Here is a 57671-nt window from a genome sequence, read left to right on the forward strand (position 1 = left end):
TGCTTTAAGATAATCTTTTTCTATATATCCTTTTTTAAATTGTTTTCTTATTTGTCTTTGTATGTTTAATATAAATAATGGTGATTTTTGTAGATGGTCTGCTAAATAATTTTCATTCCAAAATATAGTGCAGGGATGATTTACCATAAATTCATATATTTCTTTTCTTTCTATTTGAGAGCGAAGTATTTGTCCGGTTAATTCTAAGGAGTTTCTATATACTCTTGATGGTATCCATTTTTCTTCATTTTTTATATCTTTTTTTAGGATAGTTAAAGCTTTTCCTGATTGTTTTAATTTATTTAATGTTTCATTGTTCCATAGATTATTTATCCAGTTATTTATCTTTCTTTTGTTTATTGATATTAGATAATCTAAATGTGGATATATGCTTTGTGGTAGGGTTAGACTGTATGATAGTATTATGCTACTCATTTATATACTCTCAATATTTGTGATGCTTGACTAATTCTTAATAACTTTCTCATGCTAGTAATTATAGATAAATATAATTAAAAAATCAAGGTGCTGTTGTTAGCCCTTTGATATAATAAATTTGTTATCAGATGGGATTATTAAATCTTTATGGAATTTTGCTCCTTCTGTTTCTTGAACACAATGGGGTGGCCATATTCCACCATATCCTTTAAATGAGATATGATTTTCCGGATGCCAATCCCTTGTAAAAAATACCGGTTGTCCTTTTTCAGCAAATCTATTTATATATTCATTTAATACAGGAACTATTTTATCTGCATCTTTTACAGGTAATATGCCATCCGGCATAAAATCATTTTGCATATCTACAACTATAAGAGCATCATATTCGGTAATTTTAACCATCATTCTTCCTCTTCTTCCTGCTTTTCTTTACAATTTATGCATAAACTTGCTACCGGTCTAGCTTTTAATCTTTTATAAGGAATTTCTGCACCACAACTTTCACATATACCGTAAGTTCCGTTTTCTATTTTTGTAAGGGTATATTCTATTTTTTTAAGCAATTTTCTATCTCTGTCAAGATTTCTTAATGTAAGTAATCTATCTGCTTCTAAATCTGCCCTATCTATCTCATCTCCGCCTTGATAAGACATAGTTTCACCTACAGATTGTCTTGTTCCTTCCAAAAGTTTATTTTTCCATTCAATTAATATATTTCTTAGTTCTTCTATCTGCTCCGGTGTTAGATGTTTCATAGTAAATCTCCTAATTCTTCAAAATTTGTAATTACTTTATGCTTAGATTCATTATTGCCATATCTTGCTACTTTTATGGTTTGGAATCCTGCCTCTTTTGCTGCATTAAGTTCTTCTTCTATATCTGATAAAAATAATATATTTTCCGGTTTTTCATTTATCTGTTTTGCTATTTCTTTATAAGATTTACTTTCTTTTTTGCTACCTATATTTGTATCAAAATATCCTGAAAATAAATAATTTACATCTCCATATTGGGTATGGGAGAAAAATAATTTTTGAGCTTTCACAGAGCCGGAAGAATATACATATATATCAATACCTTTTTCTTTCCATTCCTTTAATTTTTTATAAGCATCTTCGTATAAATCGGATTTGAGCTCACCGGATTTATATCCTTCTTCCCATATAAGCCCTTGTATAGTTTTTAATGGAGTAATTTTTTTATCTTCTTTTATCCATTCTTTTAATTGATTAATTGCTTCATCTACGGATAGATTTTTTCCTACTTCTTTATTTATATGGTTTAAAACTTCCTGAACTTCCGGATTATTTATATTTTTTTTGATAAATTCTTCTAGGTGAGCTTCAGAATAAGGAAATAAAACATCTTTTACAAAAGATATAGAAGAGATAGTGCCTTCAATATCTACAACAACTTTCTTTACCATCTAAATCCTCATCCTTTTTTCTTAATTATATCATAAATCTATATTTAAAATAATCTACCTATCTTCCTAAATCCAAATATATAAAGTATTAAACTTAAGATAGATAAAGCTACAAAATAAGGAATTAGTTCTATAAAAGGAGTTCCCCTAAAAAATATACTTAAACTTCCTTCAATATAATATCTTAAAGGTGATAAATAAGATAAATATTGAATAACAGGATGCATAGAATAAATAGGAGTCCATGCACCACTTAAAAATATCATTGGCATAATAATGAGAATTGAAGATTGAGCCACTTTTAACATATCATTAGAAATAGATGCTATAAATAAACCAATACCTGTTACAGAAAATAAATATACTAAAGTTAAAATTATAAAAACAAAAAAACTTCCATTAATAGGCACTTTAAAAACACCAAATAAAACAATGCCAATACTTATTGTCGCATATATTAATATTATTACAATTTGAGAAAAGCTTTTTGCAAGAATTATAATTTTTGAATTAGCAGGCATAAGAAGCATTAAATCCCAAGTCCCTTTTTCTTTTTCTCTTACGAAAACAATTGCTGATAAAATAACACCCATGAGAGTTAGAGTAGATAAAAATTCTGAAAAAGATAAAAATTTTTGAGTATCGGCATTTTGATTAAAAAGCTTATGGGTTTTTATTTCAACCGGCAATTTTAAATCAGATATATTTAAAATTATATTTTGAATATAAAATAAGGTTATAAAAGATTGGGCTGCAGCTGTTGAATCAAGTAAAACATTTATTTGTGTTTTGCCATTTTTAATTAAATTTTTTTCAAAATCCGGTTCAAAAATTATTCCTACAATTATTTCTTTATTAAAGATAGCTTTATTCAGTTCTTTTTCTGAATTAAATTTTTTTGGAGATTGGAACTCCGGCTGATGAAAATGAGATAAAATCTTTTTTGATAGAACACTATCTGAATAATCAACATATCCGATAGAAACATTTCTTGGTTTTACTTCAAAACCTTTACCGGCTATATAAACATCTACCACAAAAGAATACAAAACAACTAAAACAAGTCCCCAACTTCTCAAAAAAGTGATTATTTCTTTTATAAAAACAGTAAAAAAAGTTCTCATCAAAGCTCCTTTTTCATAAACCTAACTCCAATTGTTAAAAGTAATAAAGAATACAAAATTAAGATAAAAAAGTAAAGAATATTTTTTTCAGAAGAAAAACCCTGACCTATCAGGAAAGTATCATAAATAATATGGTTATAATACATTACAGGGAAAAGATGTGCTTCAATATAAGCTTCATTTCTTAATGATGATATAGGCATAATAATACCGGAATATAAAAATCCGGGAAGAACGGTTATAACTACTGTCATTATAATTGCAACTATCTGTGTTTTTGTAATGATTGATACTAAAAGACCTATAGAAAGGCTAATAAAAACATAAATTTCAGATGTTATCCAATAAATAAAAAAATTTCCTCTAAATGGAACTTCAAAAACATATACAGCCCAAAGAAATAAAATAAAAATATTTATTGAATGAAGTAAGAAAACAGGAGTTAATTTAGCTATTAAAAACTCTATTTTATTTACAGGAGAAGAGTAAAAATTAAAAATTGTTCCGGTTTCTTTTTCTTTCACGATAAGTAAAGCTGATAAAATAGCCGGTGCAACAAATAGAATTATTCCCAAAAGACCGGGGACTATAGCATTTTCATCTCTCATTGATTGATTGAATAAAATCCTTTGATTTACTGATATTAAATATTTTTTTGGGTAATCTTTTAAATATTCGGTTGATACATCTAATAAAATCCCCTGTATGTAGCTTTCAATAGTCGTGCCTCTCATAGGAAAGGAAGCATCAATATAAATACCGATTTCTGTTTTTTGACCTTTTAAAACCCTTTTTTCAAAATCTTCAGGGATTATAATTAAGGCATCTAATTTGGCTTGTTTCATCAAATTTAAGGCTTTATTTTCTTCTATATCATAAAATTTTACATCAAAATATTTAGAATGCTCAAATTTTGATATTAAATCGTTAGATAATTTTGATTTATCATAATCAATTATAGCTGTTCTTGTGTGTGTTACTTCCATCCTAATACCGTATCCAAATAATAGTATTATCATTGTAGGAAGAAGATAAATAGCAATAATTAATCTTGACCTGACAATTTCCGTTATTTCTTTTATTAAATAAGCTTTTATAACATTTAAATTCATTTTCAATAAATCCTTCTTAACTTATTCATAAAATTTAACAAATATTTCTTCAAAATTTTTTGCATCCGGAAATCTGTTATATAACTCTTTTATTGTAGAATCTGCAACTTTTTCCCCATCTTTAAATAAAACTACCCTATCACAATATTCTGCTTCACTCATATAATGAGTAGTTATCAATATGGAAATTCCCCATTTTACTTTAAGTAAATGTAATAATTTCCAAAGCTGTGCTCTTGCAATGGCATCTACACCACTTGTAGGTTCATCTAAAAATAAAATTAATGGTTCATGTATTAATGCTGCAGCTACAGAAATTCTTTGATTAATTCCTAAGGGTAATTCTGATGGAAGATAATTTAGATATTCTTCAAATCTAAGCCCCTTTGCAAGATTATTTATTCTACTTAATGCTTTTGAGATAGGGATTTGATGTATATTAGAAAAATATATCAGGTTTTCCTGAACCGTCAAATCATTATAGAGGGCAAACCTTTGGCTTACATATCCGATTTTTGATTTTAATTCTAATCTATCTTTATAACTTTTTATTTTCTTTCCAAGTAATATCAGCTCTCCTTCATCTATAGGAAGCAATCCAAGTAACATTTTAATAAAAGTTGTTTTTCCTGCACCATTTGGACCCAGTAATCCTACAATTTCTCCTTTTTTTATAATCATATCAATATTCTTGTTTGCAACAAAACTTCCAAACCTTTTTGTTAGACCTTTTGCTTCCATCACAACTTCCGGTATATCTGCTTTGGTTTCTCTATCTTCTATTTTTATATCCGGAATATCTTTGTACTTTTTTAAAGCTGTTATAAAAAATATATCTTCAAGTTCCGGTTTAGCATGAGGAGCATTTAAAGGTTTTATTGAGTATGTTTTTTTATTAAAAGTAAAACAATCATCGGAACAACTCGTTTCTATATATACATTTTCAGCAATAGAGTTTTTTAATTCTTCGCCTTTTCCTTTTGCTATAACCATTCCTTCATCAAATAAAAGAATTTTATCCATTTTTTCTGCATCTTGCATATAACCTGTGCTGACAATTGCAATTATTCCTTCTTTTTTTCTATTATCATCTATAATTTCCCATAGCTTTCTTCTACTTAATGGGTCAACTCCGGTAGTAGGCTCATCAGCTATCAAAAGTTTTGGTTTATGAATTAGGGTACATATTAAAGAAAGTTTTTGTTGCATACCACCACTTAAATTTTTTGCTAACCTATCTTGAAATTCTGATAAACCTGCCATTTCTAATAAACTTTCTCTATATTGCCAATAATTTTTATCTTTTTTTATATTTCTTATTGCTGTAAAAAAATCTAAATGTTCTTTTACAGTTAAAAGAGGATAAAGGACAAGACCAATTCCCTGTGGCATAAATCCGATAAATTGTTTTATATTTTCTGCCTCAGAAGGAGAATGATAACTATATCCTTTATATATCACTTCTCCTTTAAATTTTATTGTGCCGGCTATTGCATGTAATAAAGAACTTTTTCCGGAACCATCTGCACCTATAAAACCAATAATTTCTCCATCTTCTGCATCAAAGGATGCATCTTTTATTCCTATCTTTTTTCTATATTCAACGGTAATGTTATTAACAATTAATGCTTTCATCATATTTCAGGTATATCTTTTAAGCTTTTTGGAAGTCCTTTCCCATCTATAGATATAACTCCTATTGCCGGTATTCCAAGTTTTAAAAGCGGATTTGGTGAAACAGGTTTTAAATGAACAGCAAAAACTCTCTGTATTCTATCTTCTTTTACTGCTACTTCTTTTGGTGTAAATTCTGCTTTTTGGGAAATTTTCACTACAACAGCAGGAATTGGCATATCAGGATTTGAGTCTAAAAATATAACTCCTTTATCTCCTAATTTTATCTTTCCATTTTCTATAGTATCTACAAACATTTTTAGATATAAATCATCTTGATTTACTGCTGTAATAACAGCCATTCCTGCTCCCAAAACTTCTCCTTCATTTGCTATTTTATCAATAACATATCCATTTAATGGAGATATTATTTTCATCTCTTCCAAAATAGCTTCAATCTGTTCTTTTTGAGCTTCTAAGGTGTTTATTTCATCTTTTAATGCTAATATAGATTTTTCAAGCTCATCTATCTTTTTAAGATTTTGTATAGATTGTTTTAAATTGCTTTCTGATATATTTATTTCTGCTATTAATTGTTGTTTTTTATCTAATAATGCATTTAATTGATTTATATCTTTTTTTAATTGTAATTCAATTTTTTCAAATTTTTCCTTTGGAATTAGACCTTTTTCTAATAGATTTTTATATCTTTCATAATCCTTTTTATCTTGCTCAACTACTTTTTCCAAGGTATCTATATTTTTTTCTAATTCTTTTATTGCTGATTTTCTTAGTTCTAAGGAAGCTTTTGCTTTTTCTGTATCTTCAGGTAATATTCCCTTGGCAATGTTAAGTTCAATATTTTGGCTTTCTAACATCTTTTTTTTAGCTTCTATTTGAAATTGTATTGCTTTATATTGAGCTTCATATTCTTTGCTTTCAATGATAGCTATTATTTGTCCTTTTTCTATTTTGTCTCCTTCATTTACAAATATTTTTTTTATTCTACCGACATATTTTGTATTAATATTTGTTAAATCTCCGTCAATTTTTCCGGTACCTATAATAATATTTGGTGGCAGCTCTTTAACATAAAGTTTTTTATAAATAAGATAAGAAGAAATAAGAAAAAGAGATAACACTAATATTGCTGTTAGATATTTTTTAAAGATTTGTACCATCTAAATCCTCACTTTATATAATAAAAAATATTATAACAGAAATAATTGTATTCGTTCAGTACATGGTATACACCTACACCTAAAAAAATTATATCACATTCCATAAGCTAAATCTGCTGGTCTTTTATAACCAAGTGCATGATGCGGTCTTATAAAGTTGTATATCCTTATATATCTCATTAATTTCTTATTCAGTTCTTCTATATAAAAATCTAATCCCTCTATAAACCATAACTCCTCTTCTATTGTCCTTATTACCCTCTCCACATTTGCATTAGTTTTCGGACTCCTTGGATAACTATAATAATGCTCTACTCCTATCTCATTCAGATATTTGTTAAACTCTCCTAAAAATTCACTTCCATTATCTGTTTGAACTTTCTTTATTTCAAATCCAAAATATTTTTCCATCTCCATAAAAAACTCTTTTGCTTTATTTGAACTTTTAGTTTTGTATAGCTTTGCATAGGATAATCTGCTATACTTATCTATAGCTGTGAATTGGTAATATGTTTTGCCTTTCCAGGGTAGGTGTTTTACATCTATCTGCACTACTTCCCCTGGAAAGGATGCTTTTAATCCTTTCTTTGTCCTTTTCTTCACTGTTTTTTTCCTTCCCCTTTCTTCTTCTTTCTTTGCTTTATATCTTTCTATTAAATTTGCTTCTTTTAATACTCTATATATAGTAGATGGTGATATTTTTATTCCTTTTTCTTGATGAAGATATGATGCTATCTTTTCTTTACTCCATGTTGGATATTTTTGCCTTATAGCTATTATCTCATGTTTATATTTATTTCTTATTTCCGGTTTTCTTTTGTTATTTGGAGTTTTTGGTCTATTATATAATCCATCAATACCGAACCTTTTAAATCTTTCAAACCATTTATAGAATGTTCTTCTTGATATACCGAAATGTCTACATGTTTTAGAAATATTCTTATGTTTAAGATAGTAACTAATGAAATTAAATCTGACTTTTGCTTCTTTTGGTAGTTTAGAAGTATCAATGATGTTTTTAATAGTTTTAGGAAATAGTTTTGTTAGATAAGTAGCTGTTCCAACTTTTCCTTTCATCTTACCTGCCTCCTTTTTTCTAAAAATTATAAATAAAAAGGGCAGGTGTATACTATCATTCTGAACTTATACAATAATTTTGGTAAAATCTTTATTATGAAAACTTTGTTAAATTTAATTTTTGCAAGAAAATGTGTTAAATGTGGTATGCCATTTATTTTTGATAACCAAAATCTGATATGTGAAGACTGTATTTCCAAGATAGAAAAATTAGAGATAAATTTTTGCAAAAGTTGTGGAATATCCTTAAATGATAGATATCTTTTCTGTGATAGTTGTAAGAAAGAGAGATTATATGAATATATATATCACTACACAACTTACTATCATATAAAAGAAATTATTACAGAATACAAAATTTCAAAAATAAAATCTTTATCAAAAACAATTGCCGGTATCATAAAAGAAGATATTCTCAACATTGTGAAGCAAAATAATATAGAAACTATTTTATATATTCCTTTATCTGAGAAGGTTATGAGAAAAAGAGGTTTTAATCATCTTTATGAGATTTTGATAAATATATTTCCTAAGTATATGATAAAAGATTTTCTTATAAAAACAAAAGAAACAAAATTTCAGATGGAGCTAAATCAAGAAGAAAGAAATAAAAATTTGATAAATGCTTTTTCATTGAGAAAAGATACTAAATTTTATGGAGAAAATATTCTTGTTTTTGATGATGTTTTGACAACCGGTGCTACATTAAGGGAAATTGGATATTTACTAAAAGGGCAAAATATTGGTAAAATGTATGGATATGTAATTTCAAAAGGATAAAATTTTAATGGAATTTTTAGCAAAAGGAAAAAAAGAGCATAATAACGATAATTTAAAAAAGTTAAGCATTGTTATAGCTTTAAATATTGCCATTGTTTTGGGACAGATAATATTTGGAATTATAGCAAATTCTTTATCTTTAATAACAGATGCTCTGCATAATCTACAAGATGTTATATCTCTGGTTATATCTTTGATAGCTATTATCTTTATGAGAAAATCTCCTTCTTTGCATATGACTTTTGGATATCTGCGTTCTCCTGTTTTTGCAGCTTTTATAAATACATCTTTTTTAATAGGTGCAATATTTGTAATATTTATATCTTCTATAAATAGATTATTAAATCCGGAGCCGGTAGAAAGTATATATGTTATTGTAGTTGGATTTTTTGCATTTGTGATTAATAGTATTTCTGCTTTTGTATTAAAAGAGCATAATCACCATCACCATGAAGATAATCATCACCATCATCATGATGAAGATATTAATATAAAATCTGCTTACTTACATCTTATAACTGATGCCGGACTTTCTTTGGCAGTAGTTATAGGTGGTATTTTTATTTATCTGTTTAATCTGTATTGGATAGACCCAATTATCTCAATTTTATTTAGTGTATATATCTTTAAAGAGAGTATCCCAATTATAAAAAAGAGCTTTTATATATTGATGGAAGGAGCACCTAAGCATATTGATATAGATAAAATAGTTAGGGATATTAAAAATTTACCGGCTGTAAAAGATATACATGATGTCCATCTTTGGGCTTTATCAGATAAAGATATTTATTTCTCAGCCCATATTATTTTAGAAGATATATCCATATCCGGCTTTGATGAAATTTTATCCAATATTGAAAAAATATTATCAAAAGAAGGTATAAACCATATCACAATTCAGCCGGAAAGTGAAAAATATAAATGCGAGATTTATTATTAACTTCTATTTTCTTTATTTTTTATCAGCCAAAATACTACACCAAGGGATAAAATAACTGCTGAATAATAAAGTAGTTCTACACTTTTTTCTGCAGATAAAGAAGCAATCAGTATTTTCCTTATCATAGCTGCAAGGGCAATTCCAATAAATACATATAAAGCAAATCCTCCACCTTTAAAATGTTTAATTTCTTCTGACATTAGCTCTCCTACAGCCCACATTATTAAAAGTGCACCGAGTAATGATAATATACCATATTCAAAATCAACCACTCCAAATGTAAGTTTGTATAAATCATAGAAAAATAAAGCAAAAACTAATAATGCAACAATAATTAAAGCTACAAGAACTGCTATATCTAATATATCTGCAAATTTACGGGATATATAAAATAAAGATTTTTCAAATTTAGACATAACAGCAAGTTTTGATAATTCTTCTTCTCTGTAAGCCATAGTTATAATATCAAGGTTCATATCAAGTAATTTGCCTATGGATGCTACTATCTGATTTCTTTCTTCACCACTTCCTATATGGTAATTTATCTTTTCTATAATAAATCTTCTTACAAAATTAAAACTTGCATTAACATAATGGGTAGGAAGCCCTATATTTACATGAACTTCTCCAATTTTATTTAATCTTAAAAAATATTCAAGGTTATAATTTCCTTCAAAAAGTTTTAAATACCATTCTTTAACTTTTATTTTATGCCTGTTTATTATCTCTTCATTTTTCAAAAATTTAGAAGCTTCCGGAAACCTAAATATAAATCTATAAAATCTTTCTATAAATTCATCTGCATATCCCTGCATAATATCTTTTATACTTAATATTCTCTCTACATCTGTTTTATCAAATTCATAATCTTTTTTTATCTGTTCTATATTTTCTATCATTGATATTTCCTCATTTTTTCTCTTTCTTTTTGGGCTTTCATTTCATAATATTTTATTTTTAACTCCTGCTCTTGGGCTTTTAATTTTTCTTTTTCTGATTTTATTTTCTCTCTTAGCTTTTCTTTTTCTTCTTTTTCTTTGATTTTACATTCCTTTTTTTCTTCTTTTGTTTTTGCATTTTTTAAGCATTCTTCTGCTTTTTGTAATATTTTAATCTGTTCTTGACGATAATAAATATCAAGCTCATTTTTCTTTTGTTTTATTTCTTCTCTTTTTTGGGATAGCTCATTAGCCATTGAGATTGAAAATTCTGCAAAAATCAATAACAAAATAGCTATGCCTTTTAACATATTCTGCCACCTCTATTTTTTTAAGTTGAAATTTTATCTTTATTTATTATAAATTATAAATTCCTAAAAATTTTAAACAAGAGGATAAAGAATGTCAAAAGATTTTGTCCATTTACATTTACATACACATTATTCATTACTTGATGGGGCAATTAAGATAAAGGATTTGGCAAAAAAAGCAGTAGAGTATGGTTATAAAGCTGTTGCTGTAACAGACCACGGAAATATCTTTGGTGCAGTAGAGTTTTATCAAGAGATGAAATCAGTTGGTGTAAAACCCATTATCGGTATAGAAGCCTATTTTGCCGGAAATAGATTTGAGAAAAAAGGTAAAGGTTCAGATGATGAGTTAAATGATAAAAATTATCATATCATCTTACATGCAAAAGATAAAAAAGGTTTTCAAAATCTTATGAAATTATCTTCTTTAGCTTTTACAGAAGGGTTTTATTATAAACCAAGAATAGATTGGGAACTTTTGGAAAAATATCATGAAGGTTTGATATGCCAAACTGCCTGTTTAAAAGGTTTTGTTCCTCATCTTCTTGCTAATGGAAAAGATGAAGAAGCATTAAAACAGGCAAAAAGATTAAAAGAGATTTTCGGAGATGATTTATATTTTGAGATACAATCAAATGGACTTCCGGAGCAAGATAGGGCTAATAAAGGTATTCTTGAAATAGCAAAGAAACTGGGTATAAAAGTTGTAGCTACAAATGATGCCCATTATCTAAATTATGAAGATTATCAAGCCCATGATATTCTAATGGCTCTTCAAACAAAAACAACAAAAAAAGATGGAAAAGGTTTTCAATTTAGGGTTAGAGGTCTTCATTTTGCTTCGCCGGAAGAAATGTATGAAAAATTTAAAGGATATGAAGAATATCTCAGAAATACTATGGAGATAGCAGAAAAATGTAATCTTGAGATAGATACTGCCCAAACAAGAGGTTATCTATTTCCTAAATTTAAAATAGAAGAAGATTTATCACCGGATGAATATTTTGAAAAACTTGCAAGGGAAGGGTTAGAAAAGAGATTAGAAAAAGCAAAGATACCGGAAGAAAAAGCAAAAGAATATAAAGAAAGATTGGAATATGAAATTAAAGTTATAAAAGATATGGGATTTTCTGAATATTTTTTAATCGTTCAGGATTTTATTAATTATGCTAAAAAAAATGGTATTCCGGTAGGTCCAGCTAGAGGTTCAGCAGCAGGTTCTCTTGTTGCTTATACTCTTGGTATTACAGATGTTGACCCGTTGAAACATGGATTAATTTTTGAGAGATTTTTAAATCCGGAAAGAATATCTATGCCTGATATTGATGTTGATTTTTGTATGGAAAAAAGAGATAAGGTTATTGATTATGTAAAACAAAAATACGGAGAAGAAAGCGTTGCCCAGATTATAACATTTAACTTTATGAAATCTAAAATGGTTATTAGAGATGTTGCAAGAGTTCTTGGATTTAGTTATCAGGAAGCAGATAAAATAGCAAAAATGATACTTCCGGGACCGGTTCAGGGAAGCACATTAACAATAGAAGAAAATCTTGAAGCAAATCCGGCTTTTAGAGAAATTTATGAAAAAGATGAGAGAGTTAGGGAACTTCTTGATTTAGCTAAAAAATTAGAAGGTTCTGCAAGACATACAGGTATCCATGCAGCAGGTATTGTGATTGCTCCAGGAAAGTTAGAAGATTATGTTCCGGTATATATAGATAAAGACGGAAACAGAGCAACCCAGTTTGATATGAAAACCCTTGAGCAACTTGGTCTTGTAAAAATGGATTTCCTTGGGCTAAAAACCCTTACAGAACTTGATTTTATGAAAAGGGTAATAAAAGAAAGACATGGAGTAGATATAGATTATTTATCTCTTGATACATCTGATGAAAAAGTTTATGAATTAATATCTTCCGGAAGAACAACCGGCGTATTTCAGCTTGAAAGCAAAGGAATGCAGGATTTGTTAGTTAGATTAAAACCAACAAAATTTGATGAAATAATTGCTATATTGGCACTATTTAGACCGGGACCTTTGATGAGTGGTATGGTTGATGAATATATAGAAAGAAAACACGGAAGAAAACCGGTAGAATATCCATTTCCGGAAGTAGAAGATATATTAAAAGAAACTTACGGGATAATATCATATCAAGAGCAAATCATGTTTATGGCAAATACACTATCCGGTTTTAGTATGGCAGAAGCAGATACCCTTAGAAAAGCCATAGGTAAGAAGAACGCAGAAACTATGGCAAAAATGAAAGATAGATTTATAACCGGAGCAGTAGAAAGAGGCTATGATAAAGCAAAAATAGAATCTCTATGGAATGATATAGAAAAATTTGCATCTTATTCATTTAATAAATCCCACTCTACAGCTTATGCCTATTTAACATATTGGACAGCCTATATAAAAAAATACTATCCGGAAGAGTTCTTTATGGTAAAGTTATCAACAGAAAATAATGATACAAAATTCTTAAATCTATTACTTGATATGGAAAATTTTGATATACAATTACTTCCACCGGATATTAACAAAAGTAAAGCAGATTTTTATATAGAAGATAACAAAAAAATAAGATACGGTCTAAAAAGAATAAAAAACGTAGGAGAAGAAACAGCAAAAGAGATAGAAAAAGAAAGGGAGAAAAATGGAAATTATAAAGATTTATTTGATATTGCATCAAGATTAGATTCTAAGGTAGTTAATAAAAGGGTTCTTGAAGCTCTAATTAAAGCCGGAGCTTTTGATTTTGAAAAAATACCAAGATGGATATTATTTGCAAATGTGGACAAAGTTTTAGAAGCCGGACAAAAAGAAAGAGAAAGCAAATTAGCCGGTCAAGTTTCACTATTCAGCGTGGCACCATCTACCGAAAAAATAAAACATAGTTATGATACAAACAATATAAAAGAATGGACAGAAAAAGAAAAATTATCATACGAAAAAGAAGTTCTTGGATTTTATTTATCAGGACATCCTATAAACGCATATAAAAAAGAGTTAAGAAACAAAGAAAGAATACCGAGAATATCCGATATACAGGATATAGTATTAAGTAACAAAGAAAAAGATGAAGAAGAGATAGAAAATAAAAATTTCACCCAAAGAGAAAAATATAAATTAGCCGGTATAATCACAGATTTAAAATTCAAAAAAACAAAAAATGGAAACCTTATGGCAGTATTTACATTACAAGATGAATCCGGAAATATAGATTGTAGAGCATTTCCTGATAAAATGGAAAACAAAGATTTATTAAAGGAAGATAATATAGTAATAGTAGAAGGATTTATAGATATAGATGAAGAACAGGAGGCAATCTCAATGACAGTAAACAATATAGAACCAATAGAAAAAATCCATGAAAATATTAGAGCATTAAGGATTAAATTAACAAAAGAAAAAGCTTTAAATTCAGTATCAGAAAAAATAAAAGAGCTATTTTTGAAACATAAAGGAGATAAGGAAGTAATCATAGAGATTTATGATAAAAATAAACCAATTTGCGAAATTATGCTTCATAGCGATTTTCATATAAATCCTACAGAAGAATTTAAAAATGAATTACTTAAAATATTAAGCGAAAATGAATACAGGTTTGAGTGATGGAAAAATATATTGTTATTGCAATAGGTGGTAGTATTGGAGCTGTAAGTAGATATATAGTCTCAACTTTATCAGCTAAATATTTCGGGACAGATTTTCCGTATGGAACCCTTATTGTAAATATAATAGGCTCTTTTATACTTTCATTTTTTATGGTGCTTTCCATAGAAAAACTTGCATTAAATCCTTTATGGAGATTATTTTTTGCTACCGGATTCTTAGGAGCTTTTACTACCTTATCATCTATCACTTATGAAACCCTTGCAATTGCCCAAGATGGAGATTATATTAAAGCTTTAATAAATATATTTGCTAATTTTTTCATATCTTTATTATTTGCATATATTGGATTTATATTAGCTAAAACATTATTATAGGTGGTGATAAATTATGAAAATAGAAGGAGAAGCTATATTAATTAGAATTCATATTGGAGAAGATGATAAAGTAGATGGAAAATTACTTTATAAAAAGATAATAGAGATACTACGGGAAAATGATATTGCCGGAGCAACTGTTTTAAGAGGAATAATGGGATATGGGGCTTCATCAATAATACATGCAGCTTCTATTTTAGATATATCTTCAGATTTACCAATAATAGTAGAAATTATAGATAAAGAAGAAAGAATCAATAAAGTTTTACCGAAAATAGAACCACTTATAAAAAATGGATTAATAACCCAAGAAAAAGTAAAAGTTATAAAATATATAGCAGAGGAGAAGAAATAAAAAATTGATAATTAATGAAATATTTTTAGGAATAAATGTAGGTGATGATAGAAGTTTTATAGTATCAATTTTAGATAAAAATAAAAAAGTCGTTGCAATTCATAAATTTTGGAAAGAAGGAGTTTTATGGTTTATAGACCATTATAAACCAAGATTAATCTCTTTTGACAGCCCAATTAAAAAAAATATAAAAATAGATGAATTTACACCGGAAATATTAAAAGAAAAATATAGTGTAGATTTAGCAAGAAAAATAAAAGAGTTTTTAAAATTTGAATTTGCAGATATTGAAAATATCAAAGATAAAACAAAAAAATTATTAATAAGAACAGATGTAGATAAATTTTTATCAAAAATAATTAGAAAAGATTTACTTGCAGAAGATACAATGGAAGGTATAGAACAAAGATTATACAATTTATCTAAAACCGGTATTTATTTAGATAAAAATATGATTTCTAAAGAAAGAAAAATGGCAAAAAGACAGATAAGAAGCATTATTTCAGCATTTTGTTCTTACTCTGTAAATAATGGCAGTTATGAAATAGAAAATGATGAAGAATTTATTGTAATACCAAAATATATATACATAATGAGAAAAGATAGAATGGAAGCAGAAAAATGAAAAAAGAGTTTAAAGTATTACTTATAGATGATGAAGAGAGAATTTTAAAAGTAATAGGAAAATCCTTGGAAGATGAAGGATTTAAAGTAATTAACGCCAATTCTAAAATGAAAAGAACCGTTGATAAACAATAGGTGAAATTTTTATAAATTTGCAAAATTTAATTTATATCTCTTTTGTTAAGATATTGATAAAATTTTAAAATTTTAATCTTTCTCTTTTTGAATTTCCGAATTCGCGTTATTAATAAATGTTCCTAATAATGCATTAATTTTAGTTTAATTTCCGAACTGGCGTTAAAATCAAGGAGAGGATTTACCTCTCTTTTTTTATTCTTTACAGCAAACAACATTTTTTGGATTATTATTTAAAAATCCGATTAAGTTATTCAAAGTAATATCAAGAATTCTATATAAAGCATCTTTTGTATTGTATGCATTATGAGGAGAAACTATAACATTTTCAGCATGTAGAACATAAAAAGCTTCCATTGCTTTTTTTAATTTTATTGCCGGAATATCATCTCTTTTTAAATACTCTTCTTCTATCCATACATCTTCGGCTTCAAATGTATCAAGACCTACACCACCGGCAAGTCTTCCTTCTTTAAGTGCCTGCACAATAGCTTCCATCTCTACAACAGGCCCCCTTGATGTATTTATAAGCATCGCATCAAGTTTCATAAGCTTTATATTAAATCTATTTATTAAATGATGTGTAGCTTTCGTATAAGGAACATGAAGAGTTACTATATCAGATTGTCTAAGCAAATCTTCCAATCCTACATATTCAACACCGTATTTTTGTATTAGCTCTTCTTCTTTTTGTCTATCGTAAGCTAATATTTTCATGCCAAAGCCATGGGCTATTTTTACAACATGGCTTCCTATTCTACCGGTTCCTATTACTCCAATTGTTTTACCTGCTAAATCTATTCCAGTTAAACCGTCCCTTGAAAATATTCCCCTTGATGTTCTTTCTATCATAGGTTTAAATTTTCTTGCCAAAGCAAGTATTAAAGCGAATGTATATTCTGCAACCGTGTTATTACCATATCCGGGAACATTAGAAACAACTATATTATTTTTACGACAATAATCAACATCTATATGGTCAAAACCGGTAGAACGGGTAATTATATATTTTAGATTTGGCAAATTTTGTAATACATCTTTATCCAATTTAGAATAAATAAATACAATAGCAATATCTATATCTTTATAAAAAGATACAGAACCACTGTCAAGTGGCTCTTTTGAAAAGATGATTTCTGCTTCTATCCCTAAATCTTTTATTTTCTTTTCAAGATACAATCTTTCCCAATCTTCAACCTCAAAAAAACCTATTTTAATCATAGCATACCCCCTAAAGTTTGATATAATAATTTTATAACAAATTTGGAGGTTTATATAGATGATTTTAAAAGGCAAAGTTTGGAAATTTAAAGATGATGTAGATACAGACCAGATAATACCTGCAAGATATCTTGTAACTACAGACCCTAAGGAACTTGCTAAGCATGTTATGGAAGATGCAGACCCAACTTTCCCCCAAAAAGTTAAAGAAGGAGATATCTTAGTTGCCGGAAAAAATTTCGGATGTGGTTCTTCAAGGGAACATGCACCGCTTGCAATAAAAGGAGCCGGAATATCAGCAGTTATAGCAGAAAGTTTCGCAAGAATATTTTTCAGAAATGCTATAAATCTTGGACTTTTAATCATTGAATCTCCAGAAATTGCAAAAGAAGCAGAAGAAGGAGATATACTTGAGATAGATATGGATAACGGTGTTGTAAGAAATTTAACTAAAAATAAAGAGTATAAAATAAGACCTTTACCTGAAAATCTTAAAAAAATACTTGAAACCGGCGGACTTATGGAATATGCAAAAGATAAACTTGCAACTAACTAAAACTTATCATAGATTTTAATTGTTCTTTTTATATAAGGAGAGAAATTTTATGAAAAAAATTTTATTTTTTGCTTTGAATGCAGTGATATTTTCAAATAGTTTTGCTTTTAGTTTTAGCCAAAAAGAAAATCCTTACAAACTGTATGGTTATTGTAAAGTAGCTAAAAGTTATGGTGATTTGGAAAATGCATATAAATATTGTCAAAAAGCCTTAGAAAAATTACCTGATACTCCTTATATATACAAAGAAACAATAGTTTTATCATTACATCTTGGGAAAAAAGAAGAAGCATTATCTCTTTTAGAAAGATATAAAAAACATTTTAAAGATAATGTTGATACTTATCTTTTTGTAGCATCTGTTTATAATAGAATTAAAGATACAGATAAAGCAATAGCCACTCTTCAAGAAGGAGAAAAATTATTTCCAAACAATCCCAAGATTTTATCTATGCTCGTTGATTTATACATAGTCAAAAACGACCTTCAAAAAGCAAAAGAAACCTTAGAAAGATTAATAAAAAGTTCAGAACATGATAAAGCATCTGCATATTTTTTGCTATCAAGAATTTATCTTTTTGAGCAAAATAAAGAAAAAGCAATCCAAAATCTACAAGAAGTATTAAAATTACAGCCGGAAAATAAACAAGCAGCTATTTTACTTGGAGAAATTTACAGACAAAATAAACAGTATGATGAAGCTATAAAGCTATATAACCAAATTCTTGAAAAAAATCCAAGAGATTTAGAGATATTAAACAGATTGTTTCAAGTTTATGTAGATAAAGCAGATTATCAAAATGCAGAAAAAGTTATAAATAAAATAATAGATATAAATCCAAGAGATAAAGATGCAGTTTTGAAAAAATTCTTACTTTATATAAAAGAAGGTAAATCTAAGGAAGTTATTCAAGATTTTGAAAATTTATCAAAAGAAAATCCAGACAATCTATTTATAAAATTTATTCTTGGAATGGCTTATGAAAATATAGAAGATTATAATAAGGCAATACAGATATATAATGAAATCCTACAAAAACAGCCGGATAATAAAGAAATCTTAGAAAGATTGGCGACAGCATATACATTATCAAACAATTATGATAAAGCAATAGAAACATATAACAAGATGTATTTACTTGACCCTTCTGATTATAGAGTTCTTATGGCTATGGCAGAAGTTGAAGATAAAAGAAAAAACACAAAAAGAGCTTTGGAAATTATAGATGAAGCCCTGAAAATAGCCAAAGATGATGCAACCCTTTATTTTATGAAAGCTATATATTTAGATAAATTAAATAGATGGGAAGAAGCAGAAAAAAATTTACAAAGAGCATTGGAATTAAGACAGGAATTTCCGGATGCTTTAAATTATCTGGGATATTCTTATATAGTAAGGGAAATAAATATAGATAAAGGAATAGAGCTTGTTAGAAAAGCATTATTATTATCTCCTAACAATCCGGCATATCTTGATAGTCTCGGCTGGGGATATTATAAAAAAGGAAATTTAGAAGAAGCAGAAAAATATATCAAAATGGCTCTTGATTCTATGCCGGAAGACCCTACTCTAAATGAACATTACGGCGAAATTTTAATTAAAAAAGGAAAAATAGAAGAAGGTTTAAAATATTTACAAAAAGCTCTATCTATTATAGAAAAAGAAGGAGAAGCTGAGCCAAACCAAAAAGAAAGAATAATTAAATTAATCAATAAAGTAAAAGGTGAAAAGTAAGATGTTTAAAAAGAAATATTTATTGTTTACAGCAACTTTATCCGTAGGTTTATTTTCCTGTGCTCCTTTACAACAAACAAGTTATGTATGTTCACAAAATTTCCAGCAGATAAAAAGTATTGATAATAAACTTCCCGATAAATTTACATTTCAAGGAGCTTTTTACTTTAGAGGATTACCGGCTATTATCAGAGGAGATATAGACAAAAAAGAAAGTATAAATGTATATACACCATTTGGTAAAAATATAGTATCCCTTGAAAAAGAAAATAATAATATTTGTGTAAAATTAGAAGGAAAAAATGAATGTAATAAAGAAGAAGTTTTAAATGTTTTATCTTTATATTTTCCGGATTTAAACACGATTCTCAATTTTTCATTTAGAAATCTTGTTATAGGAAAATTTGATTTAAAAGATGATGATAAATTTAGCTGTGAAAGCAATAAATTAATAGTAGACAGGAAGGATTATAAACTTGTTTATCAAAATGATAAACTTGAAAAAATTCTATATGGCGATTTTGCTATAGAGTATCTAAGAGATAATGGTAATTCAAAAGAAATAGAAATTAAAACAAAAGATACTACATTAGCCAAAATAAATATATCCCAGATAAAAAATAAGCAATAGAGGTGGTAAAATGGCAGATATTGAAAAGCTTAAAGAGATAGCCAAAGAACTTAGAAGAGATATTATAACAATGGTTTATAATGCCCAGTCAGGACATCCGGGAGGCTCTTTATCTGCAATAGATATTATGACTGTGCTTTATTTTGGTGGAGTTTTGAGATATAACCCAAAAGACCCTTGGTGGGAAGATAGAGATAGATTTGTTTTATCAAAAGGGCATGCTTCACCGGCTTTATACTCTGTTTTGGCAAAAGCCGGATATTTCCCAAGAGAAGAGCTTTTAACTTATAGAAAAACTGAAGGATATGCAGAAGATGGTTTAAGTAGATTACAGGGACATCCTGCATGGCAAGGAAATAAACATGGATTACCCGGTGTAGAGGCATCTACCGGTTCTCTTGGACAGGGTTTATCTTTCGGCATAGGAATGGCTTTATCCGGAAGATTATCAAATAAAGATTACAGAGTTTATGTTATGCTTGGAGATGGAGAAATACAGGAGGGAATGGTATGGGAAGCTTTTATGTTTGCCGGACATCATAAATTAGACAATCTTTGTGCAATCATAGATAATAATAATCTTCAGATAGATGGAGATGTTAGACAGATTATAAATATTCATCCAATAAAAGAAAAACTCCAAGCTTTTCACTGGCATACCGTAGAAATAGATGGACATGATTATAATCAAATAATTTCTGCTTTTGAAGAAGCAAAAAATACAAAAGGAAAACCAACCTGTATAATAGCTCATACAATAAAAGGAAAAGGTGTTTCATTTATGGAAAATAACTTTAAATGGCATGGTGTAGCACCAAATAAAGAACAATACGAAAAAGCTATGGCTGAATTAAGTTAAAACGTAGGAGGTGTAAAAAAATTGATGGCTATAAAATCAATAAATGAATTACCTAAAAAAGCAATAAGGGATACTTATGGAGAGATGCTTGTTAAACTTGGAGAAATAGATAAAAATATGGTTATATTGGATGCTGATTTATCAGAATCTACAAGAACACATAAATTTCATGAAAAATTTCCGGATAGATTCTTTAATGCCGGCATAGCAGAACAAAATATGATAGGTATAGCTGCCGGTTTAGCATATTCAGGCAGAACTGTTTATGCTTCTTCTTTTGCTATATTTTTATCAGGAAGAGCTTGGGAAATTATAAGACAACAGATAGCATATAATAAACTAAATGTAAAGCTTGTAGCATCACATGGAGGTGTTTCAGTAGGACAGGATGGAGCATCTCATCAAATGAATGAAGATATCTCTTTAATGAGAACTCTTCCAAATATGAATGTAATCGTGCCGGCTGATAGCATAGAAATGGAAAAAGTTATGGAAAAAATCCATTTTATAAAAGAGCCATTTTATGTCAGAATGGGTAGAGAAAAATTCCCTGTAATTATGCCGGAAGATTATCAGTTTGAGCTTGGAAAAGGATATATCTTAAAAGAAGGAAAAGATGTTTCAGTTATAGCTTGCGGTGTAATGGTTTCAATAGCCTTACAAGCAGCTTTTGAACTGGAAGAAGAAGGAATAGATGTTGAAGTAATAAACATGTCTTCAATTAAGCCAATAGATAAAGAACTTATAATACAAACTGCAAAGAAAACCGGATTAATCATAACATCAGAAGAGCATTCTATAATAGGAGGACTTGGCAGTGCCGTAGCAGAAGTTTTATCTGAAAATTATCCGGTAAAATTAATAAGACATGGTGTAGAGGATAGATTTGCTTTTTCCGGTCCAGCATGGGAAGTAATGGAAAAACTTGGATTGTCAGTAGAAGGATTAAAGAAAAAAATTAAACAAGGTCTTATTTATAAATGATTATAAAAATCTGCGGAATAACTGAAGAAAATCAAGCAAAAGAGATATCGCAACTTGGAGCAGATTATATAGGTGTGGTTTTATATCAAAAAAGCCCAAGATTTATTCCTTTGGAAAAAGTAAAAAAAATTAAAAACTCAATTTCAGATAAAACCAAACTTGTGGCTGTTGTGGTAAATTCATCTGAAGAAGAGATAAAAGAGATATTAAAAATAGCTGATATTGTCCAACTACATGGAGATGAAGATATAAATTTTGTAAAAAAATTTCCGAAAAATAAAGTTATAAAAGCATTAAGAATAAAAGATGAAGAAGATATTAAAAAAGTAGAAGAGTTTATAAAAGAAGGCTATATAGTTTTAGTAGATGCATATAAAGAAGGTGAATATGGTGGAACCGGTAAAAGGATTAATTTGGAACTACTGGAAAAATTAAAACCTTTTGAAAAAAATATAATAATATCCGGTGGTTTTTCTGAGGAAAATATAGGAGAAATATTATCTATAATGAAACCATTTGGAATAGATGCATCTTCTAAGCTTGAAATAAAACCCGGATTAAAAGATATACAAAAAATAAAAAATTTTATAAAAATAGCAAGAGAGTTGCAAAATTGAGTGCTTTAATAAAAAATATAAAACCGGCTTTTGAGAAAAGAACGGCAGTATTAGTAGATTTTTTATATAAAATAAATATAACACCAAATATATTAACAATCTTTGGATTAATTTTTGTAATTATCGGCTCTATATTTATTGTTTTAAAACAGTTTATAATAGCCGGTATATTTTTGAGTATCGGAAATATTTTAGATGCATTTGATGGTTATCTTGCAAGAAAATATAATCAGGCAACAAAATTCGGAGCATTTTTGGATTCTGTTATAGATAGATTTTCGGATGCTTTCCCACTAATGGCTATTAGTTATTTACTGAGGAATAATGATTTTATCTTTTTTATATCTTTACTCTCTATAATTTTTTCTTTTATGGTAAGCTATACAAGAGCTAGGTCTGAAGGGCTTGGCATAGATTGTAAAGTTGGAATATTTGAAAGACCGGAAAGAAGTATTATATTAATAATTGGTGTTTTTAGCTCATTTATAGATATTGCAGTAATTATAATAGCTATAGGTTCATTTATCACATTTTTACAAAGGGTATTTTATTTTTATAAAAAAAGTGTATAATAATTTTTTAATATTATTTTTGGGGGGACAAAAATGAATGAGAAAGAACTATTAATTTATGATTTTGATGTTTTTAAAGCTGTTGTTGAAATTGAAATTGAAAGAATAAAAAGATACAAAGATGGAAAAGTTTTTTCCATTGCATTCATTTACTTTCCAAATTTGGCAACAAAAATTAAAGAAATTAAAGCAAAAGAAGATTATTTTATCTTTTTATTCAAAGAAAATGTTAGAACTTCTGATGTATTAGCTCCGGTAGAGGAAGATTTTGTATTTATGTTTTTCCCATATACAGAAAAAAAAGATGCTGAAAAAGCTATTCAAAGGGTAAAAAATAAACTTAAACTTGATATCATTGAAGGTATAGCCACATTTCCGGAAGATGGAAAAACATCAAAAGAATTATTTACTAAATTAGTTCAGATTATGAATGATAAATTAATTCCTGTTATAAAGATATAAAATGAGTTATAAATTAGAATTAAATCCATTAAATTTGATGGATATGCTTTCATTTATTAAAAAATCAAACAAAAATGGAATTTTAGCCATTGAAAAAACCGGAACCGGAAATTATGCTCTTTATTTTAAAGAAGGAAATCTTATTTATGTAAGAAGAGTAGATAAAATATTCGGTATCTACTTAGAAATAGATTTTAATCAAGTTTTATTAAAAGAAAACCTTACAAAAGAAGAGCTTTATACATTATCTTTATTTAGATTGCAAGAAATTCTTAATTTAAAAAAAGGTTTTTTATCTTTCAGCTCCGGTTTTATAAAGTATGATGATTATCCTTATAAGTATATTTCAATTGAGAAAATAATTATGTATTTGAGTAGAAAACTAACAAAAGAAGATTTAACTGTAATAGATGATGAAATGATATTTTACAAGCCTATCGGTTATGAAAACTTAGTTAAAATAGCTTATTTAACAATTAATGAAGAATATATTCTCAATTTTGTAGATGGGAAAAGAACGGTAAAAGATATAATAAATATCTCAAAAAAACAACCTTATATAGTAAAAAGAGCTTTATATGGTATGTATTCTGCCGGAATTATTAAAATCTTTGTATCTGAAAAAGAGAAAAATTTATATATAAAAAATTTAATAACAAATACAAGAGAAAATCCTAACTTATTTGAAAATTTTATAAAAATATTATCAAATCTGGAAAAGTATCAGAAAAAGAAAGATTTGAAAGAAGTTATTGAAAAATTAAAGAAAATGTAAAAATTAGGTATCAAGAGAAGATTGCACCTATTTTTTCAATTTCACCGGTAAGAAGAAGTATTCCCATTAATATTAAAAGTATTCCACCGGCTATCTCAATATAAAGGAAATATCTTTTTATAACATTAAATACCTTGAAAAATCTATCTATTGCTGCTGCTGTCAAGATAAATGGTATTCCAAGACCCATTGAAAAGGCAAACAATAAATAAACACCTTGCATTACAGTTTCCTGTTGTGATGCATATAACAATATAGCACCAAGGACAGGACCTATACACGGTGTCCATCCAAAAGCAAAAGCTATCCCAACAATAAAAGCTCCAAAAACTCCCGGTGGTTTCTTTTTAACTTCCGTTGTTTTTTGTTCATAAAGAATTTTATATATTCCTGCAAAATAAAAAATATCTAAAACGATAGATAAAATAAAGATATAAAAATAGATATTAAAAATCTGATTTGTTTGAATATAACCGAATATAAATAATCCAATAGATATTAAACTAAAACCTATTAATATCTGCTTAGCTTTTTCCCATTGAAAAAAGCCTGTAAAATGAATACCAAGTAAAATTACTAAAATAGAAGCTATTTTTGAGATGACAGATTTATATTCTTGTAAGATTTGACCTACAAAAGTGCTTGCAGCACCAAGTGCAGTAAATACTATAGAAAATCCTATGACAAATGCTATTGCTGCATAAACGACAGATAAATCTCTTTTTTCCTGAGAATATGCAGACATACCGGTTATATATGCAATATATCCGGGAATAATTGGTAATACACAAGGAGAAATAAATGCCAAAATACCTGCTAAAAATGCTGCTAAGATGCTTATATTTTGCTCCATTTTTTCACCTTCCCCAAAAATTCAAAACAACAACATTTCCTTTTAAAGATTGGAGATTTATTGTTTTTCCATTTTCATCCTTCAATGAAAAATCAGGTGCTTTAATCCTGGCAAAAGAAAGATTGATTAAAATTAATATAAATACAATGAATTTATTCATTATTAACCTCAAAAATAATTTGTAATATCTTAACATATTTCGTATACTTATTGATGTTTATCAATGATAATAATCATAATTTATGTTTAGTTAATATTTACAAACTTACTTAAAACTTTGGTGTAGGATAATGATAAGAAATAATATTTTATTTTATAAGGAGGTAAATTATGGAAGAGGAAAAAGTTTCCCGCAGAGATTTCTTGCTTTATGCAATGGGCGGTTGGGCAGCAGTTGGTATAGCCGGTGTATTATATGCAATGTATAAAACATGGGAGCCACTTCCGGAAGTAAAAGCTCAGGCAACTGTGAAATTTGATTTGTCATCTGTGGAACCGGGACAAATAAAAGTAGTTGCATGGAGAGGAAAGCCTGTATTTGTTTTAAGAAGAACTCCGGATATGGGTAGCTGTAAAGACAGAACTGTTAAAGAAGAATACACAGTAGTAACTGGAATTTGCACACATCTTGGTTGTATTCCAAACTGGGAAGCAGACAAGAAAATATGGCATTGCCCTTGCCATGGTGGAGAGTATGATGCCTGTGGTAAAAATATATTTGGACCTCCACCAAGACCTTTAGATGTTCCACCATTTAAAATAGAAGGAAATACTATTGTTTTAGGAGAAGAAGGTCCTGAATATAAACAAATGAAAGAAAAAGGATTGACAACATAAAGGAGGTTAAGAGATGGGTAAGTTTATAGATTGGTTAGATGAAAGATTGGCAATTAAAGAATTAATTAAAGTAATGCTTACAGAATATTATGTTCCTAAGAATATCAATTTCCTTTGGAGCTTTGGTGTTCTCTTAATGTTAGTTATGGCTATTTTATTTGTAAGTGGTATATTTCTTTTAATGTATTATAAACCGGATGCACATCTTGCTTTTGATAGTGTAAATAAAACAATAATGATGGATGTTGAATATGGATGGTTATTTAGACATACCCATGCAGTTGGTGCAAGTATTATGTTCCTTGTTTTGTATATTCATATGGCAAGGGGAATATATTATGGTTCATTCAAAAAACCAAGAGAGATTGTTTGGATTACAGGATATATACTTTTTGTATTGATGGCAGCAACTGCTTTTACAGGTTATCTACTTCCTTGGGGACAAATGTCTTATTGGGCTGCCCAAACAATCACGACACTTTTTGAAAAAATTCCATTTATCGGTCCTGACCTTGTTATCTGGATTAGAGGGAACTATATAGTTGAAGATGCCACATTAACAAGATTTTTTGCTTTACATGTAATGTTATTGCCATTACTGCTAATTATATTTACTGCTATCCACTTATATGCTGTTAGAATAGCGGGAAGTAATAATGAAGATGGTATAGAACTTACAAAAGAAGAAAAGAAAAAAGGAAAAGGAATACCTTTCTGGCCTGTATTTATGGCTAAGGAATTTTTTGTTATGTCTGTTTTCTTAATTTTCTTCTTCTATCTTGTATTTTATAATTATAAATTTGCTATGGACCCAATTAACTTCACACCTGCTGATTATTTACAAACTCCAATGCATATCTATCCTGAGTGGTATTTCCTTGCTTTTTATGAAGTGTTAAGAGGATTTTTCTTCAGTCAAAATCTTGGATTAATAGCTTTTGTTTTAAGTATGTTTATAGCAGCATTTTTACCTTGGCTTGATAAATCGCCTATTGTTAGTGGAAAGCATAGACCACTTTATAAAATAGCTTTCTGGATATTTATAGCGGATTTTGTATTTTTAACAATACTTGGAAAACTTCCTCCAACAGGTCTTTATGCATGGCTTGGATTTATAGGTAGTTTAATATACTTTGCTTTCTTTATCTCATTACCAATTATCTCTAAGATAGAAAAAAGAAAGCAAAATGGAGGTATTGAATAATGAAAGAATTAAAGATTTTACTCATACTGATAGTTATTGTTTTAGTGGGATATTGGGGGATAGAGCCTTATGCCCATAGTGTAATGCATGGAACAATTCCAAAACCTGATTTTAGTTATTTAGATTTAAAAAAAGATGTTATAACCAACGGTGACCCTGCCCAGGGTAAAGAGCTTTTTATGCAAAATTGTGCTTCTTGCCATAGTATCAAAAAAGAAAATATACCTGCAGGTATAGATGCAAATACTGCAATGGCTTCATTTAATGTGGTTCCTCCTGATTTATCTAATATTGGTGGTATTGTAGAAGAGCGTTTCCTTGCTAATTTTATAAAAAATCCACAAGAAGCCACTAAATATCCAAAATTTGCTATGCCTCCTATGGCACAACTTTCTGATGAACAAATCGGAGATATTGTTGCTTATCTAAAATCTATAGCAAATAAAGATTTATCCGGAGAAACAATAATTAAAGAAGCATGTTCCAGATGTCATAGTATTAAATACCAAAAAATATCTGCAGAAACAAACCCTGAAAATTTAAAAGCTTATCTTGGCAAAGTTCCACCTGATTTATCAGTAATTGGAAAAGCTAAGGAAGAAGAATATTTAATAACATTTATAAATAATCCACAAACTGTATTACCCGGAACATCTATGCCAAGACTTGGATTAACAAAAGAATCTACAGAAAAAGCTGTTGAATATTTAGATAAAATAGCTGACCCACATAGAGAAGAAAGAAATAGACTTAGTGTATGGGTTCTTGGTTATTTAGTAATTTTAGCCGGATTAACTTTTGCATGGAAGAAAAAAATCTGGAAAAATATCCATTAATCTATTATAAAGTAGGGCACCAAATGCTCCACTTTCTTTTTAATCTCTATTGCTGTATAATCTTATTAATAATAAATTAACCATGAGGAAATAAATGAAAGATATTAAATGGAAAATATTGGCTGTATTTATTGTTTTTTCTGTATCTATCTATTTTTTACTTACAAAACAGGTTAAACTTGGACTTGATTTGCAAGGCGGTATAAGTATAACTTTAAAAGTAGATATAGATAAAGTAATAGAAAGGGAATATCAAAATCTTGGGAAAGATATTGAAAAATTATTAAAAGAGAAAAATATAGATGTTCTAAGTATAAAAGCAGATAAAGATAAACTAATCTTGTCTTTACTTGACCCTACAAAATTAGATACTGCAATCAATATATTAAAAGAAAAATATCCTCAGATAAATATAGACAGTGAAAATGGAAATCTGATTATAACATTTAAAGATTTTGAATTAAATAGAATAAAAACGGCAACAATGAAACAAACAGTAGAAACATTAAAAAACAGAATAGACCAGTTTGGAACATTATCTCCTAATATAGCCCAAAAAGGAAAAGACAGGGTATTGGTAGAACTACCTGGTGTTGTAGACCCTGAAAGAGCTAAAACAATTATAGGGAAAACAGCACAGCTTGAATTTAAAGAAGTTGTAAAATCAGCTTTTTCTAAAGAAGAACTTCTTAAAGATTTTCCAAATGGATTACCGGAAGATTTAGAGATATTAGAAGGTCAAGAAGAAGTAATTAATGGCCAGAAAGTTAAAGAATACTTTTTAGTAAAGAAAATACCTGTTATAACCGGTGCAATGCTAAAAGATGCAAGGGCTTCTATAGACCAGACAGGAAAACCTGCTGTAAATTTTGAACTTACATCGGAAGGAGCAGAAATATTTGGAGAAGCAACTGCCAATATGATAGGTAAAAGATTGGCAATCGTATTAGATGGGAAAGTTATGTCTGCTCCTGTTATCAGGTCAAGAATAACATCTTCAGGGCAGATTACAGGTAATTTTACAACAGAGGAAGCAAATGATTTAGCAGTTATTTTAAGAGCAGGAGCTTTACCTGCACCAGTAGAAATAATTGAGGAAACAGTAATAGGGCCTACCCTCGGTAGAGATTCTATAGATAAAACAATAACTGCCGGAATTGTTGCATTTATAGGTGTAGGAATATTTATGATATTAAGATATGCTGTTTCCGGTTTTATATCAATTATAGCCTTAGTCTTTAACTTATTACTGCTTTGGACTACTATGCTTATTTTTGATATAACCCTTACACTTCCGGGAATAGCAGGTATCATTCTTAATATCGGAATGGCAGTAGATGGAAATGTAATTATATTTGAAAGAATAAAAGATGAATTAAGAGCAGGAAAAACATTAAGGGTTGCAATAAATGAAGGATTTAATAGGGCTTTCTCTGCCATTGTAGATTCACAGCTTACAACATTAATTGCAGCATTGGCATTGTTTGAGTTTGGAACCGGACCTTTAAAAGGATTTGCAGCAACATTATCTATCGGAACAATAATAACAATTTATACAGCAGTATTTTTTACAAAGTTATTACTTGATTTAATGCTCGGTGGAAAAAAATCATTTAAATATGCTTTTTAGGAGAGTGAAAAGTGAGAAACCTATTTTCCCAGCCACCCAATATTGATTTTTTCAAAATAAAAAAGATAGGCTATATTATATCTTTTGGACTTGTATTTTTTAGTATAGTTTTATTCTTTACAAAAGGATTTAATTTAGGACTTGATTTTACCGGAGGAACATCAATACAGGTTAAATTCAAAAATAAAACTGATACTGCAACAATTAGAAATGCCCTGAAAGAAGTTAAACTTGAAGATAGTTTAATACAAGAAGTAGGAAAAAATAAAGATGAATATGAGATAAGAGTATCTGTAAATAAAGGTAAATCTTCTGATATTGTCCAAAAAGTAAAAGATGCTTTAAAAAAGCAGTATGGAGACAATTTTGAGATTGTAAAGATAGATTTTATAGATGCTATGGTAGGAGATGAACTTAGAAGAGCAAGTATATATTCAATAATTTTTGTTATGCTTGGAATTATGGCATATCTTGCTTATAGATTTGAACCTGTTTTTGCAATAGCTGCAATCATACCGGAATTTCATGATGTTATTATTACCCTTGGTATTTTTTCTTTATTTGATTTAGAGTTAAATCTTACTGTAATAGCTGCTATTTTAACAGTTTTAGGTTATTCACTTAACGATACAATTATTGTATTTGATAGGATTAGAGAAAATATAAAAATAAGAGGAAAGAAAAATATTCAAGAAATCATAAATAGAAGTATAAATGAAAATTTTGCCAGAACAGTTATAACCTCTGCTACAACATTATTTGCAACATTATCCCTTTTAATATTTGGAGGGGAAGCATTAAAAGGTTTTGCTATTGCTTTATTAATAGGAATAATTTTCGGAACATATTCTTCAATATATGTGGCTTCTGTATTAATAATAGAGGTAGAAAACTTCTTAAGGAGAAGAGTTAAAGAATGAGAATACTCTTTTGGGGAACTCCTGAGTTTGCAGCAGAAGTATTAAAAACATTAATTAATTCAAAACATCAGGTAATAGCCGTTATAACCCAGCCTGATAAACCAAAAGGTAGAGGTCAAAAGGTTACTCCACCACCGGTAAAAGAGATTGCAATAAAACATAATATTCCGGTATATCAGCCGGAAAAATTAAAAAATAATCAGGAAATTATAAATATTATAAAAGAGTTAAATCCGGATATATCTGTGGTTGTAGCTTATGGAAAAATAATTCCAAAAGAAATTTTAGATATTCCTAAATATAAAACAATAAATATTCATGCATCTATATTACCAAAATATCGTGGAGCAGCACCTATACACAGAGCTATAATGGAAGGAGAAAAAGAAACAGGTGTTTCAATTATGGAGCTTGTAGAAAAGCTTGATGCCGGCCCTGTATATGCAATAGAAAAAATAGAGATAACAGATGAAGATGATATAATCAGCTTACATGATAAATTAGCAAAATTAGGTAGTCAGCTACTGCTAAAAGTATTAGATGATATACAAAAAGGAGCTACTGCAACACCACAAGATGAAAGTAAAGCAACTTATGCAAAGCCAATTGAAAAGGAAGAAGGTTTAATAGATTGGTCAAAGCCTGCTACAGAGATATTTAATAAAATAAGAGCCTTAAAAGTATGGCCTAAAGCTTACACAAATTTTAGAGGAGAGCAGATAAAAATATTAGATGCAACGCCACTAAATGAGGAATATGCCGGAGATTATGGAGAGATAGTTAAAATAGAAAATGGAATAGTAGTTAAAACAGGAAAAGGTTCTTTATTGATAAAACAGCTACAATTTCCAAACTCAAAACCAATTTCTACATTAGATGCAGTAAGAGGATACCATATAAAAGTAGGAGAGAAATTTGGATAATCAGGAAAATAAACTTATTATTTGGGGAAGAAATCCGGTAATAGAAGCATTAAAAGCAGGAAGAAGCTTAGAAAAAATATTAATAGCCCATGATTCTCATCCACCAAAGGAGCTTTTAGAACTTGCAGAAAAAAGAAAAGTTAAACTGCAAAAAGTGCCAAGACAAAAGATAGAAGAGCTTGCCGGTACAAAGAAAACCCAAGGTGTAATAGCATTAGTAAGCCCAATAAAATATATTGATGAAAATAAATTGTTAAAAAAAATTATAGAAGAAAATGGAATTTTATTAGTATTAGACCATATAACCGACCCGCAAAATGTAGGAAATATAATAAGAACAGCAGAAGTCCTTGGAGCAAATGGAATTTTACTTCCAAAAGAAAGAAGCAGTCCTATAAATGAAGTAGTTGTTAAAAGCTCTACCGGAGCAGTATTTCATATTCCAATAGCAAAAGTAGGAAGTTTGAGACAAACCCTTGAAAATTTCAAAAAAATGGGTGGTTGGGTCGTTGTAGTTGAAAAAGGTGGAAAAGATATAGACAAAATAAAATATCCATTTCCATTGGCATTGGTTGTAGGTTCAGAAGGTAAAGGGGTTTCTAAATCCGTTATAGATATAGCTGATATTATTGCTACAATACCAATGAAAGGTAAAGTTACATCATTAAATGTTTCATCTGCAACAGCTATTGCATTATGGGAAGCAATAAAACAAAAAATATGATATAATATTTTTCTCTTATATGAGTCGCTAGCTCAGTCGGTAGAGCACCGGTCTTTTAAACCGGTGGTCCTGGGTTCGATTCCCAGGCGACTCACTAAAAATTGAATATGCCCCCATCGTCTAGCCAGGCCTAGGACACCGGCCTTTCACGCCGGCGACACGGGTTCGAATCCCGTTGGGGGCACTTTTGAAAATGGTCGGTTAGCTCAGTTGGCAGAGCACCTGCTCGACACGCAGGGGGTCATAGGTTCAAGTCCTATACCGACCATCTTCCGTCCCGTTTGACATACGGGCGGGTTTTGCATATAATATATATATTATGCGAGCGTAGCTCAGTTGGTAGAGCGATTCCTTGCCAAGGAATAGGTCGCGGGTTCGAGTCCCGTCGCTCGCTCTCTCTTTATAATATCCTTTCTAAAATCAAGTAAAAAATAGGTATAGTGATAAAACTAAGTATTATTCCGGAAGCTACAGATGAAACAGCAGTATCTTTATCAAGATTAGCTTCTATAACATAAATAGAAGCCAAAACCATAGGTGGCATTGCCATCTCTAATAAGCCAACTTTCCATTCTAAGGTTAAATCTACATTTACCAAAATTAAAATGATTAAAAGTAAAGAAGGAATAAAAATATTCCTAATAAATAAAATAAAAGATATCAGCTTTATATTTTCTTTCAGATGTGAGAATTTTAAAATCATTCCAAGAGAGAACATAATAAGTGGAATAACTGTATCTCCTAAGGTATGAAGCATTTTTAAAAATAAAGGTGGAAGGTAAAAAGGCTTTAATAAGAAACCTATAATCAAAGCTAAAAAAGGAATAGAAAGAAATACAGATTTTAAAATATTTAAAAACTCCAATTTTTTTTCTTCTTTACTAAAAGATAAAATAACCGGTGCAAGAAAAGAGATAGGAACAAACATTGCCAAATTATCAAAAATGATTGCATATCTCAATCCTTCCTCACCATATAAAGCATGAATAAAAGGATAACCTAAAAATCCGGTATTGGAAAAGCTAACCATCATTATGACTGTAATGCTTTGTTTTTTATCAAGTTTTAGAAATTTTGAGATTAAATATCCGGTAAAAATACCAAGCAATATACTAAATACGCCAAAAAGAATAACGTAAATGAATCTAAAATCTATATGCAGATAATACACATTATAAATAACAAGAGCCGGAAAACCCACTTTCATAATAAAATCAATAAATGCTTTTGAGTAATGCTCAGGAAAAAGATTTAATTTTTTTACTATATATCCGAGAATAAAGATAGAAATCATTATAACTAAATTATCAAACAAATATTAAACCTCCTGAAAAATTTGAAAAAAGAATATCATAAACTTAAAATATTAATCATGATAAATTTCAAACCTGTTATGCAAAATATTGAGTTTGTTAATATTGTAAAACCTCTGGGGAGTTCTATATCTTTAAAATCCGGAGAAACATTAAAAGCAGATATTATAGATATACTTCCTTCCGGTGCAGTAGTAGTAAGATTAAAAGATAGTTTTCTGACATTGAAAACCGAAATACCTCTTTCAAAAGATTACCAATTACTTTTAAAAGTTTTGGATACAGGAAATACAGATAATAAAATAAAATTACAAATATTAGATATAATTCCAAAAAAATCAGGTATAGAAAATCTGATAGATTTATTGAAAAATCTAAAATTGATTGATGAAAAAGAAAATATATCAAATTTACCTAAATTAATAGAAAATCTATTAAACTCAAATGATTTATCAAATCAAATAAAAATATTGATTTTAGAAGAAGCTATCAAAAATTTTGAGATAAAAAATATTCCATCTTCTTTAATACAAGATATACTTCTAAGCGAAAATATAAAAAATGAGCTATTAAAACAGATAGAAAGCTCAATAAAAGAAAGTTTTAAGCAAAAAATAGAAAATATACCGGAAAATGTAAAAAATCTTTTTATAGATATTAAAAAATTAGATGAAAATAATATCAAAGTTGCCATTCAAAACTCAGGAATATTTTTTGAAAAAAAATTATCAGAAGGAGAAGTTTCACAAGATTTAAAATATATGTTATACCTATCTGAAAATAACGAATTATTACAAGATATAAAAAATATGCAGTTATACTCTTATATGACAAACTCAATATTTTTATTTTTGCCTATTGCGTGGAACTATCTTAATTATGCATTTTTTCAAATGAAAAAACAAAAAATAGATTTAGAAAAAGAAAGCTATCTTGCAAGATTAGATTTAGATTTAAAAGATTATGGAAAATTATCTGTATTAATAGCCTTATTTGATAAAAAAGATTTATATATTACATTCGCAATACAAAATAAAAATTTAGAAGATAAAATAAGAAATAATATTTTAGAATTGAAAAAAAGCTTAGAAGATGTTAATCTTATATCTATAACATTTATAAATAAGGAACCGGTTATAAATATAGATGGAAGAGCTTAAAAAAGCAGTTGCTTTAAAATATGAAAGGGAAAAGGATAATGCTCCTAAGGTTGTGGCAAAAGGTAAAGGTGTAATAGCAGAAAAGATTATACAAACGGCGAAAGAGAATGGAGTATATATAAAGGAAGATAAATATCTTGTAGAGATGTTATCTAATTTAGAATTATATGAAGAAATTCCGGAAGAGTTATATAAAGTAGTAGCGAAAATTTTTATATTTTTATATACACAAGTGAGGAGAGAATGAAGGATAAAATAAAAAGCATTTTTAAAGATTTTAAATCTGGACATTTTAGATTTCATGGAGAAATAGGTAATTTTTTAGAACTATTTGAAGATTTAATAGTTTTTTTACTTACATTATTATTATTTTATCTTAATTTAATAGCTATTTATGATTTGTTTACAGATTTAGTGAGCGGGAGTACTAAATTTACAGAGTTAGTCCCAAAACAGATAATAGTATAGAAACTCCTATATATTCCGGTAAATGAAAAGTAGGAGCTTTTATAATAATTTCCCTTAATATTGCTATCAATGTAGTTTTAACTATTAAGGAAGTATCTATTCTTCTTTCAGAAAGATATACAATCATAAGCCTGAATAACTCTGTTAATATAAAAATATATAAAAATTTAGGGACGGTTCAGTGGTGCCGTTGGGAGTTTCCCTGAAAAGTTCTTCAAAAAGAAGGACAAAATCTAAGGGGAGTTCCCGAAAGTCTGCAGTTGTCAATGATTGAGTATGTTTTTTGGCAACTGTTGACACCACTTATGTATTATCTTCCTAAATTTTGGTTTAGTAAGGATGTTTTAAGGAAGGATATAGCTATAAGAAGAAGATTGAGAAAATTAAAAGAAAAAGGTTAATCTTCATCACAACTCCATCTATATCCTATCCCTCTAACTGTTTTTATGAATTTACCATAATCTTTTAAGCTATCTCTTAAATGTTTTATATGGACATCTATTGTTCTATCATACACATCTTTTTCTTCATTCCAAACATTATTTAAGATATAATCCCTTGATAAAACTCTACCATTTGCAGTAATTAATGCTATCAATAATTTTAATTGTGTTGTGGTTATATTTAATTTTTCATTTTTTAATCTTACTTCAAATTTTTCTGGAATTATTTCCAAATCTTTAAATTTTATAGTAGGGGATTGGAGTAAAGTAGAATATTTATATCTTCTTAAAACTGTTTTTATTCTTGCTATTACTTCCCTTATAGAAAAAGGTTTTGTTATATAATCATCTGCTCCAAGTTCTAATCCTACTATTTTATCTATTTCTGTTCCTTTTGCAGTAATCATAATTATCGGTATTTTTTCTGTATTTTTGTTTGATTTTACAATTTTACAAAACTCTAAACCATCTATATCCGGAAGCATAACATCAAGTAAAATTATATCCGGCTTTATATTCTTTAGTTCTTCAAGTGCCTGCCTACTGCTTAAAAAAGGCTTTACTTCATATCCTTCTTTTCTTAGATTATAAGTTAATAAATCATTTATATCCCTATCATCCTCAACAACAAAAACTAAATTTGCCATTTTTATCTCCTTTCTATATTAATTGGTGAAAATTTTACAGATAAAATTCTTATTAAAGTCAAAATTAACAATACTATGGATAGATATAAACTATCTTCAAATTTCAATGAATGCTGATATAAACCTATTATTATCTCCCTCATTATAAATATAATCGTAATTTCGGTAATTGTAGTTATTTTTATTCGTTTATATTGGAAATATTCATTTATGCTTTTTATTATTTCAAGTAAGATAAATATAGAAAATGAAGAATTTATCAGTATATTAAACATATCTTTTGAATTTGGAAAAGATATATATAAATCTTTAAAAAGGTTAAATATAGCAAGTAATAATCCAATAGATAAAAATATTTCCAGTAGTAAGAAGGTTATATTTACAGCAGTATTTAGTATATTCAATTTTAAAACTAATTCTCTCATACTCAATATTATATTAATATTTTGTTTAGGGAATATTAAGAATTGGTTAAAATTTTTTAATATTTTAAACCGGGCACCCCCTCCGGCATAGGAAGTTTGGCTTATCCTTGCTTCCTTCCGGACCTGGGGAGGTTCACCAACTCCTATCCAGAGGGACCCGGATTAGAATCTAATACACAAGCGGATAGGGCGGGATTCGAACCCGCGGTACCGGAATTACCGGTACACAGCATTTCCAGTGCTGCTCCTTCGGCCACTCGGACACCTATCCGATTGACTTTTCATTTTTAAGGAAATAATATTATATCATATAAACAATAAAAAAAATTTCAAGAGGAGTGTATGAAAATAATAAAAATAAAAGTAAAACTAAATGCCTCAAAAAATGAGATAAAAAAAATAGAAGAAGATAATTTTGAAATAAGAATAACAACATCACCGGAAAAAGGAAAAGCAAATCAAAAAGTTATAGAACTTTTAGCTGAGTTTTTAGATATACCAAAATCTAATTTAGAAATTATATCCGGCTTAACATCAAAAGAAAAAAAGATTTTAATTAAAGATTAAAAATCTATTGCAATTTAAAAAATTTAACTTAAATTTATTTATAATACTATACTAAAATTTTTTATAATTAAAATACTAAAGGAGAGGAAAGATGTTTAGCGAAAATCTGTTGGAAAAGAAAGCCAAAGATGTTTTAGAAAAGGCACAAGAAATAGCAAAGCAAAAAAATGAACCATTGGTTGATACAGACCATTTATTACTTGCTCTTATATCTACTTCCCAATCACCACTTTTAAAGCTATTAGAAAAAAGGGATATAGATACTCAGAAATTAAAGGAAGGTATTTATGAATATCTTGAAAATATTTATTCTCAAATTAATAAAACTTTGGAAGATTATATAAATAACTTAAAAAAAGTTATCCCGCAACTTTCTGAGATAAGGGCAGATTATTTAAATCTTACAAAAGAGCTTGAAAGGGTAATTAAAGAAAAAAGAAGATTAAAAGAAAGATTGAGCTATGAGGAAAGCTCATTTTTTGGATTTTCTTCTACAATAAGAAGAGAGTATGAAAGATTAGATATTTATGAAAAAAATATAATATCTAAGATAGAAGAAATAAAATCTTCTTTGACCCAATTGGCAGATAGAAGAACTATAGAAAGATATTTATCAGGAGATATAAGTTTATCAGCATTTATAAATGAGATAATAAAATCACATCCTTTAATAAAACAGATAGGAGAGCTTGGATTTTCAGAAGATAGATTTATTTATAAAATATTAAGCAATGTTGTAGATTTTAAACCGGATAAAATATATTCTGATAAAATTGTTAAAGTTTTAGAACAGGCAGAAAAACTTGCAGTAGAAGGCGGGGAACCACAAGTTAAATTAACTCATATTGCTACTGCATTAATAGAAGCAGAAGATACAATAGCAGGAAAAATATTAAAAGAAATATTAGATTTAGAAAAAAAAGGAGGAAAAGAAGCAATGAATGGAAAAAACATTCAAAAAGAAATGGCAGAAGAAGAAAAATCTGCATTAGAGAAATTTACTACTGATTTAACAAAGTTGGCAAAAGAAGGAAAACTTGACCCTGTTATCGGTAGGGAAAGGGAACTCCAGCAAGTTATAGAAATATTACTGAGAAGAACAAAAAACAACCCTGTTTTAATTGGAGAAGCCGGTGTAGGTAAAACAGCAATTGTTGAAGGACTTGCTCAAAAAATAGTAAATAAAGAAGTTCCGGAAGATTTATATGATAAAAGAATTTTATCTCTTGATATGGGAGCATTGGTTGCAGGTAGTAAATATAGAGGAGAATTTGAAGAAAGATTAAAAAATCTTATTGATGAAGTTAAAAAGGAAGGAAATATAATACTGTTTATAGACGAAATACATACTATTGTAGGTGCAGGTAAAGCAGAAGGAGCTTCTGATGCAGGTAATTTATTAAAACCTGCTCTTGCCAGAGGAGAGCTTAGAGTAATAGGAGCAACAACCCTTGATGAATATAGAAAATATATAGAAAAAGACCCGGCATTAGAAAGAAGATTTCAGCCTGTATATGTAGAAGAACCGGATGTAGAAACTACCATAGAGATATTAAGAGCATTAAAACCAAGACTTGAAAAACACCATAATGTAAAAATAGATGAAAAAGCTATAGTAGCAGCAGCAAAATTAACCCATAGATATATTCCTTCAAGAAAATTACCGGATAAAGCAATTGATGCCTTAGACCAAGCCTGTGCAAGAAAAAAATTAAAACTTGTATATGCTCCACCGGAAGTTATAGAGCTTGAAAGAAGAATAAAAATGATAGATGAACAGATAGTTCAGGCTTCCTTAGAAAGAGATTATGAAAAAGAAGCAAAATTAAAGATAGAAAAAGCTAAACTTGAAAAAGAACTTAATGCATTAAAATCTAAATCTTCCGATGTTAAATCAAAGTTGGAAGAAATTGAGAAAAAAATTCAAGAAATTGATAAAAAGATATTAGAGTATTCTCAAAGAGGAGATTATGAAAAAGAAGCAGAAGCAAAGATAGAAAAAGCCAAACTTGAAAAAGAACTTAAAGAATTACAACAGAAAATGTCAGAAGAAACTGTTGTTACAGAAGATGATGTAGCAGAAGTAGTATCTGAATGGACAGGAATACCAATTTCAAAAATGAAAGAAGAAGAGATGGAAAGACTTTTACATCTTGAAGAAGAGATGCATAAAAGATTAATAGACCAGGAACATGCAGTAAAACTTGTTGCAGAAGCAATTAGAAGAGCAAGAGCCGGTCTTTCTGATCCAAGAAAACCTCTTGCTTCATTTATGTTCCTTGGACCAACTGGGGTAGGTAAAACAGAGCTTGCAAAAACTCTTGCAGAGCTTCTTTTTGATGATGAAGATGCACTTATCAGACTTGATATGTCAGAATTTAAAGAAGAACACTCTGTTGCTAAATTGATAGGAGCACCTCCTGGATATGTTGGATATGAAGAAGGTGGAAAACTTACAGAAGCAGTAAGAAGAAGACCTTATTCTGTAATATTACTTGATGAGATAGAAAAAGCTCATCCAAGAGTCTTTGATTTATTCTTACAAGTATTGGATGATGGAAGATTGACAGATTCACAAGGAAGAACAGTGAATTTTAGAAATACTATTATAATTATGACATCAAATATAGGAAGCCAATATTTAACACTTATTCCGTTTGATGCTCCGGAAGATGTTATAGAAAAAGAGTTTAATATAGCAAAAGAGAAAGTTTTAGAAGAAATAAAACATTATTTTAGACCGGAATTTTTAAATAGAATAGATGAGATAATAGTATTTAAGCCATTATTCAAAAAAGATATATTTGCTATTGTTGATATAATGGTATCTAATCTTAACAAAAGATTATTAGATAAAAATATCAGAATAGAATTGACAGAAAAAGCAAAAGAATTTATTACAAAAGTAGGATATGACCCTCTCTATGGTGCAAGACCATTAAGAAGAGCTATACAAAAATATTTAGAAACTCCTTTATCTGAAAAGATACTAAGAAAAGAAATCAGAGAAGGAGATACTGTTATAGTAGATTATGATGAAGCATCTAACCAGTTGACATTTACTCCACAAAGATAGATATTTAAATAGAAGCGGTTTTTAACACCGCTTCTTTATTAAAAAGGAGGGAAGTACCATGAAAAGAGTATATTTCAAACCATCTTATCAAGCAGTATCAGTTATAGATGCATTGACAAATGCAGAAATTGCTAAACTTAAAACAGTATCAGAAGCTGTGATATATGCTATTAAAAATGATTATCAAATTCCCGCACAAGCTTTTAATGGTGAGTTTATAAAAACTGAAAATGGAGATTTTGTTTATGAAACAGAAAAAGGCTTTGAATTGGCAGATGGAACTTTACTGTTAGATGTAAAAAGATGCCATAACTGTGGCTATATAGCAGTAAGCAAAGAAATCATAGATGAAGAACAAGAACCAAGGGAATGTTATGTTTGTATAAAATGTGGATGGATTGAAGAGTGCACACCTGAAATTCCGGAAATAGGAGAAGGGGATTAATAAAACTGTTTTTTAATTTTACAGAGTAAAATATATCATTATTAATAGAATTGGAAGAATTGCCTCCTTATAGGAGGCAGTTTTTTTATAGAAAAAATTTAATTTATGTTTCAGTTTTAACCTTTTCTTTTTCTTCTTTCTTTATTACTTCTGCTTCTATTTCTTTAGCTTGGACTATTTTTTCTTCTTTCTTTTCTTCTTCACCGCTAAAAGCAGATTTAAAACTTCTAATACCTTCTCCAAGACCTCTTCCTATTTCAGGAAGTTTCTTGGCTCCAAATAATAATAAAATTATAGCAAATACAAGTAGTAATTCCGGTATTCCTATAGAGCCCATTTTTTTCTCCTTATTTTTAATTTGCCTTCTTTATTATTTTAAACCATTTTTTTACAAAAGCAAATAATCTTTAAAAGAGATAAAGGTTATTATATAAACCTGAATTATACTACTAAAATTTTTAAATTGCAAAAAAATTTTTCTTAAAAAATTTTAAAAATTGAGATATAATTTTTATCCTCTTTATAAGAAAGGGAGAGTGATGCTTAATGGATATCTGGAATAAATTAATATCTTCAATAAAAAACAAAATAGATGCTGATTTCTCACTTGCTTTGAGAGATATAAAAGAAGTTGAATTTAAAGATGGTGTTTTATATTTATATACACCTATAAAGATATCAAAATCAATAATAGAAAATCAGCTTAAAGATTTAATGGAAGAAACTGCTGAAAAATTACTTGGAAAAAAAGTAAAAATCCATGTATCTACAACAAAAATAAAACAACAATCAGAAAAGAAGGAAGATAGCCACTATCAATTTTCCAATCTTAATCCTAAGTATACATTTTCAAATTTGGTAATTGGAGAATGTAATAAATTAGCATATTCTGCCTGTATAACTGTTGCAGAAAATCCGGGAAAGATATACAATCCATTATTTATATATGGAGATGTAGGACTTGGGAAAACCCATTTATTACACGCTACAGCATATTATTTGTTATCTAAAAATCCTTCTGCAAAAATAATTTATACCACAGCAGATACATTTACTTCCGAACTTATATCTTATATTCAAAAAGGCTCAATTCTTGAATTTAGAAAAAAATATAAAGATTTAACATTATTACTTATTGATGATGTGCAGTTTTTAGCCGGTAAAGAAAAAACTCAGATAGAGTTTTATCATATTTTTAATGCATTACATCTAATAGGAAGTCAGGTAATCTTATCATCTGATACACCACCTTTAAAAATAACCGGTATAGAAAAAAGATTAATAAGCAGATTTGCAAGTGGTTTGGTAGTTGAAGTAAAAAAACCGGATTTAGACACAAAAATATCCATAATAAAGAAAAAAGCGGAAAGTATGAACATAAATCTATCAAAAGATGTGATGCTATTTATTGCAAAAACAATTGACACAAGTATAAGAGAGATAGAAGGTTCGTTATTAAGACTTAAAGCCTATAGTGAAATCCTAAAAAAAGATATAAATTTAGAACTGGCAAGAGAAGTTTTAAGAGATATTTTAGAGCTAAAACAGGTAGAAGAGCTATCCATAGAAAAAATTCAAAAAGAAGTGGCGTCTTATCTTGGAATTAATATATCGGAAATAGTTGGAAATTCTAAAAAGAAAAAAGTTGTTATGGCAAGACAGATAGCTATGTATCTTTCGAGAGAATTAACAGATAGCTCTTTAACCCAAATCCAAAAAGCTTTTAAGAAAAAAGACCATACAACAATCTTAAGTGCAATAGAAAAAGTTAAAGAAACAATGGAAAAAGACAGAAAATTTAAGCTAATGGTAGAATTTTTGAAGGAAAAGATATTATCCCTTTAAATAATCATTTAAAATATCAAATATATCTTTATCTACTTCTATATCTTCTTTATAAAGGATATATATAGATTTACCATTAAATGTAAAATTTATTGATTTATTATATTTTTCATTTTTGTTTATATCATGACATTCATAAATACCTATTTTTTTACAAATTTTGTTCTCAAAATCTAAAAAAACAACGCCATCTGCTTTTGTTATATCATATATTCCGGCAATTAATTCATCAATAGAAATATCTTCATTTTTATATGCCCGTAAAATTTTTATTAAATCATTTATATTTTCAAATTTATCTATGAAATTTTTTTGTTTTATATTTTCATTATACAATTTTTCCATAATTTCTTTATTTTCTTCTATAAAATCATTTATCTCTTTTTGAGTTAATCTAAATTTTAATAAAACTATATAAAATGTAGCAGCTAAAGCTATTAATGTATATTCGGAAAAATTAGATATATAAAAGCCATAAGTAATGAGTATAATAGATAAAAGAACTGAAAATACCAGATGATATTTATTTTTTATATGAGAAAACCAAAAAGGAGCAAAATATAATGATAAATAAGGATGTTGTATAGAATATAAGAAAAAGATTAAAAATCCAAAATCATAAACATAATTAAAAAATCCTAAATATTTTTCTTTGTGGAAAGAGTAAATTAAAATATAACCTATAATATAAACAATTAATCCGACAATTAAGCTATTTTTATATTCAAAATATCCAATTTTCATAAAGCTTAATATATTAATGGCAAAAATTATTCTAATTAATAAATCAAAAATCATTGCTTGACTCCTATAATTTATATATAATAGAGTAAATCAAAAAAGCCATTTTTAATATATAACTATCTGGAATAAATAAATCATTAATATAATTTACTTTATTTTGTGATTTGAACCAAATAAATGGTATGGTAGAGATAACATCATCTATATAACTAAAATCTTTTAAAATATTTTTTGTTGGGGAAATTTTTATCGCATTTAATATATTATCTATCTTTTTAATCATTTCTCCATTAAGAAAATATTCTTTATTTTTAATAATAAATTCTTCATTTCCAAATCCTACATCTTCAAGGTTTATAATAGTAACTATATTTTGTTTATCTATACTTTTTAAATGCTCTCTTAATCCGGCATAATTATATTTGGATAAATCTGTAAATAAAAACCTTAATTTTTTCCCATAAGGTTTTTTTACCTGTAAACTCCTTCTTAATATTTCTTTGAAGATTTTATAAGATTGATTAAAAGAAAGTTTATCTTTATCTATTGGAACTAAGATTATAATAAGATAAGGACTATATCCTATATCAAAAAATATATTTTTGCCTTTTATTAATTTTTCTTTTGATTTAATCTTTAAATTAGCTTCATTTTCTTCTTTTATATCTTTATTTGTATAAAATATAGGAAAATCAGGAGAGTATAATATTTCGTTTGGTTTTTGCCGAATAATTATAGCTTTTGGTTCTAAGAGGAAAAGATATTTTAATTTATACAGATTTTTAATCTCTTTTATATAAATTATTGAATTTATTAAACTTTCTTTTTGTTTGTAAATATAAGATAGATTTAATTTGTTTAAAGAGACTAAATTTGTTGCTATATTTTCTGTAAAATTTCCAAAAGATATAGGTTCTAATTTGTACTTACCAGTATTTGTTTTTAATTTTGCTTTTATCGGTAAATTTATTGAGATAGAAAAATCTTCTTCTTTTATTTCTATATTTTCAAAACTCTTTTTTATATCTTGCTTGATAAAATCATAAATTTTCAATTATTTTATTTCTACTACCCAGTTTTTGTATTTTTCTATTTTCCCTCTTACTGCATCAAAATATATATTTTGTATAAATTTAGTTATTTTTCCTGGACTACCATCACCTATTACTCTATCATCTATAATAACAACCGGAGATATTTGGGCTCCTGTTCCACAGAAAAAGACTTCATCAGCTACATAAAGTTCTGTTCTTGCAATATTTCTTTCTACTACCGGTATATTGTTATCTTTTGCAATCTGGATAATTGCTTTTCTTGTTATTCCTTCCAAAATATCATCACTTACTGGTGGTGTTATTAATGTCCCATCTCTTACTATAAATATATTTTCTGCACTTCCTTCTGAAACGTATCCATTTTTATTTAAAACTATTGCTTCATCTGCACCGGCAAGTAATGCTTCCGTTTTTGCAAATGCACTATTTACATAGGCTCCGGTTACTTTAAGCCTTGGCGGTATCATATTATCATTTAATCTTGTCCAGGAAGATATTTTTGCTTTTATTCCTTTTGAAGTATCTATATAATCTCCAAGAGGCAATGTATATATAGCTATTCTTGCAGTATATCCAATTAGCTTAGGACTTATTTTTAAATCTGCGAAATAAACAATTGGTCTTATATATACATCTTCTTTATAATTATTTTTCTTGATTAAGTCCTTTGTTATCTCTACAAGCTCATCTATCGTTTCATCTATACTCATATTTAATATTTTCATATTTGTAAATAATCTCTGATAATGTTCTTTGAAAAATAATCCATACATGGTGTCATTTTCTTTATTATAATAAGCTCTTATTCCTTCAAATACAGCAGTTCCGTAATGAAAAGAATTTGTTTTTATGCTTATTTTTGCTTCATCTTCATGAACTATTTTTCCTTCAAAATAAACAAAAGACATCTATTTCCTCCAAAAATGAGATTAAAAATATTATAGCATAGAAGGGGGCTTTTTACCCCCTTTGATATTAATGACCGGTTTTGAAACCTTTTTCTGCAAGTTTTACAGCTTTTAAAAAACGAAATGCAAGTGCAACTGCTCTAAAAAGTTGGAATATTATAGAATGCATTCTTTTTTTGTCTGAATCTGAAAATCTGAATTTTGCTTGCATATTTATTTCCTCCTTTATGGTATTAATTTCCAGAATGGTTTTCCTTGTAATTTCCATAAAAATGCATAATGTAATCCAAGTTTAAACCAAGCTCCTGCTTTACCTGGTGCTACTATACACAAATCTAAATCTCTTCCATTTGTTTCAGGATATAATTTTCTGTTTCTTACAACCGGATAAATTGCTATTGTTCCTGCCATTCCACTAAATATACCATTTTTCATTGATGCTATACATAATCCCGGTGTTTCTGCCATTGATGCAGTATTTTGTGGTTCTCTTCCTTCTATCATATCAATTATATTTAATGCTGCAGCTTTTCCTGAAAGTTCTGCTGTATAACCTGTTCTTGGAGGTGCCGGTGCAATTATTGTTCCATTTGGAGATTTACCCGGTTTGGATATGGGTCCCGGTGGTGCAAAAGCAATTCCTGCTGCGAATATATTTTTGTATATAGGATTTTGGTAAGTTTTAGGCCAATCCGGACCATCAAGTTCTTCATAAGGTTTGCCATAAACTGCATCAACTTTAACAAAACCTGCTGGATTACAAACTTTATCTTTTATATCATTTCCATCTTTATCTATCCATTTAATTGGTTGCCCTGCAAAAGGAGGAAGAAGCATAGCAAAATCATATTCTATCTCTTTAAATTCGCCATCTAAATTTTCAATATATATCTTTTTCTCATCTACTTTATGAACATGGCTTCTTATCTCATAATTTATTCCGTAATCATAAAATATACCTTCTGCACTCATTTCAGAAGTAAAAATAAGGGAGCCCATTTTAGCTTCAACACCATCTATTCCAGCATCACCAAGTCTTGGTTCATTTGATAGCCAAAGTAATTCTACCCTATCTCTTAATCCTCTACTTACCAAGTCATTATGAACATTTGTAATGAATTCATAACCTGCTCCTTGGCAGGTACAAGTTCCATGTCCGGTTCCTATCACTATTTTTGCTTTATCTCCTTTTTCCAATCTTTTAACAAGTTCAAGATATGCTTTGGCTGTTTCTACTGCATGTGGAGGAGTACAAACAGAGTATGTATAACCTTTATCAGGACCAAGTCCGGGAGTTGCATCAAAATTTAATTTAGGACCTGTTGCCACAAGTAAAAAATCATAATCTAATCTTTCTGTTTGTCCTGATGATTTGTTTTGGATAATTACATAATTTTCATCAGGATGAACCTCTGTTAAAAATGCCTGCTTATAATTAATCCCGAATTTGTCATAAACAGGCTTTAATTTAAACTGGGTTTTTTCAACAGGCCACTGTCCTACACCAACCCAAATGAGAGAAGGAATGTAATTGAATGTTTCATTTGGCGTCACAACGGTAATCTCATGATTACCTTTGCCTTTTAGACCATCTGCTAAAATAAGTGCAGCATAATGGCCTGCAAATCCACTTCCTGCAATAACAATCTTTGCCATGACAAACCTCCTAAAAATTTAAATATTAAAATATTACCATATAATCTTTATTTAGTGTTAATAAATATTAATTAATTTTTATCATATACCTAAATTATAAAGTTAGCAACAATTAACCAAAATTTCATAAATTCAATTATTTAAATATTAATGTATCCATTTATATTTTCATTGATATATATCAAAATCATAGAAAATTTTTATTTTCAGTTTAAAATAATTAAAAAATCTAATTATGAGGTTAAAAAATGTATTGGATAGAATTTAAAAAAGAAAAGGTAAAAGTTTTTGGTAAAAAATCCAAAATTCCTTTCAAAACAGGATTGCAAGATGAACATATTGTATTTCTTGATAGTATTTTGACAAATGATATAAAAAAGTTAGAACAAAATAAATTTTATTATGCTTTAAAGCTAAATAAAAATGGTTATGCCGAAAAAGATTTTTTTGTTTTTAAAGAAGAAGATTTCTTTATTATTGACACAGATTTATCCGCTGATATTCTTATTGAAGAGTTTCAAAAATTGAAATTATCTTTAAAAGTTTATTTTGAGAAACTACAAGGATATAGACATTTTTATTTATTTGGAGAAGATGCAGAAGAGTTTATAAAAAATAGATTTGATATAACTTTAAATAATTTTGAGTTTAAAAAATTGGAAGATATATATATTGCTAAAAATCCGGTAAGATTAAACCAAATTGGTTTTGATATTTTTACAAAGAATGAAGATTTTATTAATCTTTTAAAAGATTTTAAAGAGATTTCTGAAAAAGATTTTGAAGATTTAAGAATAAAAAATTGTGTTCCAAAAATAGGAAAAGAGTTGAAGGAAGGGATTATTCCTCTTGAAACAAATATTGTGGATTATGCATTTAGTTTTAATAAAGGTTGTTATGTAGGACAGGAAGTAATAGCAAGGGTATATTTTAGAGGCAAATCACCAAGAACATTATCAAAATTTGAGATTTTAAATAATCTAAAAGAAGAAGAAAAAATAATAGAGGAAAAACCTATTGGATTTATTAGCTCTATTAATTCGGAAAATAACTATGCTCTTGGATTTATACTTAGGGCAAAAGCAGAAGAAGGAAAAATATATAAAACTGAAAATAATGGAGAAATAAAACTTTTAAAAATATGTTAAAATATCTTTAATTTAAAAAATTTGAGGTAAATGATATGAAAAAGTATCTTTCTATTTTTTTATTTCTTATTACTATATTTTATATTTCCTTTGGTTTAGAAGGTTCTACAAAAGGTTTTCCAAAAAAAGTATGCAATTATATTTATTGCAGTAGACCATTCAGCAAAAGTTACAATTATTGATAAGAAGGGCTATATCAGAGAAGAATTTATCTCTATGTATCTACCGGTAGATAAAATAGTAAAAGATGTAATTTATCTAATAAATGAAAATTAAACCTTCCACCCAAGTTGTTTTAATTTTTCTTTACCTTCTTCTGAAATAAATGAGCTATTCCACGGTATTGTGAAATCAAAAGTTATATATATCTCTTTTTCTTTAAATTTTGATTTTAATTTATCTTTTACTGATTTTAATATAAAATTTTCTAATGGACAGTTTGGTGTAGTTAATGTCATAATTATAAATATTTTATTATTTTCTATTTTCACATTTTTTATTAACCCAAGATTAACCAAATCTAATGGTATTTCCGGGTCATAAACCTCTTTTAATGCTTCTATAATATCAAACTCTGTCATTGTTTATCTTTGTAAACCATTTTTCCATTATAAAATGTATATTTAACCTTTCCTACTAATTTTTTACCAAGTAATGGTGTGTTTTTACTTTTAGACAGGATTGTTTCTTCATTAACTTCCCAGCTTTCAAAAGGGTCAAAAATTGTAAGTTCTGCAATTTCTCCTTCTTTTAATGCCGGTGGTTTTATCCCTATCTTTTTCGCCGGGTTCGTTGACATTACCTCTACCAATCTATTTAAATCAAAATAATCTTTTTTCACAAGTTCTAAAACAATAGGTAAAGCAAATTGTAAGCCAATCATACCGGGTGGGCAGATATGTAAATCCATCATTTTTTCGTTATGGCTATGAGGTGCATGGTCTGTTGCTACATAATCTATAATTCCGGAAGCAAGTGCCCATCTTGTTGCTTCTATATCTTGATGAGTTCTAAGTGGTGGAGAAACTTTTGCTATACAGCTAAAATCTAAAAATTCTTCATCTGTAAGATAAAGATGGTGGGGTGTGACTTCTGCTGTTACTTTCGCTCCCATTGCTTTTGCCCAAGCTACTATCTCAACAGATAATTTTGAAGATATATGGCAGATATGAACAGGCATACCTGTTTGGATAGATAATATGCAATCTCTTGCAACCATTGTATCTTCTGCTTCAGGTGGGAGTGGAGGGAGCCCAAGAGCTGCTGCTATTTCTCCTTCATGGGCTACGCCGTTATTTGAAAGATTTAAATCTTCGCAATGGTCTGCCACAAAAGAGCCTATTGAACCGGCATATTCCATTGCTTTTCTCATAATAAAAGAATCCATTACTGGAGCACCGTCATCTGTAAAATATACGGCTCCGGCATCTTTCAAAAGAGCCATCTCAGTGAGTTCTTTCCCTTTTCTACCCTTTGTTATAGCAGCAGAAGGTAATACCCTACATAAACCTACTTCTTCTCCTTTTTCTATAATATATCTAACAATTGTAACATCATCTATTGCAGGCAAAGTATTTGGCATACATACGACTGTTGTATACCCACCGGCAACTGCAGCCAAGCTTCCGGTATATATATCTTCTTTATAGGTTTGTCCTGGGTCTCTAAAATGAACATGTAAATCCACAAAAGAAGGTGTTATTATCAAGTTTTCTGCGTTTATAACTTCTACTCCTGCAAATGGCTCTATATTTTTATCTATTTTTTTTATAACTCCATTTTCTATTAAAATATCAAATTTTCCATTTAGATTATTTTCTGGGTCAACAAGATAGCCATTTTTTATAATTATCAACTCTTCTCTCCTTCTTTTTATTAATTTAAATTTAAAGAGATTTTAAATTTTGTCAAACTATTGGATAACTTTCCCAAGTCTTTCAAACCTGATTAAAGATAATTTTTTCAAATCTATAGAAAAATATATAACAAATGCCTGACCTATAATATAATCATCTGGCACAAATCCCCAAAATCTACTATCTTTACTATTATCCCTATTATCTCCCATAACAAAATAACTATTTGGTGGAACTTGCACAGGTCCAAAATCTGCTCCTATTCCATCTTCTATTTCCATAACTGTATAGCTGTGATTTTTTCCATCTCTTCTTGGTATTGTTTCTATATATCTTTTTACTTTTTCATTTTCCTCTTCATAATAACCATCTTCTTTTCTTTTTAGAGGTTTTCCGTTTAGATAAACTATATCATCTTTAACCTCTACAATATCTCCCGGTAAGCCGATTACCCTTTTTATAAAATCTACTGATGGGTCTTCCGGATATTTAAAAACTATTACATCTCCCCTATCAACCTGAGCTAACCTATTATTTTTATGATAAAAAGTTATATTTGTAAAAGGTATCCCTATATCCCAACTTCCATATACTAATTTATTTACTAATATAAAATCTCCTACCAAAAGAGAAGGTTTCATTGAACCGGAAGGTATATTAAATGCCTGAACGAAAAAAATCCTCACAATAGAAACAACTACTATAATAAATAAAATGGTTTCTATTAATCCTTTATACCCTTTATTATCCTTCAATTTATTCTCCTTTAAATAATCCTAATCCTTTCTCTCTTGCTTGTCTAAAACATTCTCTGAATTCTTCTTCATATTTTACATTTGGAGGCACCGTTAAAGGATAAGCATATCCATTGCAGATTATTTCTTTGTTTAGCATTGTTTTATCATCAAGCCATACATAAGCAAGTAATCTTCCGTATTTATCTCTTTGCTGAACATCAAACTCAAGATATACTTTCTGCCCCGGTTTTAGTTTTGAAGCTGTAAACTCTTTTGCCAATTTACCAAGCTCAACGATTTCTTGGACATTTTTACCGGTTTCTTTTTCCTGAATAAAAGCTCTTTTATTTACTCTGCTTTCCGGAGTATCTATTCCTATTAATCTAACCTTTTCTTGCATACCATTTAGATTTACAACAATAGTGTCTCCATCAACAACTCTTACAAACTCTGCTTCTACCGTATTTTCTTTTTTTAATGGTTTATTTTCATTTTCTCCTTTGCAACTTATAACAATCCAAATTAATAAAAAAGGAATTAGCAATAATTTTTTAAATCTCAATATTTTTAACCTCTTCATTTGCTTTTAAAACTTTTTCTTTCATTTCTTTTCTATATTTTATTAATTTTTCTTTAATTTCCGGATAAGCAATTGATAATATCTGTGCTGCCAATACAGCTGCATTTGTTGCTCCGGCTTTTCCTACTGTAACAGTAGCCACTGGAATGCCTGGTGGCATTTGAACCGTAGATAAAAGGGAATCTAATCCATTAAAAGAAGAGTTATCCATAGGAATACCAATAACCGGAATATTTACTTTTCCTGCTATTGTTCCTGCAAGATGGGCGGCATAACCTGCTGCTGCTATAATTACTCCATAATTTTGTTCTGCTGTTTCGCAAACTTTTGATACCTCTTCCGGTGTTCTATGGGCAGATAAAATATAAATATCAAAAGGAATTTCAAAATTTTTCAAAATTTTAAAAGCATCCTTCAAACTTTCTAAATCAGATTGGCTACCCATAAAGATAGCAACTTTTTTCATTTTCTAACCTCCAACTCATCTGTTTCTTGGGCTGCTTTTTCTACTACGGGTGGTACTACTTTTACAAAATTGTTTATTTCTTCTTCAAAATTATCTATTATCTCTTTTGCTATTTGGCTATCTGTATAACCAAGATGTTTGATTATTAAATCTCTTATTTCTTTGATATCTTCTTCTTCAAGCTCTGCAATCTTTACATAAGATGTATTTATTTTATCTTTTACTTCTTCCATTGGGTCATAGATATATAAAGTTCCTCCGGTCATTCCGGCACCTATATTTATTCCGGTTTTGCCAAGTATTAAAACTGTTCCTGCTGTCATGTATTCACAAAGGTGGTCTCCTGCTCCTTCTGCAACTGCTACTGCTCCACTATTTCTTACTGCAAATCTTTCTCCTACTATACCGGATATAAATACCTGTCCACCTGTTGCACCGTAGAGTATTGTATTACCTGCAATTACATGTTCATGGCTTTTTCCTTTAAATTCTTTTGGTGGTTTTATTATTATTGTTCCACCTGCCATTCCTTTTCCTACATAATCATTAGCCTGTCCGGTTAGAGATAATGTTAATCCTTTTACGCAAAATGCACCAAAACTTTGTCCTGCTGTTCCTCTCAAATTAAGCTCTATTTTTCCTCTTCTTAATCCTTTATCTCCATATCTTTTAACTATTTCATGGGCTATTCTTGTCCCTATTGATCTATATGTATTTTTTACAACATAAAATCCGGCATAATTTTCATCTTTTTCTATATAAGGTAAAACATCTTTTAATATTTCTAAATCAAAAGGCTGTTTTGATGGTGGTATTTCATTAAATTCATATATAGATTTTCTTGGTTTTTCTGTTAATTTAGCTGTTTTTAAAATTTCTGATACATCAATATATTTTGCTTTGTAATGATTTTGAGGAATATTTGGTTTAAGTAATTCAGTTTTTCCTATTATCTCATCAAGGGATTTATATCCCATATCTGCTAAGTATTGTCTTACTTCTGTTGCTAAAAATTCAAGATATTTAATAATATGTTCAGGAGTTCCGGGGAATTTTTCTCTTAATCTTTTATCTTGTGTTGTTATTCCTACTGGACAGGTGTTTAAATGGCATTGTCTTGCCATTACGCAACCTTCTGCTATCATTAAGGCAGTTCCAAGCCCAAACTCTTCTGCACCGAGTAATGCTCCGATTATAATATCTCTTCCGGTTTTTATTCCACCATCTACTCTTAATTTAACTCTATTTCTTAAATCATTTTCTATTAATGCTTGTTGCACTTCTGAAAGACCAAGTTCCCATATAGAACCTGCATTTTTTATAGATACAAGAGGAGATGCTCCTGTTCCACCATCATGTCCTGATATATGAATAATATCTGCAAAAGCTTTTGCTACACCGGATGCTACTACTCCTATGCCTGTTTCGGCAACCAATTTAACTATAACTTTTGCTTTTGGATTTATCATTTTTAAATCATATATTAATTGGGCTAAATCTTCTATTGAGTAAATATCATGGTGAGGTGGTGGTGATATTAATGTTATTCCCGGTTTTGCATGTCTTAAAAATGCTATGTATGCATCTACTTTTTTACCCGGAAGCTGTCCTCCTTCTCCCGGTTTTGCCCCTTGGGCTATTTTTATTTCTATCTCTTCTGCAGAGTTTAGATATTCAGGAGTAACTCCAAATCTACCTGATGCTACCTGTTTTATTTTGCTATTTTTTATTGTTCCATATCTTGCAGGGTCTTCTCCACCTTCTCCGCTGTTTGATTTTGCTCCTACCCTGTTTAATGCTTCTGCTATTGTTTCATGGGCTTCTCTACTTAATGCCCCTATGGACATACCTGCACCGACAAATCTTTTCATTATACTTTCTATCGGTTCAACTTCTTCTATCGGAATAGGTGGTCTATCACTTACTATTTCAAGTAAATCTCTTAGTTCAACCGGTTTTTCTGCATAAGCATACTGGGTAAATGCTTTATATTCATCAAAAATATTATTTCTCACTGCTTTATGTAATGAAGTTAATGCTTTTGGGTTCCAAGAATGGAACTCTCCGCCTTCTCTTCTGTGTCTGTATTCTCCACCTTGAGGTAAATCTTTCAACTCACCGGAAAATGCCATATTAAATCTTGCAAGGGTTTCTGCTGCAATCTCTTTTAATCCTATTCCTCCTATTTTAGAAGGTGTTCCTTTAAAATATTTATCTATAATTTCTTTTGATATTCCGAGGGCTTCAAAAAGTCCGGAACCTCTGTAACTTTTGATTGTGGCTATTCCCATTTTAGACATTATCTTTAATAAGCCTTCATTTACGGCTTTTTTATAATTTGATACTGCTTCCTCAAAAGATAACTCAAATTTTTTATCTTCTACGGTTAAATTTTTTATTATTTGAACAGCCATATATGGATTTACAAGGGTAGCCCCATATCCTATTAAAAATGCTATACTATGAGTATCCCTTACCTCTCCACTATCTGCTACTATGCTACATTTGCTTCTTTTTCCTTTTGATGATAGATATGAATTTACTGCTGCAACTGCCAATCCCATAGGAATAGGTGCACCTTCTATGGATATATCCCTATCTGTAAGAATAATAATTTCTTTTCCGTTATCTACTGCCTCTTCTGCTCTTTTTGCTATATTTTCTAATGCCGGCTCTAATGCAGCTTCATAAGGCTCAAATATTGTTGGTATTATTTCAACTTTATTCTCAAATCTTTTTATTAACTCTTCCATTTCATTATCAAATATGATAGGCGAGGAAAATACAAGCTGTTTTGCATGCTCAGGAGTTTCTGTTAAGAAATTTTCTTTTTTACCTACATAAGTTTTTAAAGACATAACCTTCTTTTCTCTGATAGGGTCTATAGGTGGGTTTGTTACCTGAGCAAATCTTTGTTTAAAATAAGAAGCAAGCATTTTTGGTTTTTTGGATAAAACCGAGATAGGTGTATCATTTCCCATAGAATAAACCGGCTCTGTTCCTTTTAGAGCCATCTCTTTTACTACCATATTTATCTCATCTTTATCATATCCAAAAACTATTGCTTCTTGAAGTATATTTTTATACTCTACCTGAGGGTAATCTTTTGCCGGTATAAACTCTACTATATTTTGTTCTACCCATTCTTTATATTTTTTATCTTTTACAAGATTTCTGATGATTTCTTGTGAGAAATATATTTTTCCTGTTTTTGTATCTAATGCTATTTTATCACCGGGTCCAAGTCTTCCCTTTATTTTTATCTCTTCTTCCGGTAAATCTATAATACCTACTTCTGAAGCCATATAAATAATATCATCCGTTATTATATATCTTGCCGGTCTAAGTCCATTTCTATCTAATTTGCCACCTATTATTTCACCATCGGTAAATGCTATTGCTGCCGGTCCATCCCAGCTTTCAAATATACATGCAAAATACTCATAAAATGCTTTTTCTTCCGCAGATAGCCTATCATCATTTTCCCAAGCTCTTGGGACAAGAGCATTAATAGCAGTTAAAATATCTTTTCCGCTATGATATAAAAACTCTATAGCATTATCCAAAGATGCAGAATCGCTATCTTCATCTTTTACAATAGGAAGTATATCCTCTGCTAAATCTCCCCATATAGCCCTTATATCTTCTTCTTTTGCCCTGAGCCAATTTCTATTTGCAGTTATTGTGTTTATCTCTCCGTTATGAGCTAACATTCTAAAAGGATGTGCCAATTTCCAGTTAGGGAATGTATTTGTAGAATATCTTTGATGGAATATTGCTATTGCTGTTTCAAAATTTTCATCCTGCAAATCATAATAAAAATATTTTAATTTAGGAGCTGTTATTAATCCTTTATAAACAATAGTTTTTGAAGATAAAGAAGGTATATAAAAATCTTTATATTCCGGATTTTTTGTTAATTTTTCTAATTTTTTTCTTAAAATGAATAACTCTCTTTCAAAATTATCAATATTTAATCCTTTTTTGGATATAAATGCTTGATATATTGCTGGCTTTGTTCTGCTTGCTATCTCTCCTATCTCTTCTTCATTTATAGGAACTTTTCTCCATCCGAGGAATTTAAATTTTTGATTTATTATATCTTCTATCTCTTTTTGTATAGTATCTACTTTATTTAAAGGTAAAAAAAACATTCCAACAGCTAAATCTTCTTTATCCGGAAGTTCTATTCTCAGTTTTTCACATTCTTTTATAAAAAATTTATAAGGTATATGGGTTAATATTCCTGCTCCATCACCGGTTTTTCCGTCTGCACTTACTGCCCCTCTATGGTCTAAATTTGCAAGACCTTCCAAAGCATAAGATAAAATTTTGTGGCTTTTTATACCTTTTATATCTGCTATAAATCCAACACCACAAGCATCTTTTTCTATCAATTTAGCTACCTCTAAGCTTTATTTAAATGTAAATAAATATTATAAATTAAAAATATAGAAATTGTCTAAATTTCCATCAAAATAAAAAGCTGTTATAATAATTTAAAACGAAAATTCAGGAGATAAAATTGAAAAAAGTTTTAGTGACAGGTGGAGCCGGTTATATAGGAAGTCATGTAGTAAAACAACTTGGAGAGAAAGGTTATGAAATATTAGTTATTGACAATCTTTCTACCGGACATAAAGAAGCAGTTTTATACGGAGAATTACAGGTTGTTGATTTAGAAGAAAAAGATAAGGTTCAAAAATTAGTAAGAGATTTTCAACCTGATGCAGTTATGCATTTTGCTGCATCTATTGAAGTAGAAGAATCTGTCAGAAAACCATTAAAATACTATAAAAATAATACTTCAAACACAATAAATCTTCTTCAAATTTTAGATGAAGAAAATATTAATTATTTTATTTTCTCTTCAACTGCTGCTGTATATGGAGAGCCGGAAAAACTGCCTGTTAAAGAAGATTTTCCTTTAAATCCTATAAATCCTTATGGACAATCAAAGGCTTTTGTTGAAAAAATTCTTCAAGATTTTAATAATGCAAAAAAAGATTTTAGATATATATCTCTAAGATATTTTAATGTTGCAGGAGCAGATGAAAAAGGAAGAATCGGTCAAAGTTATAAAAATCCAACCCATTTAATAACAAGAGCATTAAAAACTGCCAAAGGTGAATATGAGAAACTATATATATTTGGAACAGATTATCCAACACCGGATGGAAGTTGTATAAGAGATTTTATCCATGTAGATGATTTAGCAGATGCCCATATTGTAGCCTTAGAATATCTGTTTAATGGTGGAGAAAGTGATATATTTAATCTCGGATATGGACATGGCTATTCTGTAAAAGAAGTTGTTAATATGGCAAAAAAAGTTACGGGGATTGATTTTCCGGTAGAAGAAGCACCAAGAAGAGCCGGAGATCCGGCTGTCCTTATAGCAGATAACACTAAAATCAGGCAAAAACTTGGCTGGAAGCCAAAATATGATGATTTAGAATATATAATCAAAACAGCATGGAACTGGGAGTTAAATAAGAGATATTAATCAATTATCTCCTTAAACATTTGCTGTAAGATTTTCATATAATCTGCTTCATTTTTTTCCACTTTATCCATTAGTTCTTCAAGTTCTTTTGTGTAATTTTCATTAACAAATTTATAAAAATCCTCTCTCTTTTTTATTAAATCTAAAACAGTTTTTCCAAGTTTTGTAGGAAATAAGAAACCATTTCTCTCTATTATATATTTTCTTTCTAATAATTTTTCTATTGTAAC

The 57671-nt window shown here is 28.9% G+C and carries 62 protein-coding genes, 5 tRNA genes, 1 other RNA gene and 2 pseudogenes (1 of these 70 running past the window's edge); 37 read left to right on the forward strand and 33 right to left on the reverse strand.

The window, feature by feature from the left end:
* The 9 genes and pseudogenes from QOR43_RS03650 to QOR43_RS03690 all read right to left on the reverse strand — a co-directional run.
* Positions 1–435 (reverse strand): annotated as a pseudogene (locus QOR43_RS03650) (RNA-guided endonuclease TnpB family protein); the annotation flags it as partial.
* Positions 436–537: 102 nt separating this feature from the next.
* A pseudogene (locus QOR43_RS03655) lies at positions 538–846 on the reverse strand (isochorismatase family protein); the annotation flags it as partial.
* Positions 843–1196, reverse strand: a complete 354-nt coding sequence (dksA, locus tag QOR43_RS03660) for an RNA polymerase-binding protein DksA (RefSeq protein WP_265133516.1) — start codon at positions 1194–1196, stop codon at positions 843–845. The gene dksA and the pseudogene QOR43_RS03655, both read right to left, overlap by 4 nt.
* A complete protein-coding gene (gene mtnC, locus QOR43_RS03665) occupies positions 1193–1867 on the reverse strand; it encodes an acireductone synthase (protein ID WP_265133517.1) in 675 nt (224 codons plus the stop codon). Before mtnC ends, dksA begins: the two co-directional genes overlap by 4 nt.
* 44 nt (positions 1868–1911) lie before the next feature.
* A complete protein-coding gene (locus QOR43_RS03670; RefSeq protein ID WP_283571424.1) occupies positions 1912–2991 on the reverse strand; it encodes an ABC transporter permease in 1080 nt (359 codons plus the stop codon).
* On the reverse strand, positions 2991–4103 hold the full coding sequence (locus QOR43_RS03675) for an ABC transporter permease (RefSeq protein ID WP_265134701.1): 1113 nt from the start codon (positions 4101–4103) through the stop codon (positions 2991–2993). The genes QOR43_RS03670 and QOR43_RS03675 overlap by 1 nt, the downstream gene beginning before the upstream one ends.
* Positions 4104–4124: 21 nt before the next feature.
* The gene (locus QOR43_RS03680; protein ID WP_283571425.1) at positions 4125–5738 is read right to left on the reverse strand and encodes an ATP-binding cassette domain-containing protein; all 1614 of its coding nucleotides are present in this window, start codon (positions 5736–5738) and stop codon (positions 4125–4127) included.
* The gene (locus tag QOR43_RS03685) at positions 5738–6898 is read right to left on the reverse strand and encodes an HlyD family secretion protein (protein WP_265134653.1); all 1161 of its coding nucleotides are present in this window, start codon (positions 6896–6898) and stop codon (positions 5738–5740) included. The genes QOR43_RS03680 and QOR43_RS03685 overlap by 1 nt, the downstream gene beginning before the upstream one ends.
* Before the next feature lie 93 nt (positions 6899–6991).
* Positions 6992–7975: an IS481 family transposase gene (locus QOR43_RS03690; RefSeq protein ID WP_265134654.1), complete on the reverse strand. Its 984-nt coding sequence runs from the start codon at positions 7973–7975 to the stop codon at positions 6992–6994.
* A 96-nt stretch (positions 7976–8071) separates the two neighbouring features.
* Here QOR43_RS03690 and QOR43_RS03695 point away from each other — a divergent pair, with 96 nt between their 5' ends.
* Positions 8072–8755, forward strand: a complete 684-nt coding sequence (locus tag QOR43_RS03695; protein ID WP_265134655.1) for a ComF family protein — start codon at positions 8072–8074, stop codon at positions 8753–8755.
* Positions 8756–8762: 7 nt separating this feature from the next.
* Complete coding sequence (locus QOR43_RS03700; protein WP_265134656.1) at positions 8763–9695, forward strand: cation diffusion facilitator family transporter; 933 nt, start codon at positions 8763–8765, stop codon at positions 9693–9695.
* Here QOR43_RS03700 and QOR43_RS03705 read toward each other — a convergent pair.
* Together QOR43_RS03705 and QOR43_RS03710 are read right to left on the reverse strand one after the other, a co-directional pair.
* Positions 9692–10594 carry a protoglobin domain-containing protein gene (locus tag QOR43_RS03705; protein ID WP_265134657.1) on the reverse strand — a complete coding sequence of 301 codons (903 nt, stop codon included), beginning with the start codon at positions 10592–10594 and terminating at the stop codon, positions 9692–9694. The two genes, QOR43_RS03700 and QOR43_RS03705, sit on opposite strands and share 4 nt — an antisense overlap.
* On the reverse strand, positions 10591–10944 hold the full coding sequence (locus tag QOR43_RS03710; RefSeq protein ID WP_265134658.1) for a hypothetical protein: 354 nt from the start codon (positions 10942–10944) through the stop codon (positions 10591–10593). The genes QOR43_RS03705 and QOR43_RS03710 overlap by 4 nt, the downstream gene beginning before the upstream one ends.
* 91 nt (positions 10945–11035) lie before the next feature.
* Here QOR43_RS03710 and dnaE point away from each other — a divergent pair, with 91 nt between their 5' ends.
* From dnaE to QOR43_RS03735, 5 genes are read left to right on the forward strand one after another with little or no spacing between them, the layout of a single operon-like run.
* A complete protein-coding gene (dnaE, locus tag QOR43_RS03715; RefSeq protein WP_265134659.1) occupies positions 11036–14566 on the forward strand; it encodes a DNA polymerase III subunit alpha in 3531 nt (1176 codons plus the stop codon).
* The gene (gene crcB / locus QOR43_RS03720) at positions 14566–14943 is read left to right on the forward strand and encodes a fluoride efflux transporter CrcB (protein WP_265134660.1); all 378 of its coding nucleotides are present in this window, start codon (positions 14566–14568) and stop codon (positions 14941–14943) included. Before dnaE ends, crcB begins: the two co-directional genes overlap by 1 nt.
* 13 nt (positions 14944–14956) lie before the next feature.
* On the forward strand, positions 14957–15298 hold the full coding sequence (locus QOR43_RS03725) for a DUF190 domain-containing protein (protein ID WP_265134661.1): 342 nt from the start codon (positions 14957–14959) through the stop codon (positions 15296–15298).
* A 4-nt stretch (positions 15299–15302) separates the two neighbouring features.
* Positions 15303–15923, forward strand: a complete 621-nt coding sequence (locus tag QOR43_RS03730; protein WP_265134662.1) for a hypothetical protein — start codon at positions 15303–15305, stop codon at positions 15921–15923.
* Entirely contained in the window at positions 15920–16057 is a 138-nt protein-coding gene (locus QOR43_RS03735; RefSeq protein WP_265134663.1) for a hypothetical protein, read from the forward strand. The genes QOR43_RS03730 and QOR43_RS03735 overlap by 4 nt, the downstream gene beginning before the upstream one ends.
* 195 nt (positions 16058–16252) lie before the next feature.
* On the opposite strand, the gene QOR43_RS03740 is transcribed toward QOR43_RS03735, so the two are convergent.
* The gene (locus tag QOR43_RS03740; protein WP_265134664.1) at positions 16253–17278 is read right to left on the reverse strand and encodes a hydroxyacid dehydrogenase; all 1026 of its coding nucleotides are present in this window, start codon (positions 17276–17278) and stop codon (positions 16253–16255) included.
* Between the two features lie 58 nt (positions 17279–17336).
* Between QOR43_RS03740 and leuD the strand changes: the two genes are divergently transcribed.
* Genes leuD through QOR43_RS03785 form a run of 9 tightly spaced genes read left to right on the forward strand, consistent with a single transcriptional unit; the run spans position 17337 to position 24469 of the window.
* Positions 17337–17834 carry a 3-isopropylmalate dehydratase small subunit gene (leuD, locus tag QOR43_RS03745; RefSeq protein ID WP_265134665.1) on the forward strand — a complete coding sequence of 166 codons (498 nt, stop codon included), beginning with the start codon at positions 17337–17339 and terminating at the stop codon, positions 17832–17834.
* 49 nt (positions 17835–17883) lie between these two features.
* Entirely contained in the window at positions 17884–19569 is a 1686-nt protein-coding gene (locus tag QOR43_RS03750; protein WP_265134666.1) for a tetratricopeptide repeat protein, read from the forward strand.
* A 1-nt stretch (position 19570) separates the two neighbouring features.
* Positions 19571–20200 carry a hypothetical protein gene (locus QOR43_RS03755; protein WP_265134667.1) on the forward strand — a complete coding sequence of 210 codons (630 nt, stop codon included), beginning with the start codon at positions 19571–19573 and terminating at the stop codon, positions 20198–20200.
* 10 nt (positions 20201–20210) lie between these two features.
* Positions 20211–21059 (forward strand): transketolase, encoded by an 849-nt coding sequence (locus QOR43_RS03760; RefSeq protein ID WP_265134668.1) that lies wholly within the window; start codon positions 20211–20213, stop codon positions 21057–21059.
* Between the two features lie 24 nt (positions 21060–21083).
* Entirely contained in the window at positions 21084–22043 is a 960-nt protein-coding gene (locus QOR43_RS03765) for a transketolase family protein (protein WP_265134669.1), read from the forward strand.
* Positions 22040–22660 carry a phosphoribosylanthranilate isomerase gene (locus tag QOR43_RS03770; RefSeq protein WP_265134670.1) on the forward strand — a complete coding sequence of 207 codons (621 nt, stop codon included), beginning with the start codon at positions 22040–22042 and terminating at the stop codon, positions 22658–22660. Before QOR43_RS03765 ends, QOR43_RS03770 begins: the two co-directional genes overlap by 4 nt.
* On the forward strand, positions 22657–23232 hold the full coding sequence (locus tag QOR43_RS03775; protein ID WP_265134671.1) for a CDP-alcohol phosphatidyltransferase family protein: 576 nt from the start codon (positions 22657–22659) through the stop codon (positions 23230–23232). The genes QOR43_RS03770 and QOR43_RS03775 overlap by 4 nt, the downstream gene beginning before the upstream one ends.
* A 33-nt stretch (positions 23233–23265) precedes the next feature.
* Positions 23266–23694 (forward strand): hypothetical protein, encoded by a 429-nt coding sequence (locus QOR43_RS03780; RefSeq protein WP_265134672.1) that lies wholly within the window; start codon positions 23266–23268, stop codon positions 23692–23694.
* Between the two features lies 1 nt (position 23695).
* Entirely contained in the window at positions 23696–24469 is a 774-nt protein-coding gene (locus QOR43_RS03785; protein ID WP_265134673.1) for a DUF4388 domain-containing protein, read from the forward strand.
* Between the two features lie 10 nt (positions 24470–24479).
* Here QOR43_RS03785 and QOR43_RS03790 read toward each other — a convergent pair whose 3' ends face one another.
* Positions 24480–25322 carry a cytochrome c biogenesis CcdA family protein gene (locus tag QOR43_RS03790; RefSeq protein WP_265134674.1) on the reverse strand — a complete coding sequence of 281 codons (843 nt, stop codon included), beginning with the start codon at positions 25320–25322 and terminating at the stop codon, positions 24480–24482.
* A gap of 4 nt (positions 25323–25326) precedes the next feature.
* On the reverse strand, positions 25327–25482 hold the full coding sequence (locus tag QOR43_RS03795; protein WP_265134675.1) for a peroxiredoxin family protein: 156 nt from the start codon (positions 25480–25482) through the stop codon (positions 25327–25329).
* Positions 25483–25652: 170 nt separating this feature from the next.
* Here QOR43_RS03795 and QOR43_RS03800 point away from each other — a divergent pair, with 170 nt between their 5' ends.
* From QOR43_RS03800 to QOR43_RS03850, 11 genes are all read left to right on the forward strand, one after another.
* On the forward strand, positions 25653–26159 hold the full coding sequence (locus QOR43_RS03800; protein ID WP_265134676.1) for a Rieske 2Fe-2S domain-containing protein: 507 nt from the start codon (positions 25653–25655) through the stop codon (positions 26157–26159).
* 13 nt (positions 26160–26172) lie between these two features.
* Entirely contained in the window at positions 26173–27363 is a 1191-nt protein-coding gene (locus QOR43_RS03805; RefSeq protein ID WP_265134677.1) for a cytochrome b, read from the forward strand.
* On the forward strand, positions 27363–28199 hold the full coding sequence (locus QOR43_RS03810; RefSeq protein ID WP_265134678.1) for a cytochrome c1: 837 nt from the start codon (positions 27363–27365) through the stop codon (positions 28197–28199). Before QOR43_RS03805 ends, QOR43_RS03810 begins: the two co-directional genes overlap by 1 nt.
* Before the next feature lie 94 nt (positions 28200–28293).
* Positions 28294–29829, forward strand: a complete 1536-nt coding sequence (secD, locus tag QOR43_RS03815) for a protein translocase subunit SecD (RefSeq protein WP_265134679.1) — start codon at positions 28294–28296, stop codon at positions 29827–29829.
* Between the two features lie 11 nt (positions 29830–29840).
* A complete protein-coding gene (gene secF, locus QOR43_RS03820; protein ID WP_265134680.1) occupies positions 29841–30749 on the forward strand; it encodes a protein translocase subunit SecF in 909 nt (302 codons plus the stop codon).
* Positions 30746–31672, forward strand: coding sequence for a methionyl-tRNA formyltransferase (gene fmt, locus QOR43_RS03825; protein ID WP_265134681.1), 927 nt, complete (start codon positions 30746–30748; stop codon positions 31670–31672). The genes secF and fmt overlap by 4 nt, the downstream gene beginning before the upstream one ends.
* Complete coding sequence (gene rlmB / locus QOR43_RS03830) at positions 31665–32396, forward strand: 23S rRNA (guanosine(2251)-2'-O)-methyltransferase RlmB (protein WP_265134682.1); 732 nt, start codon at positions 31665–31667, stop codon at positions 32394–32396. Before fmt ends, rlmB begins: the two co-directional genes overlap by 8 nt.
* A gap of 21 nt (positions 32397–32417) precedes the next feature.
* A tRNA-Lys gene (locus QOR43_RS03835) sits at positions 32418–32490 on the forward strand.
* 15 nt (positions 32491–32505) lie between these two features.
* Positions 32506–32580: transfer RNA gene (locus QOR43_RS03840), tRNA-Glu, on the forward strand.
* A gap of 11 nt (positions 32581–32591) precedes the next feature.
* Positions 32592–32664: transfer RNA gene (locus tag QOR43_RS03845), tRNA-Val, on the forward strand.
* Positions 32665–32717: 53 nt separating this feature from the next.
* Positions 32718–32790, forward strand: a tRNA-Gly gene (locus QOR43_RS03850).
* 6 nt (positions 32791–32796) lie between these two features.
* Here QOR43_RS03850 and QOR43_RS03855 read toward each other — a convergent pair.
* On the reverse strand, positions 32797–33711 hold the full coding sequence (locus QOR43_RS03855; protein ID WP_265134683.1) for an AEC family transporter: 915 nt from the start codon (positions 33709–33711) through the stop codon (positions 32797–32799).
* 57 nt (positions 33712–33768) lie between these two features.
* Here QOR43_RS03855 and QOR43_RS03860 point away from each other — a divergent pair, with 57 nt between their 5' ends.
* From QOR43_RS03860 to QOR43_RS03870, 3 genes are read left to right on the forward strand one after another with little or no spacing between them, the layout of a single operon-like run.
* Positions 33769–34869, forward strand: a complete 1101-nt coding sequence (locus QOR43_RS03860) for a hypothetical protein (RefSeq protein ID WP_265134684.1) — start codon at positions 33769–33771, stop codon at positions 34867–34869.
* Positions 34856–35116, forward strand: coding sequence for an EscU/YscU/HrcU family type III secretion system export apparatus switch protein (locus QOR43_RS03865; RefSeq protein ID WP_265134685.1), 261 nt, complete (start codon positions 34856–34858; stop codon positions 35114–35116). The genes QOR43_RS03860 and QOR43_RS03865 overlap by 14 nt, the downstream gene beginning before the upstream one ends.
* Positions 35113–35337 (forward strand): hypothetical protein, encoded by a 225-nt coding sequence (locus tag QOR43_RS03870; RefSeq protein WP_265134686.1) that lies wholly within the window; start codon positions 35113–35115, stop codon positions 35335–35337. Before QOR43_RS03865 ends, QOR43_RS03870 begins: the two co-directional genes overlap by 4 nt.
* Here QOR43_RS03870 and QOR43_RS03875 read toward each other — a convergent pair.
* Entirely contained in the window at positions 35303–35464 is a 162-nt protein-coding gene (locus tag QOR43_RS03875; RefSeq protein ID WP_265134687.1) for a phosphate-starvation-inducible PsiE family protein, read from the reverse strand. The two genes, QOR43_RS03870 and QOR43_RS03875, sit on opposite strands and share 35 nt — an antisense overlap.
* Before the next feature lie 139 nt (positions 35465–35603).
* On the opposite strand from QOR43_RS03875, the gene QOR43_RS03880 reads away from it, so the two are divergent.
* Complete coding sequence (locus QOR43_RS03880; protein WP_265134688.1) at positions 35604–35738, forward strand: hypothetical protein; 135 nt, start codon at positions 35604–35606, stop codon at positions 35736–35738.
* Here QOR43_RS03880 and QOR43_RS03885 read toward each other — a convergent pair.
* The 4 genes from QOR43_RS03885 to QOR43_RS03900 all read right to left on the reverse strand — a co-directional run bounded on the left by QOR43_RS03885 (position 35735) and on the right by QOR43_RS03900 (position 37123).
* Positions 35735–36427 carry a response regulator gene (locus QOR43_RS03885; RefSeq protein WP_265134689.1) on the reverse strand — a complete coding sequence of 231 codons (693 nt, stop codon included), beginning with the start codon at positions 36425–36427 and terminating at the stop codon, positions 35735–35737. The genes QOR43_RS03880 and QOR43_RS03885 overlap by 4 nt on opposite strands.
* Positions 36428–36429: 2 nt before the next feature.
* Entirely contained in the window at positions 36430–36852 is a 423-nt protein-coding gene (locus QOR43_RS03890; protein ID WP_265134690.1) for a phosphate-starvation-inducible PsiE family protein, read from the reverse strand.
* Positions 36853–36916: 64 nt separating this feature from the next.
* Positions 36917–37015, reverse strand: an RNA gene (gene ffs / locus QOR43_RS03895) — signal recognition particle sRNA small type.
* An 18-nt stretch (positions 37016–37033) separates the two neighbouring features.
* Positions 37034–37123: transfer RNA gene (locus tag QOR43_RS03900), tRNA-Ser, on the reverse strand.
* A 71-nt stretch (positions 37124–37194) separates the two neighbouring features.
* On the opposite strand from QOR43_RS03900, the gene QOR43_RS03905 reads away from it, so the two are divergent.
* The 3 genes from QOR43_RS03905 (at position 37195) to QOR43_RS03915 (ending at position 40940) form a co-directional block, all read left to right on the forward strand.
* Positions 37195–37419 carry a DUF167 domain-containing protein gene (locus QOR43_RS03905; RefSeq protein ID WP_265134691.1) on the forward strand — a complete coding sequence of 75 codons (225 nt, stop codon included), beginning with the start codon at positions 37195–37197 and terminating at the stop codon, positions 37417–37419.
* Positions 37420–37510: 91 nt separating this feature from the next.
* Positions 37511–40495, forward strand: coding sequence for an AAA family ATPase (locus QOR43_RS03910; RefSeq protein ID WP_265134692.1), 2985 nt, complete (start codon positions 37511–37513; stop codon positions 40493–40495).
* A gap of 58 nt (positions 40496–40553) precedes the next feature.
* Complete coding sequence (locus QOR43_RS03915; RefSeq protein ID WP_265134693.1) at positions 40554–40940, forward strand: hypothetical protein; 387 nt, start codon at positions 40554–40556, stop codon at positions 40938–40940.
* 103 nt (positions 40941–41043) lie between these two features.
* On the opposite strand, the gene tatA is transcribed toward QOR43_RS03915, so the two are convergent.
* On the reverse strand, positions 41044–41277 hold the full coding sequence (tatA, locus tag QOR43_RS03920; RefSeq protein WP_265134694.1) for a twin-arginine translocase TatA/TatE family subunit: 234 nt from the start codon (positions 41275–41277) through the stop codon (positions 41044–41046).
* 209 nt (positions 41278–41486) lie between these two features.
* On the opposite strand from tatA, the gene dnaA reads away from it, so the two are divergent.
* Positions 41487–42785 (forward strand): chromosomal replication initiator protein DnaA, encoded by a 1299-nt coding sequence (gene dnaA / locus QOR43_RS03925; protein WP_265134695.1) that lies wholly within the window; start codon positions 41487–41489, stop codon positions 42783–42785.
* On the opposite strand, the gene QOR43_RS03930 is transcribed toward dnaA, so the two are convergent.
* From QOR43_RS03930 to QOR43_RS03950, 5 genes are all read right to left on the reverse strand, one after another.
* Positions 42774–43583 carry a hypothetical protein gene (locus tag QOR43_RS03930; RefSeq protein ID WP_265134696.1) on the reverse strand — a complete coding sequence of 270 codons (810 nt, stop codon included), beginning with the start codon at positions 43581–43583 and terminating at the stop codon, positions 42774–42776. The two genes, dnaA and QOR43_RS03930, sit on opposite strands and share 12 nt — an antisense overlap.
* A gap of 10 nt (positions 43584–43593) precedes the next feature.
* Positions 43594–44583, reverse strand: a complete 990-nt coding sequence (locus tag QOR43_RS03935) for a hypothetical protein (RefSeq protein WP_265134697.1) — start codon at positions 44581–44583, stop codon at positions 43594–43596.
* On the reverse strand, positions 44584–45492 hold the full coding sequence (locus QOR43_RS03940) for a branched-chain amino acid transaminase (RefSeq protein ID WP_265134698.1): 909 nt from the start codon (positions 45490–45492) through the stop codon (positions 44584–44586).
* Between the two features lie 67 nt (positions 45493–45559).
* On the reverse strand, positions 45560–45703 hold the full coding sequence (locus QOR43_RS03945; protein ID WP_265134699.1) for a hypothetical protein: 144 nt from the start codon (positions 45701–45703) through the stop codon (positions 45560–45562).
* Positions 45704–45717: 14 nt separating this feature from the next.
* A complete protein-coding gene (locus QOR43_RS03950; RefSeq protein WP_283571426.1) occupies positions 45718–47148 on the reverse strand; it encodes an NAD(P)/FAD-dependent oxidoreductase in 1431 nt (476 codons plus the stop codon).
* Positions 47149–47396: 248 nt separating this feature from the next.
* Between QOR43_RS03950 and ygfZ the strand changes: the two genes are divergently transcribed.
* A complete protein-coding gene (gene ygfZ, locus QOR43_RS03955) occupies positions 47397–48296 on the forward strand; it encodes a CAF17-like 4Fe-4S cluster assembly/insertion protein YgfZ (RefSeq protein ID WP_265134859.1) in 900 nt (299 codons plus the stop codon).
* Between the two features lie 272 nt (positions 48297–48568).
* Here the strand turns inward: ygfZ and QOR43_RS03960 are convergent, their stop codons facing one another.
* Genes QOR43_RS03960 through gltB form a run of 6 tightly spaced genes read right to left on the reverse strand, consistent with a single transcriptional unit; the run spans position 48569 to position 56332 of the window.
* Positions 48569–48877 carry a metal-sulfur cluster assembly factor gene (locus QOR43_RS03960; RefSeq protein ID WP_265134857.1) on the reverse strand — a complete coding sequence of 103 codons (309 nt, stop codon included), beginning with the start codon at positions 48875–48877 and terminating at the stop codon, positions 48569–48571.
* Complete coding sequence (locus QOR43_RS03965) at positions 48874–50151, reverse strand: dihydroorotase (RefSeq protein ID WP_265134856.1); 1278 nt, start codon at positions 50149–50151, stop codon at positions 48874–48876. The genes QOR43_RS03960 and QOR43_RS03965 overlap by 4 nt, the downstream gene beginning before the upstream one ends.
* Positions 50152–50208: 57 nt before the next feature.
* Entirely contained in the window at positions 50209–50907 is a 699-nt protein-coding gene (lepB, locus tag QOR43_RS03970) for a signal peptidase I (protein WP_265134855.1), read from the reverse strand.
* 1 nt (position 50908) lies between these two features.
* Positions 50909–51451: a thermonuclease family protein gene (locus tag QOR43_RS03975; RefSeq protein ID WP_265134854.1), complete on the reverse strand. Its 543-nt coding sequence runs from the start codon at positions 51449–51451 to the stop codon at positions 50909–50911.
* A complete protein-coding gene (gene purE, locus QOR43_RS03980; protein WP_265134853.1) occupies positions 51441–51935 on the reverse strand; it encodes a 5-(carboxyamino)imidazole ribonucleotide mutase in 495 nt (164 codons plus the stop codon). Before purE ends, QOR43_RS03975 begins: the two co-directional genes overlap by 11 nt.
* Complete coding sequence (gene gltB / locus QOR43_RS03985) at positions 51932–56332, reverse strand: glutamate synthase large subunit (protein WP_265134852.1); 4401 nt, start codon at positions 56330–56332, stop codon at positions 51932–51934. Before gltB ends, purE begins: the two co-directional genes overlap by 4 nt.
* Before the next feature lie 128 nt (positions 56333–56460).
* On the opposite strand from gltB, the gene galE reads away from it, so the two are divergent.
* Positions 56461–57441: a UDP-glucose 4-epimerase GalE gene (galE, locus tag QOR43_RS03990; protein ID WP_265134851.1), complete on the forward strand. Its 981-nt coding sequence runs from the start codon at positions 56461–56463 to the stop codon at positions 57439–57441.
* On the opposite strand, the gene rgy is transcribed toward galE, so the two are convergent.
* Positions 57438–57671, reverse strand: partial view of a reverse gyrase gene (gene rgy / locus QOR43_RS03995; protein ID WP_265134850.1) — the 3' end only. Its footprint extends 3231 nt past the window's final position; the window shows 234 of its 3465 coding nt (coding positions 3232–3465); its start codon lies beyond the right edge, outside the window; it ends in the stop codon at positions 57438–57440. The two genes, galE and rgy, sit on opposite strands and share 4 nt — an antisense overlap.

Source organism: Venenivibrio stagnispumantis, assembly GCF_900182795.1.
Lineage (GTDB): Bacteria > Aquificota > Aquificia > Aquificales > Hydrogenothermaceae > Venenivibrio > Venenivibrio stagnispumantis.

Excerpts from the sequence above, each read along its gene's own strand:
- dksA (WP_265133516.1), bottom strand. The coding sequence starts at position 1,196 with ATGAAACATCTAACACCGGAGCAGATAGAAGAACTAAGAAATATATTA.
- mtnC (WP_265133517.1), bottom strand. The coding sequence starts at position 1,867 with ATGGTAAAGAAAGTTGTTGTAGATATTGAAGGCACTATCTCTTCTATA.
- QOR43_RS03670 (WP_283571424.1), bottom strand. The coding sequence starts at position 2,991 with ATGAGAACTTTTTTTACTGTTTTTATAAAAGAAATAATCACTTTTTTG.
- QOR43_RS03675 (WP_265134701.1), bottom strand. The coding sequence starts at position 4,103 with ATGAATTTAAATGTTATAAAAGCTTATTTAATAAAAGAAATAACGGAA.
- QOR43_RS03680 (WP_283571425.1), bottom strand. The coding sequence starts at position 5,738 with ATGAAAGCATTAATTGTTAATAACATTACCGTTGAATATAGAAAAAAG.
- QOR43_RS03685 (WP_265134653.1), bottom strand. The coding sequence starts at position 6,898 with ATGGTACAAATCTTTAAAAAATATCTAACAGCAATATTAGTGTTATCT.
- QOR43_RS03690 (WP_265134654.1), bottom strand. The coding sequence starts at position 7,975 with ATGAAAGGAAAAGTTGGAACAGCTACTTATCTAACAAAACTATTTCCT.
- QOR43_RS03695 (WP_265134655.1), top strand. The coding sequence starts at position 8,072 with ATGAAAACTTTGTTAAATTTAATTTTTGCAAGAAAATGTGTTAAATGT.
- QOR43_RS03700 (WP_265134656.1), top strand. The coding sequence starts at position 8,763 with ATGGAATTTTTAGCAAAAGGAAAAAAAGAGCATAATAACGATAATTTA.
- QOR43_RS03705 (WP_265134657.1), bottom strand. The coding sequence starts at position 10,594 with ATGATAGAAAATATAGAACAGATAAAAAAAGATTATGAATTTGATAAA.
- QOR43_RS03710 (WP_265134658.1), bottom strand. The coding sequence starts at position 10,944 with ATGTTAAAAGGCATAGCTATTTTGTTATTGATTTTTGCAGAATTTTCA.
- dnaE (WP_265134659.1), top strand. The coding sequence starts at position 11,036 with ATGTCAAAAGATTTTGTCCATTTACATTTACATACACATTATTCATTA.
- crcB (WP_265134660.1), top strand. The coding sequence starts at position 14,566 with ATGGAAAAATATATTGTTATTGCAATAGGTGGTAGTATTGGAGCTGTA.
- QOR43_RS03725 (WP_265134661.1), top strand. The coding sequence starts at position 14,957 with ATGAAAATAGAAGGAGAAGCTATATTAATTAGAATTCATATTGGAGAA.
- QOR43_RS03735 (WP_265134663.1), top strand. The coding sequence starts at position 15,920 with ATGAAAAAAGAGTTTAAAGTATTACTTATAGATGATGAAGAGAGAATT.
- QOR43_RS03740 (WP_265134664.1), bottom strand. The coding sequence starts at position 17,278 with ATGATTAAAATAGGTTTTTTTGAGGTTGAAGATTGGGAAAGATTGTAT.
- leuD (WP_265134665.1), top strand. The coding sequence starts at position 17,337 with ATGATTTTAAAAGGCAAAGTTTGGAAATTTAAAGATGATGTAGATACA.
- QOR43_RS03750 (WP_265134666.1), top strand. The coding sequence starts at position 17,884 with ATGAAAAAAATTTTATTTTTTGCTTTGAATGCAGTGATATTTTCAAAT.
- QOR43_RS03755 (WP_265134667.1), top strand. The coding sequence starts at position 19,571 with ATGTTTAAAAAGAAATATTTATTGTTTACAGCAACTTTATCCGTAGGT.
- QOR43_RS03760 (WP_265134668.1), top strand. The coding sequence starts at position 20,211 with ATGGCAGATATTGAAAAGCTTAAAGAGATAGCCAAAGAACTTAGAAGA.
- QOR43_RS03765 (WP_265134669.1), top strand. The coding sequence starts at position 21,084 with ATGGCTATAAAATCAATAAATGAATTACCTAAAAAAGCAATAAGGGAT.
- QOR43_RS03770 (WP_265134670.1), top strand. The coding sequence starts at position 22,040 with ATGATTATAAAAATCTGCGGAATAACTGAAGAAAATCAAGCAAAAGAG.
- QOR43_RS03780 (WP_265134672.1), top strand. The coding sequence starts at position 23,266 with ATGAATGAGAAAGAACTATTAATTTATGATTTTGATGTTTTTAAAGCT.
- QOR43_RS03785 (WP_265134673.1), top strand. The coding sequence starts at position 23,696 with ATGAGTTATAAATTAGAATTAAATCCATTAAATTTGATGGATATGCTT.
- QOR43_RS03790 (WP_265134674.1), bottom strand. The coding sequence starts at position 25,322 with ATGGAGCAAAATATAAGCATCTTAGCAGCATTTTTAGCAGGTATTTTG.
- QOR43_RS03795 (WP_265134675.1), bottom strand. The coding sequence starts at position 25,482 with ATGAATAAATTCATTGTATTTATATTAATTTTAATCAATCTTTCTTTT.
- QOR43_RS03800 (WP_265134676.1), top strand. The coding sequence starts at position 25,653 with ATGGAAGAGGAAAAAGTTTCCCGCAGAGATTTCTTGCTTTATGCAATG.
- QOR43_RS03805 (WP_265134677.1), top strand. The coding sequence starts at position 26,173 with ATGGGTAAGTTTATAGATTGGTTAGATGAAAGATTGGCAATTAAAGAA.
- QOR43_RS03810 (WP_265134678.1), top strand. The coding sequence starts at position 27,363 with ATGAAAGAATTAAAGATTTTACTCATACTGATAGTTATTGTTTTAGTG.
- secD (WP_265134679.1), top strand. The coding sequence starts at position 28,294 with ATGAAAGATATTAAATGGAAAATATTGGCTGTATTTATTGTTTTTTCT.
- fmt (WP_265134681.1), top strand. The coding sequence starts at position 30,746 with ATGAGAATACTCTTTTGGGGAACTCCTGAGTTTGCAGCAGAAGTATTA.
- QOR43_RS03860 (WP_265134684.1), top strand. The coding sequence starts at position 33,769 with ATGATAAATTTCAAACCTGTTATGCAAAATATTGAGTTTGTTAATATT.
- QOR43_RS03865 (WP_265134685.1), top strand. The coding sequence starts at position 34,856 with ATGGAAGAGCTTAAAAAAGCAGTTGCTTTAAAATATGAAAGGGAAAAG.
- QOR43_RS03870 (WP_265134686.1), top strand. The coding sequence starts at position 35,113 with ATGAAGGATAAAATAAAAAGCATTTTTAAAGATTTTAAATCTGGACAT.
- QOR43_RS03875 (WP_265134687.1), bottom strand. The coding sequence starts at position 35,464 with ATGATTGTATATCTTTCTGAAAGAAGAATAGATACTTCCTTAATAGTT.
- QOR43_RS03880 (WP_265134688.1), top strand. The coding sequence starts at position 35,604 with ATGATTGAGTATGTTTTTTGGCAACTGTTGACACCACTTATGTATTAT.
- QOR43_RS03885 (WP_265134689.1), bottom strand. The coding sequence starts at position 36,427 with ATGGCAAATTTAGTTTTTGTTGTTGAGGATGATAGGGATATAAATGAT.
- QOR43_RS03890 (WP_265134690.1), bottom strand. The coding sequence starts at position 36,852 with ATGAGAGAATTAGTTTTAAAATTGAATATACTAAATACTGCTGTAAAT.
- QOR43_RS03905 (WP_265134691.1), top strand. The coding sequence starts at position 37,195 with ATGAAAATAATAAAAATAAAAGTAAAACTAAATGCCTCAAAAAATGAG.
- QOR43_RS03910 (WP_265134692.1), top strand. The coding sequence starts at position 37,511 with ATGTTTAGCGAAAATCTGTTGGAAAAGAAAGCCAAAGATGTTTTAGAA.
- QOR43_RS03915 (WP_265134693.1), top strand. The coding sequence starts at position 40,554 with ATGAAAAGAGTATATTTCAAACCATCTTATCAAGCAGTATCAGTTATA.
- tatA (WP_265134694.1), bottom strand. The coding sequence starts at position 41,277 with ATGGGCTCTATAGGAATACCGGAATTACTACTTGTATTTGCTATAATT.
- dnaA (WP_265134695.1), top strand. The coding sequence starts at position 41,487 with ATGGATATCTGGAATAAATTAATATCTTCAATAAAAAACAAAATAGAT.
- QOR43_RS03930 (WP_265134696.1), bottom strand. The coding sequence starts at position 43,583 with ATGATTTTTGATTTATTAATTAGAATAATTTTTGCCATTAATATATTA.
- QOR43_RS03940 (WP_265134698.1), bottom strand. The coding sequence starts at position 45,492 with ATGTCTTTTGTTTATTTTGAAGGAAAAATAGTTCATGAAGATGAAGCA.
- QOR43_RS03945 (WP_265134699.1), bottom strand. The coding sequence starts at position 45,703 with ATGCAAGCAAAATTCAGATTTTCAGATTCAGACAAAAAAAGAATGCAT.
- QOR43_RS03950 (WP_283571426.1), bottom strand. The coding sequence starts at position 47,148 with ATGGCAAAGATTGTTATTGCAGGAAGTGGATTTGCAGGCCATTATGCT.
- ygfZ (WP_265134859.1), top strand. The coding sequence starts at position 47,397 with ATGTATTGGATAGAATTTAAAAAAGAAAAGGTAAAAGTTTTTGGTAAA.
- QOR43_RS03960 (WP_265134857.1), bottom strand. The coding sequence starts at position 48,877 with ATGACAGAGTTTGATATTATAGAAGCATTAAAAGAGGTTTATGACCCG.
- purE (WP_265134853.1), bottom strand. The coding sequence starts at position 51,935 with ATGAAAAAAGTTGCTATCTTTATGGGTAGCCAATCTGATTTAGAAAGT.